General features: G+C 33.8%; 36 protein-coding genes (1 of these 36 running past the window's edge). 13 read left to right on the top strand and 23 right to left on the bottom strand.

What is annotated here, in order from left to right:
- From EHC72_RS20805 to EHC72_RS20795, 3 genes are all read right to left on the bottom strand, one after another.
- Window positions 1-404, bottom strand: the start of a protein-coding gene (locus EHC72_RS20805) for a DUF11 domain-containing protein (protein WP_131539651.1). The gene continues 1,588 nt to the left of window position 1, outside the view; the window shows 404 of its 1,992 coding nt (coding positions 1-404); the start codon lies at window positions 402-404; the stop codon falls past the left edge of the window.
- A 259-nt stretch (window positions 405-663) separates the two neighbouring features.
- Complete coding sequence (locus EHC72_RS20800; protein ID WP_131539650.1) at window positions 664-879, bottom strand: hypothetical protein; 216 nt, start codon at window positions 877-879, stop codon at window positions 664-666.
- A gap of 352 nt (window positions 880-1,231) precedes the next feature.
- Entirely contained in the window at window positions 1,232-3,574 is a 2,343-nt protein-coding gene (locus EHC72_RS20795; protein WP_131539649.1) for a DUF11 domain-containing protein, read from the bottom strand.
- Window positions 3,575-4,027: 453 nt separating this feature from the next.
- Here EHC72_RS20795 and EHC72_RS20790 point away from each other — a divergent pair, with 453 nt between their 5' ends.
- Complete coding sequence (locus EHC72_RS20790) at window positions 4,028-6,355, top strand: O-antigen ligase family protein (protein WP_131539648.1); 2,328 nt, start codon at window positions 4,028-4,030, stop codon at window positions 6,353-6,355.
- 30 nt (window positions 6,356-6,385) lie between these two features.
- On the opposite strand, the gene EHC72_RS20785 is transcribed toward EHC72_RS20790, so the two are convergent.
- Window positions 6,386-7,546, bottom strand: a complete 1,161-nt coding sequence (locus tag EHC72_RS20785; protein ID WP_165585904.1) for a helix-turn-helix transcriptional regulator — start codon at window positions 7,544-7,546, stop codon at window positions 6,386-6,388.
- Window positions 7,547-7,825: 279 nt separating this feature from the next.
- A complete protein-coding gene (locus tag EHC72_RS20780; protein WP_131539646.1) occupies window positions 7,826-9,262 on the bottom strand; it encodes a helix-turn-helix transcriptional regulator in 1,437 nt (478 codons plus the stop codon).
- A gap of 1,181 nt (window positions 9,263-10,443) precedes the next feature.
- Here EHC72_RS20780 and EHC72_RS20775 point away from each other — a divergent pair.
- From EHC72_RS20775 to EHC72_RS20740, 8 genes are all read left to right on the top strand, one after another.
- Entirely contained in the window at window positions 10,444-11,019 is a 576-nt protein-coding gene (locus EHC72_RS20775) for an RNA polymerase sigma factor (RefSeq protein ID WP_131539645.1), read from the top strand.
- Window positions 11,020-11,095: 76 nt separating this feature from the next.
- Window positions 11,096-12,178, top strand: coding sequence for a FecR family protein (locus EHC72_RS20770; protein ID WP_131539644.1), 1,083 nt, complete (start codon window positions 11,096-11,098; stop codon window positions 12,176-12,178).
- A gap of 316 nt (window positions 12,179-12,494) precedes the next feature.
- Window positions 12,495-15,911, top strand: a complete 3,417-nt coding sequence (locus tag EHC72_RS20765; RefSeq protein WP_131539643.1) for a SusC/RagA family TonB-linked outer membrane protein — start codon at window positions 12,495-12,497, stop codon at window positions 15,909-15,911.
- Between the two features lie 2 nt (window positions 15,912-15,913).
- A complete protein-coding gene (locus EHC72_RS20760; RefSeq protein WP_131539642.1) occupies window positions 15,914-17,518 on the top strand; it encodes a SusD/RagB family nutrient-binding outer membrane lipoprotein in 1,605 nt (534 codons plus the stop codon).
- A gap of 72 nt (window positions 17,519-17,590) precedes the next feature.
- Window positions 17,591-18,640, top strand: a complete 1,050-nt coding sequence (locus EHC72_RS20755) for a glycoside hydrolase family 18 protein (protein ID WP_131539641.1) — start codon at window positions 17,591-17,593, stop codon at window positions 18,638-18,640.
- Between the two features lie 16 nt (window positions 18,641-18,656).
- Entirely contained in the window at window positions 18,657-22,160 is a 3,504-nt protein-coding gene (locus tag EHC72_RS20750) for a T9SS type B sorting domain-containing protein (protein WP_131539640.1), read from the top strand.
- A 114-nt stretch (window positions 22,161-22,274) separates the two neighbouring features.
- Window positions 22,275-23,180: a PorP/SprF family type IX secretion system membrane protein gene (locus EHC72_RS20745; RefSeq protein ID WP_131539639.1), complete on the top strand. Its 906-nt coding sequence runs from the start codon at window positions 22,275-22,277 to the stop codon at window positions 23,178-23,180.
- A 217-nt stretch (window positions 23,181-23,397) separates the two neighbouring features.
- Complete coding sequence (locus EHC72_RS20740) at window positions 23,398-23,904, top strand: outer membrane beta-barrel protein (RefSeq protein ID WP_131539638.1); 507 nt, start codon at window positions 23,398-23,400, stop codon at window positions 23,902-23,904.
- Between the two features lie 111 nt (window positions 23,905-24,015).
- Here EHC72_RS20740 and EHC72_RS20735 read toward each other — a convergent pair whose 3' ends face one another.
- The 12 genes from EHC72_RS20735 to EHC72_RS20680 form a co-directional block, all read right to left on the bottom strand.
- Window positions 24,016-25,464, bottom strand: coding sequence for a RagB/SusD family nutrient uptake outer membrane protein (locus EHC72_RS20735; RefSeq protein ID WP_131539637.1), 1,449 nt, complete (start codon window positions 25,462-25,464; stop codon window positions 24,016-24,018).
- A gap of 16 nt (window positions 25,465-25,480) precedes the next feature.
- Window positions 25,481-28,528: a SusC/RagA family TonB-linked outer membrane protein gene (locus EHC72_RS20730; protein WP_131539636.1), complete on the bottom strand. Its 3,048-nt coding sequence runs from the start codon at window positions 28,526-28,528 to the stop codon at window positions 25,481-25,483.
- 539 nt (window positions 28,529-29,067) lie between these two features.
- Window positions 29,068-30,336: a DUF4302 domain-containing protein gene (locus EHC72_RS20725; RefSeq protein ID WP_131539635.1), complete on the bottom strand. Its 1,269-nt coding sequence runs from the start codon at window positions 30,334-30,336 to the stop codon at window positions 29,068-29,070.
- 70 nt (window positions 30,337-30,406) lie between these two features.
- Window positions 30,407-31,267 (bottom strand): zinc-binding metallopeptidase, encoded by an 861-nt coding sequence (locus tag EHC72_RS20720; protein ID WP_131539634.1) that lies wholly within the window; start codon window positions 31,265-31,267, stop codon window positions 30,407-30,409.
- 26 nt (window positions 31,268-31,293) lie between these two features.
- The gene (locus EHC72_RS20715; protein ID WP_131539633.1) at window positions 31,294-32,715 is read right to left on the bottom strand and encodes a RagB/SusD family nutrient uptake outer membrane protein; all 1,422 of its coding nucleotides are present in this window, start codon (window positions 32,713-32,715) and stop codon (window positions 31,294-31,296) included.
- Between the two features lie 16 nt (window positions 32,716-32,731).
- On the bottom strand, window positions 32,732-36,175 hold the full coding sequence (locus EHC72_RS20710; RefSeq protein WP_131539632.1) for a SusC/RagA family TonB-linked outer membrane protein: 3,444 nt from the start codon (window positions 36,173-36,175) through the stop codon (window positions 32,732-32,734).
- Between the two features lie 632 nt (window positions 36,176-36,807).
- Complete coding sequence (locus EHC72_RS20705) at window positions 36,808-37,656, bottom strand: hypothetical protein (RefSeq protein ID WP_131539631.1); 849 nt, start codon at window positions 37,654-37,656, stop codon at window positions 36,808-36,810.
- A 19-nt stretch (window positions 37,657-37,675) separates the two neighbouring features.
- Window positions 37,676-38,533 carry a substrate import-associated zinc metallohydrolase lipoprotein gene (locus EHC72_RS20700; protein ID WP_131539630.1) on the bottom strand — a complete coding sequence of 286 codons (858 nt, stop codon included), beginning with the start codon at window positions 38,531-38,533 and terminating at the stop codon, window positions 37,676-37,678.
- A 21-nt stretch (window positions 38,534-38,554) separates the two neighbouring features.
- Entirely contained in the window at window positions 38,555-40,012 is a 1,458-nt protein-coding gene (locus EHC72_RS20695) for a RagB/SusD family nutrient uptake outer membrane protein (RefSeq protein ID WP_131539629.1), read from the bottom strand.
- Between the two features lie 11 nt (window positions 40,013-40,023).
- The gene (locus tag EHC72_RS20690; RefSeq protein ID WP_131539628.1) at window positions 40,024-43,455 is read right to left on the bottom strand and encodes a SusC/RagA family TonB-linked outer membrane protein; all 3,432 of its coding nucleotides are present in this window, start codon (window positions 43,453-43,455) and stop codon (window positions 40,024-40,026) included.
- A 779-nt stretch (window positions 43,456-44,234) separates the two neighbouring features.
- Entirely contained in the window at window positions 44,235-45,554 is a 1,320-nt protein-coding gene (gene mdlD / locus EHC72_RS20685; RefSeq protein ID WP_131539627.1) for an NAD(P)-dependent benzaldehyde dehydrogenase MdlD, read from the bottom strand.
- A gap of 104 nt (window positions 45,555-45,658) precedes the next feature.
- Complete coding sequence (locus tag EHC72_RS20680; protein ID WP_131539626.1) at window positions 45,659-46,501, bottom strand: GNAT family N-acetyltransferase; 843 nt, start codon at window positions 46,499-46,501, stop codon at window positions 45,659-45,661.
- 364 nt (window positions 46,502-46,865) lie between these two features.
- Here EHC72_RS20680 and EHC72_RS20675 point away from each other — a divergent pair, with 364 nt between their 5' ends.
- The gene (locus EHC72_RS20675) at window positions 46,866-47,504 is read left to right on the top strand and encodes a Crp/Fnr family transcriptional regulator (protein WP_131539625.1); all 639 of its coding nucleotides are present in this window, start codon (window positions 46,866-46,868) and stop codon (window positions 47,502-47,504) included.
- 21 nt (window positions 47,505-47,525) lie between these two features.
- Here the strand turns inward: EHC72_RS20675 and EHC72_RS20670 are convergent, their stop codons facing one another.
- Window positions 47,526-47,873 carry a nuclear transport factor 2 family protein gene (locus EHC72_RS20670; protein WP_131539624.1) on the bottom strand — a complete coding sequence of 116 codons (348 nt, stop codon included), beginning with the start codon at window positions 47,871-47,873 and terminating at the stop codon, window positions 47,526-47,528.
- A gap of 282 nt (window positions 47,874-48,155) precedes the next feature.
- The gene (locus tag EHC72_RS20665; protein ID WP_131539623.1) at window positions 48,156-49,025 is read right to left on the bottom strand and encodes a phospholipase D family protein; all 870 of its coding nucleotides are present in this window, start codon (window positions 49,023-49,025) and stop codon (window positions 48,156-48,158) included.
- Between the two features lie 281 nt (window positions 49,026-49,306).
- Between EHC72_RS20665 and EHC72_RS20660 the strand changes: the two genes are divergently transcribed.
- Window positions 49,307-50,632: a paraquat-inducible protein A gene (locus EHC72_RS20660; protein ID WP_131539622.1), complete on the top strand. Its 1,326-nt coding sequence runs from the start codon at window positions 49,307-49,309 to the stop codon at window positions 50,630-50,632.
- Window positions 50,633-50,663: 31 nt separating this feature from the next.
- A complete protein-coding gene (locus EHC72_RS20655) occupies window positions 50,664-52,001 on the top strand; it encodes a paraquat-inducible protein A (RefSeq protein ID WP_131539621.1) in 1,338 nt (445 codons plus the stop codon).
- A gap of 36 nt (window positions 52,002-52,037) precedes the next feature.
- On the opposite strand, the gene EHC72_RS20650 is transcribed toward EHC72_RS20655, so the two are convergent.
- From EHC72_RS20650 to EHC72_RS20635, 4 genes are all read right to left on the bottom strand, one after another.
- Window positions 52,038-53,231, bottom strand: a complete 1,194-nt coding sequence (locus EHC72_RS20650) for a winged helix-turn-helix domain-containing protein (protein WP_131539620.1) — start codon at window positions 53,229-53,231, stop codon at window positions 52,038-52,040.
- An 8-nt stretch (window positions 53,232-53,239) separates the two neighbouring features.
- Window positions 53,240-53,527, bottom strand: a complete 288-nt coding sequence (locus tag EHC72_RS20645; protein ID WP_131539619.1) for a DUF6958 family protein — start codon at window positions 53,525-53,527, stop codon at window positions 53,240-53,242.
- Window positions 53,528-53,554: 27 nt separating this feature from the next.
- A complete protein-coding gene (locus EHC72_RS20640; RefSeq protein ID WP_131539618.1) occupies window positions 53,555-54,577 on the bottom strand; it encodes an LLM class flavin-dependent oxidoreductase in 1,023 nt (340 codons plus the stop codon).
- Between the two features lie 426 nt (window positions 54,578-55,003).
- Window positions 55,004-55,336, bottom strand: a complete 333-nt coding sequence (locus EHC72_RS20635; protein WP_131539617.1) for a hypothetical protein — start codon at window positions 55,334-55,336, stop codon at window positions 55,004-55,006.
- A 1,211-nt stretch (window positions 55,337-56,547) separates the two neighbouring features.
- Here EHC72_RS20635 and EHC72_RS20630 point away from each other — a divergent pair.
- Complete coding sequence (locus EHC72_RS20630; protein ID WP_131539616.1) at window positions 56,548-57,207, top strand: hypothetical protein; 660 nt, start codon at window positions 56,548-56,550, stop codon at window positions 57,205-57,207.
- The last annotated feature ends 464 nt before the right edge of the window (window positions 57,208-57,671 follow it).

Raw genomic sequence — 57,671 nt, 5'->3', positions numbered from 1 at the left:
TTGACTAACACATCCGCTAATTCATCAGTCCTTCCACACCAATATAAACCTGCATAAATAATTTTAGTGCAGGCCATATCAATTCCAGTAGGTAAAACAAAGTCGGCAGAAGATGAATTAACAATATTAGCAGGATCTTTTAACAATTTATTAAACTTCATATAACTGTTATTTTTCCCATCATCACTATAGGGATCAACAAAGGCGTTGGCATTGCCAATCATTGTAAAATCGCCCTTTAAATTGTAGATTTTTTTGTTTTTAAAATCTCCTTGCGCTTGGGAGGAGATTCTTTGTGTAAATTCTTTTCCTATTGATTGTGCAAATAATTTACTATTTACTTGCGTAAGATTTAACAGTACTAGCAATATTACAGATCCTTTAATGAGATAATTATTAGTCATAGAGTATACATTTAACACTATAAAATATTAAGTATTAAACATAGTTAAATGTATTTTTAATCATACTACGCACATATACCGCAATACCTAATCAACTAACTATTAACACATTAAAATTGAAATTTATCATACAAATCTAAAAATGCAGTACAAATGCGTATAATAATACAGGAGCTATCCTTATCATTATACGCATTTTACGAAAAATATTAATTAAAATCAGTATGTGTTATTTACCTAATTAGGATCCATATAAACTCTAATTACCATTTTTAAATTTACTTGGGATCATAGGATTGGTCATCATCATACAACCGCCCATTTGAGTTTGTAACTTTAAGTAGAAGCAATCAACTGCAGCGTTTGGCATAACTGCATAATACTTGATAATTTTACTGGACTGATCTACAGGAAAATCACCTGCAACAATTGTGTTTTCATAGTTGGCATCGCCGGGTTTGGCAGTATAAAACAATGTGCCAACAGGGTAATTTAAGGTGATATTGGTGCGAGGAATAGCTATTTTTTACATTGCAAAACACCACTTAAACAGACAAAACGAACTCAAAATCTGTTTTTAATACAAATTTTGAAATGTCATATTATTTTTTTTTTTAGAAATTATAGGGAATGCTTTATTATTTATATTCTCACTTAGTAGTGAACTAAAGCTAATGGCAAAACAAGCACATAAACATGAAATAGTTTAGTGATTGAGGTAGATGATTGTTAAAACTAAGGTAACTCTATACTAAAACAGACTATAAAACAACCTTAATAATTCTTTTTGAATGATTATTCAAAAAGAATTATTAAAAGATTTGTAATTAGTTCACCTTGGCAGGAATCATAGGGTTGGTCATCATCATACAGGTACCAACAGTTATAGAACCTGGTATGCTTACTGAGTCACTAACTAACAGCCCAAATGCCATTATTGGTCCAACCTTATCTGGGGTTCCGCTGATGGTTACTTGCCTTGTATCATCATCATATGCCCACGTTATTCCTGAAGGTAAGCCTGTAACATCAGTAATTGTTGTACCTGGTAAAATATCAAAAATAATTGGTTCCATAACTGAATTTACACACGTATTACGAAAACTAGAACTTGTAGCAGTAGAAATAGAACTTTGATTATTAGTGGCTGCCACATCAAGCAAGGGACCAGTTATAGTTGCCGTACTATTAGAAATTCCTAATTTCACAACTTTAGCAGTAATTGTTAAAGTTGCGCTGCCATTGCTCATCAAATCGCCGATGGTCCAAATCCCTGTTGAGGGTTCATAACTACCTACTGATGCTTCATTCGAAATAACCTCGTACCCATCTGGAAGCAAATCATTAACAACTACCCCAGTTGCATTACGACCGCCTAAGTTTCCAGCTTGAAGCGTAAATACTACGTTTCCATTTAATGCTGGATACATCTGATCAACCGTTTTAATAATAGAGAGATCAACATTACAAGGTTCAACTTTTATTGGGTTTGAAGGTGCACTCATACCACATAGCATGGTATAACTTACTGAGTAATTACCAGAAGAGGTAACTGGATATGAACTACTTATAGCACCATCAATTGGTTGTCCATCAAGATACCATTGATAAGGATCACCATTTGGTACTGATGCAAGTAGTGGAGTATTACAATCTACTGCAGATACTTCAGGCTGATCTGCCTTTTCGGAAAAATGTGAAATGAAGTTAGACATAGAAAAACCTTGTCCAGATTGCACTACCGAAACGGTAAGACTTGATGCACTTTCGAGGATAATTGTACTTGGCAAACCAATTCTATCATTTGAAAATTTAATCATATAAAGCCCAGAATTTCCTAATGGTATACGACTTCCCACATCTGGCAAAGTTTCAATGTCAAGTGTCGCATATGGAGTAAGATAGCTGTCAATAATTGTAATAAAAATTTTGTCAGTACTACTTTTTGTAAATATGTACCCAAAGTAATCTAAATCGTTTTTATTGTAATCCGTAAATTTACTAAATTCTACTCTTTTTGACCCTGAACAGATTGATATTGGAACTAGAGCAGCTATATCAACCTCACAGTTTCCAGAAGCCGTACCTGCAAAAACCTCTATATTTTTATCTCCTACAATTAATGAGGAGGAAAATTGCCCATTATTGTCCGTTGTGTTATAGTCTCCATCAATGAAACCGTGGTTAATCGTTTTAAAATCACCAGCGTTGGCTAATGTAAAGGATTCTGTAGATTGTTGTCCACCTCCTACATCGTAATTTGTAACTGTAACAACTGTATTTGGTTCTGTTGCTATAATGGTTGATTGCTCAGCAGTTAAATTGCCTTGTCCTCTTACTGCTAAATATTCTTTTTCCAATGATGATATTGGCGGTATTGGATTAAAGGTACCATCACCGCAATCTTCAGGGGTATCTGAATTTGAGCCCGTATTCATTACACATAAACCAGTTGCCTCAACTAAAGCCCCCATTTTTGCATTAAATAACCAACTCTGCCCTGCATTTAGGGTAGCTTTAACTTCACCATCAATTGTAACCACGGTGTTATCTGCAATTGCCATAATGCTGTATACTGGATAAAAAGTTCCGGTATAATCTATTGCTCCATCTCTATAATAACCTACACGAAAGTACATGCCAATTCCAGCATCGCCAAAACTATAAAGAGAGGCATTTCCTTTTATAAAATTGTTTCCACCCTCTATTTCATCAGATGCTATATTCCTTATATTTACTGAAATAGAGGATGTACCTTCTACAATTAAGCCGGCGCCATCAAGTACTGTGTTTAAAGCTAAATTTGGAAAATCAAGAGGTTTTCCAACAAATCGGTAAACAAACGGTTCACTTTGGGTACAGGTAAAACTTGTAACCACACTTCCATCACTTTTCTTTATCGTTCCGTTAATAGTTTCTGAATTTTCTGCCGTAACTACTATTTCATTAGCATCACTCCAGTATTGCCAAGGCGCAGGCGCAATATAATGTTTAGTATGCCGAGGGGGTAACAGTTTACTGGATTTAACAATTATGGAATTGGTTAAACCATAAGTTTTAGTATTTAACTTATGCTTTATTGTATTTTTCCCAAATGTCACACTGGCAAGGCAAACTAACATTAAACAAATTAGTTTACTATAAGTAGAGGTTTTCTGTAAGTTGGTCATTAAAGAAATTTCATGTTAAATGTATTTGATGTTCTACGAATTAGATAATAAATCGAAATGTATTAAACACTCATTGATTTTTAATGCCCAAAGATTACACTAATAATTAAGTTATCAGCAAAAAAAAACTACGCATTGATACTGCAAATCATATAAAATCGCTGTAAATCTACACGAATTATTTTTTCTACTTGCTTAGTGGAATTCATTAAAAAAACTTCATAACACACAGAAAATAAAATAGTTAATAAACAAAAATTTAGGGTAAATACCTAAAAAAGCACCCGATTGAATGGGTTTTATAGTTTTTTTGGCAATATATGAGGATATCGAGCTTTCCTTTTTTTAATTTATATTCGTGTTTCTATAGAAAGTCTCCGAAGAATTTAGAGAAATCCATTTAAAATTCAATCCCCTATTTTATTAAAACATCCTTTTAAATTATCCATAAATATGAAAAAAGGAGAACTCTCCGTGGCTTATTTGTCAAAAAAGAAAGATGAAAAAGCAAGCACTAAATATGATTTGATCGTAATTGGCTTTTTTGTTTGTTATTTGGTAATCGATTTTTTGCCATCTTTTGGGCGTATAGATTATATTAAACCTCAATATCTGTATCTTACAATTTTAAATATTGCGATCAGTACCTACCTTTATTTTAATCCCTCATTATACTCAAAAACAATATTTGAACCCTTTAAAGGTAGTTATGTTTTTAAGCTCTATGTAATCTTCATTTTCCTTTGTGGTTTATCAATTCTTTCGGCAAGGAACCTATCATTAAGCATTGTTGCTATGGCTCAAATAATGGTAATATTTGGCATGCTCATTAATTTAGCTATACTTTTTTATAATCGATTATACCTAATATATAAGATTGTATTTATAATTGGAATAAGTGTTTGCTTACAGGCATTGTATTCGCTCCATGGATTTTATAATCTTTTAAAAAGCGATACTTTCGCAAACGCTTTTGATTCAACCTATCTTAAAGGAAACGGTGGAAATATCAATATTTTTTCCATGTCTATTTTAATTAAAATACCAATTATAATGACTGGTATTATTCATTTTAAAGGCTGGAAAAAATGGCTTTTAAGTTTAGCACTATTGCTTGCAACCACTATTATTTTTCTGATAAACGCACGGGCTTCACTATTGGCTCTGTTTATTATTGTAGTGATATTTATAGCGTATAATCTTAAAGTTAATTCCTTCAAAAAAAACATAGCAATAAAACTTCTGTATATTATATTGCCTCTCATTTTTTCTTTAATGGTTGCAAATATAACCTTTAAAAAAGCTCAGGATAATGGCAGATTTTCGTCTACATTAAACCGTTTGGGGCAAACAAATAATAGCGATGCATCCATTAACACAAGGTTATTGCTATGGAAAAATGCTATTAAATTTGCTAAGAACCACCCTGTTTTGGGTATCGGGCTTGATAACTGGAAGGTGGAATCTATCCCATACGAAGCAATAAATGAAAATGCTCTTTCTTTACACACACATAATGATTTTTTGCAATGCTTTGCAGAAACGGGGCTTCTTAATGGGTTTGTTTATTTAGCTCTTTTCGCTTTAATTTTTATCCTGAATTTAAGTAGAATTTTAAAAGCTCAAAACCCACAGGTAAAAGTTATCGCGTTATTATCGCTCTTAATGCTTATTGTTTTAGCAACTGATTCTAGTTTTAACTTCCCGTTTTACATACCAACAATGCAATTGCAGTTTTGCCTTTTAATGGTACTTACAATAGGAAATATTGACATTAAACCCGTAATTTATAAATCAGCTGGAAAGCAAATTAAATTATTACCCATTTTTCTTATCCTAGTTTGTTCAATTCCTTTATATATTACTTACCAAAGTGATCAAACATCAAAACTTGAATACCAATTTATGGCTGATGATAATTTAGTTAAAGCTAAACAGAACACAAATTTAACCGGAGATGAAGCAGCTAGTCAAGAACCATTGTACCCTAATGTGCTTAATAGTTCTGTTCCTTTTTACGAATGTATCGGACTTTATTATTTACGTGAGAAAAAGTTTAATAAGGCAACAAAATATTTTGATATGGCATATAAAATAAATCCTTATTTGGGAAATATTTATTTCTATAAATGTATAGCATCTATAAATCAAAACAATATTGATAGTGCATACTTTTATTCTAAATTATCCATCTATACCAGACCAAACAATTCTCGTAATTATAAATTTGCGGTCGAGCTTGCCACTTTAAAGAAAGATTCGCTGGAAATACTAAAATTGTATAAAACAGTAAATTCGGTTGTTAAAAAATCAAGCGACTGGCAAAATACTGTAATCGCGTTAAATACATTAAGCTATACCGGATTGAATAGCTTAATAGACAGCGGCAAAAAAGATTTCCCTAATGATACCTCAGTAATTAATCTCAGTAATAAAATCATTGCCACTAAGTATGTTAACGAGGGCCAAAAATTACTGGCAACAAAAAAAAATGACGAAGCTTTAAAGATTTTTAATATTGGGTTAAAGCAGTTTCCTGATAATGCCGCTATACTCCAAAACATTGCATTTTACTATTATAATATCGGCAAAAGCAAAGAGGCTATCCCCTACTTTATAAAAGCATGTAACACGAATCAGCTAACTGGAGGGCAAACTGAATATTATTTAGGGGTTTCCTATTTTAAGCTGAACGACAAAGCTAATGGCTGTAAATATTTAAAGCTTGCCCAAGAAAAAAAAATTGCTGACCCCTTGGAACTATTTAACAAATGCAATTGAAATTATTATTAGAAGACTTGTAAAAGTCTCCTAAAGTATATTAATACTCCCAATAAAAAGATTTAAATCATCTTCTGGAGTTATATTTAATTTTTTCCTGATTCTATATTTTTTTGATTGAACAGATCGAACAGCGATGTGTGTGTATCTGGATATTGCTTTGGTATCAAAATTCATTCTTAAATAGGCACAAAACACAAGATCATTTTCATTAAGATCAGGAAATTTCGCAAACATATTTTCTTCATAATGAACATACTGACGTTTAAATTCGGTATAAAAGGCATTCTCGTTAGTTTTGGCGAGCTCAAAAAGAGCATCAAATACACTTATCTCTGCTGGGCTCTGGGTAACCGTTATAGACTGTAATAGTTCATCCTTTTCCTTTGCAAAAAGGCTTCTATTTTTTTTGTACTTTTTAATCCTCTGATAACTAAATATAACAAAAGCTATAAAAAGAAAACAAGCAGCAAAAATAAATACATACATTTTCCTTTTTTTTGATTTGGACCGTTCTTGATTTTCTTTAATTAAATTATCAATGACAATCGAAGTGTTTTTTCCTTCTTTAATATTGGCTGAAACAGTTCTATACAGGTTAAAATAATATGCAGATTGGCTCTTATCTCCTTTTAGCTTATATGCTTTATATAAATTATTATAAAGATCTTTAATCTCATAAAGGCTACTTGAATCTTTTATAAAGCCAAGTGCAGATTCCAAATGCATTATAGCTAAATCCACTTTTCCAATATTTAAAAAATAAACCCCTTCCGCTTCAGTTGTTATATATATAGAGTAATTGCTATTAGCTGTTCTTGCAATTTTTGAGGCCTCGCTAAGGTAATGTTCAACAGAATCATTTTGCTTTTTATTCATCAAAAAATACGCAAGCTTACAATAAGTATCTATCAACAGAGACTTTACATTATCTCCCTTTACCACTTTTGCTTGCTCAATTGCCATTTTATAATAGATAATGGTAGAATCAGGAAGCTTAAGTTCAGAAAAACACTTACCCATACTACTACACTTAGCAATATAGAGAAGTTCGGGTTTATTGGGTAGTTTTCGTAGTTTCTCTAAGGCTAAATCATAGATCTTTTTCTGCATGTACAATAAAGAAAAAGAGAAATTTAATTGATCCTGAAACTCCTTGGTTTCCTTCGCGTAACTTTCATTATCTGCCATTTGGAAATATTGAATTGCCTGTTCTGTATCGCCCGAATCTGCTAAAACCAAGGCAATTCTTAAGCTTGCACCAGCTATTCCTTTCGAGTAAGCAATTTTTTTAGAATCCGTTAGGATTTCCTTTGTTTTTTTAAGAAACACATCTGGTCCCTGTTTATTAAAAACAATATTTAATTCAGCTAACCTTTTATCAATATCTATCGGAGTAGGTAAATTAACAGCATATAAACCATAACTTATTAAAAGAAATGCGAAGAGTGGGAGGATTTTCATTAGATATTATTTAGAAATTGTTATGATAAAATCAGATAAATTTTCAGATGGTGGCACTTGAAGTTTTCTTCGAATGCGATATTTCTTCGTTTCTACAGCACGTAAACTGGTATTAGAAAGATGTGCAATTTCTTTAGTACTAAAACGCATTTTTAGGTAGGTGCAAAACTCCAAATCTGTATTGTTTAAATCTGGAAACATTTGAAGCATTCTACTTCTAAAGCCTGGATATAACTCATTAAATTTAACAAAGAACAACGCATCCTTAGTTTTCGACAGTTTTACTAACTTATCTACAACTTCATTTTCCTGTTGTTTAGTAACCTCAGAAACAGAAGAAAAAAGTTTTTCTTTTTCTATTTTACTAAGATTTCCATGAATCTGATGATGTCTAATCCTATAACAAATCCAGATAATTATACCTATAGCCAGCACAACAATAAATAAAAGCCAATACGTTAACCCAGCTTCACTTCGATTTGTAACATCCTGATTATCATCAACCATAGATTTAATAAGAATTGAAGAATTCTTTCTTTCCGCCAGGTTGTCTGATAGCGTTTGGTATAAATCCTGATAGTATGCACACTTATCTATTTCTTTATTAAGCCTGTACGATAGATAAAGATATTCATAGAGCTCACAAATATTATAAGACGCCTTTATGCTTTCATTTAACTGAAGAGAAGATTGAAAATGAACAATTGCAGAATCAATTTGCCTTTTATCTAAATAAAAAATGCCTTTACACTTTTCTGCGTTAGCTATTGAACCATTGTCTTTAGCTTGTTTTGCTACGCTTGAAGCTTCATTCAAAAAAAACGCAGCCGAATCATTCTTAAGTTTCCCTAAAAGAATTCCAATATTTCCACAGGCTACAGATAAGGCAGATTTATCAAAAACTGTCTTGGCATTTTTTAGGATTTTATAGGATCGCCTTAAATAAATGAGAGCAGAATCATTAACATTCAACTTTAAAAAACTCTCGCCAATCCCACTATATAAGGCACCCAAGCAAGAAGTATTTAATTCGCCTTTTAAAGGTAATCCCAGTTTATAATAGCTTAAGGATTCTTTATATAATCCTATACGTTTGTACCTTTCTGCTAATATTATGTTAATATGTGTTTGAAAAAGCTCGGATTCTTTAGCATAATCCTCATTTTTAGCTATTTTTAAATAGTAATCTGCCTTTTGATATTCCCCAAATAAATCAAATATCGCACAAATTTTTAAGCCAGACCAAGCTATTCCTTTTGAATAAGAAATCTGTTGCGAATCTTTAAATATTCTCTGACAAAATTTAATATATATTTCTGGATTAGTGCTAACGAATTGATTTTCCGCTTGGCTTAATCTATTATCAATATCTTGAGGCGATATCGTTTTAGCCCATATTGAGCTGGCAAATAAGGATAATAAGATTACTAATAACACCCTCATTTAGGGTATTTTATTAATAACAAATACAGGATTACAAATCCAAAATTTCATTGCAGTATTTAATGTCTATCCAAATCTAATAAGATTAAGGAATAAATCAAACAAAAATTTTACAAAAAACATTATAAAATATTCATAAAATTTATATAAACACAAGTGATGATGTTGACTTTAGAAGTGTTTTGCAGTTGATTTGGGTGCAAAAGGAAGTAATTTGTTTTATTTCTTTTTAAAAAAGACGTTAATTATTGCACCTTAAATAATCCATGTTAACTGGGCTTCTTCACATCCCAATAAAGAAGGACCCAGTTGAACATAGAATTTATAATTGTGTGTAATCAATTTCTTTTAGTAGAACGCAAACAGACATAGTTCGTTTGTGATGTATAATTAGGCTTTTTTTTAAAGAAAATGAATACGCAGATATACTGCAAACAAACAAAAGCCTGATTATCAATACATTAAGCGAAAACAATAATCATAAATGCAGTCATTTTGCGTAGTTTATTTTACGGGATAAAATTGTGATAGGCCAATATTGACTTTGAATTTTCATTAAAACAAGAGACTTGATGATCGATTTAATGGGGAAAATGAAGTTAAATTGTGAGAAGTTCAAACCAGATGTTTTTATTATTTTGAAATACTTAATTGGGATTAAATTTTTAGAAAAAAAAATTGCGGATGGCATCCACCACTACCGCAATTAACATTAAACTAACTTTATTTTAAATATTTTTGTTAAAGTGATCTCAGTTCAATCATTTCGTTTTTATTCAATACTTACTTATTATTATATATGATATGTGTTATCTATATCCTTATTATATACATAGATAGCATTATCTTAAAAGATTTTAGATACGCATATATACAGCCAAAACTCAAACAACTCATTTTAAGCTACTTAACGCAGAGCCAAAGTATGTTTTGCAGTAACATTGCGTATATAGAAAACTAACTTATCCTTCAAAATAGCCTTATTTTTAGTTTAATGTACTTCCCTATTTGGATAATATCCACTAAAAGTGCTTATGCTAATGAACAGGATATAAATAGAAATGGTTCAATATTTAAATTATTCTCTGTATCCGTCTGTAAATCGATTTATATTATTTATGTTCGCTCAGTGAATGTAAAAATATCGTTATATAATCATATTAAAGGCGTGCGTTAAAAGAATGGAGCCCGACCTATTATCTCTGCTCGCTAAGGGCAATGAAGATGCATTCCGAATTTTATATCAGCAGCATAGAAAACAAATATATAAGGTTGCATACTTATATGTTAAATCTACTTTCTTGGCGGAAGATATTGTACAAAATGTTTTCGTTAAAGTTTGGGAGCATAGAGAAAACATGACTAATATCCGCTCCTTTGAATCATGGATTTACACGTTAACTAAAAACATGATTTTAAATTATCACAAGCGAATAGTAATCAAAGAGCATGTAAATAATGCTTATCAGCTTGAAAAAAGCAAAGAAATAAATAATGACACCGATCATAAGCTTGAAAATGCTCAATATCAGAAAATCTTACAAGAGGGTTTAGAATTACTCTCACAACAGCAACAGGCAGTTTATCATCTAATTCGCAATGAAAACTTATCGTATGAAGAAACAGGAAAACGACTTGGAATTTCTCGGTTAACGGTTAAAACACATTTTTCGAGAGCATTGCAATCCTTAAGAGTTTTCTTCAAATCTTATGGAGAAATAGGATTAATAATCATTTTCACATTTTTTCGAAAATAATTTTACATTCATGTACTCCATATATCCTTCCCGCTTGTCTATTATTTAAATGACCTAATATAAAGAGCTTTGTAAAATGCTTGCTAACCAAAGAATTAAATTATTACTCAATAAATATACTGAAGGTATTTGCAGTACAGCAGAGCTGGATGAATTGGTTAGGTATGCATCTACAAATGAATACGATACTATTTTAAAAGACCATATATTAAATAATCTTCAATCTTCTGATTTACCAGGAGAAAATTTAAGTGACAATAGATCTGAAGTTATACTTCAAAAAATATTCTTAAGTATTAAGAAAAAGAAAATCACTACGCACAAATTAATATTTAATAAGTTAGCTGTTAAAATTGCAATTGCCGCTTCCTTATTTATTGCAATTTTTCTGAGCATTCGATATTTCGTTTCAGAGACTCCCAACTATTATTTAACAAACGTTAAGACACTTACTGGAAAGACTAAATATTTATCCAATAATTCTGAGCGGGCGCTTAAGCTTCATCTGGAAGATGGTAGCATAATTATACTTCAGCCCCATGCGGAGTTAACGTATCCTGAGCATTTTGCTGTAGAAAACAGAAAAGTTTACCTACATGGAGCAGCTTTTTTCGAGGTTGCTAAAAATCATAAAAGACCATTTCTTGTGTATCATGAAAACCTGATAACGAAGGTACTAGGCACTAGTTTCAATATTAGTTTTGACAAAAAAACAAACAAAACAGAAGTAAATGTACGCACAGGTAAGGTACAGGTTTATGAAAACATAAAATATAAAGCCCGTGGTACAGCGGCTAGAGGTGTTATTATTTTACCCAACCAAAGGGTTATATATATTGAAGATAAAAAATCTTTTAACAAAACGTTGGTTGAGCAACCAACGCCAATACTACAAAACACAATAGCAAAAACTAATAAAAACTTAAATTATAATTTCGAGTTCGAGTCATCCCCTCTAACCACAATCATCCCAATGTTACAAGATACTTATGGTATAAGTATCAAGCTTGAAAATGAAAACTTTAGACGTTGTCTTTTCACTGGCGATCTTTCGGATCAAAATTTATTCAGCAGACTGGATATTCTTTGTAAAGCCGTAAACGCCAGTTATGAAGTAAAAGGAACTGAAATAGTTATTAAGGGCAAAGGCTGTAGTTAATTATTGCCTTGCCAAAAATCTATTCTAACCAATAGAAATTGTGAATAATCATTTTTTGATTGATTGAAAATGTTATTGCCGTGGATGAACTTTTAACTAAAATTTAAACATTTAACTGCTCCATTTAACCAGTTAGATGTTTTGCAAAAAACACAAAGGTTTATTTCATTAATAATGGTGTTTGATATTTAATCCAATACTCACTTTGGGCTATAAGTCTTTTGGCTAAGGCAATTTAAAGTGTAAGGGGAAAGATATGGGCATTTCATAAGCAAAAACGTTTCAGTTAAAACACTGTAAATAAATGCTATAACATATGAAAAAAACCAAACCAAACTTTTATTGGTCCTCCACTCTGAGGATCTTTTTATTCCAGCTTATTATTGTTTTAGTATTTGCCCAATCTGTTTACGCAGGGAAAGCAAAAGCACAGGATTTACTGGATAGGCAGGTAAGTATAACTGCCACAAATATGGAAATAAAGCAGGTGCTGATAGAAGTGCAAAGGCAATCTAAAGTTAAATTTATGTATAGCCCTAATGCCATCTATACAGAAACAAAAATCTCTTTAAATGAGAAAAATTTAAAATTAAAGGATTTACTTGATAAAATCTTCAGCCACAAGAATATCCTTTACAAAGTAATTGATCAAAAAATACTTTTGTATGCAGCAGATAGTGTTTCTGTGGATACAAAGCCTAATGCTGCTGACAGAATAATTAAGGGAAAGGTATTAGATAAAACAGGCAGTGTTTTAGTTGGTGCATCCATTAGGGTTACCGGAAGCAAAAGCGGAACCTTTACTGATGTAAATGGTCAGTTTAGCTTAACAGTGTCTTCATCAGCAGCATCAATAGAGGTTTCTTATGTTGGTTATATTACCCAAACGGTTTCATTGTCAGATAGAGAATTAACCATTACATTATTAGAAACTGAAGGCAATAACCTGGAAGTTGTGGTTACTGCATTAGGGATTACAAAAGATGCCCGAAAAATTGGGTATGCCACAACTAAAATAGATGGTAGCCTACTAGAAAAAGCAAAAGAACCAAATATTGCGTATAGTTTACAAGGTCGTGTACCGGGTTTAAATATTAGTGGTGTAAGTGGTGGTCCAGGTTCATCCGCCCGAATTTTAATAAGGGGAATTAGCAATTTTAGTTCATCTACAGGTCCATTATTTGTTATTGATGGTGTACCGATGGATAATACCCAAAAAGGCTCGGCAGGGGTATATGGCGGACAAGATATGGGTGATGGCATTTCGAGTATCAATCCTGATGATATTGAAAATATCGTGGTTCTTAAAGGATCAACAGCTTCAGCACTATATGGAGCGAGGGCATCTAATGGTGTAATTCTAATTACCACAAAGAGTGGAAAAAACCAGCAGGGAATTGGAGTAGAATATAACGGAAATTTCAGCCTGAATAGCATGATAAATTATACAGATTATCAAAAAGCTTATGGTCATGGGATTAAAGGTGTAAAACCCAAAGAAAAGGGTGATTTAACTGCTGCTGGCTTAAATAGCTGGGGCGCAATGCTAGATGGTAGCCCTGCTCTTTCTTATGATGGCCAATATTATCCTTATAGCCCGGTAGAAAATCAACAAAGTGATTTTTATAGAATTGCTCCCGCATTTACCAATACGGTTTCAATTTTAAACGGTGGGGAAAAAGGAAATTTCAGATTCTCTCTATCTCACATGAATAACCAGTCTATTTTACCAAATAGTGGGCTTACCAGGTATACGGCCAATCTAAACATCAATCATAACATTACGCAAAAGCTAAAACTTTCTGTAATGACTAATTATATTGATGAAGTTGCTAAGCTGCGAACTAACCTTAGTGATATGAGTAGGAATGCAAATTTTACAATGGGTTTGTTGCCTATAAATATTGATCCGAATTATTTAAAACCTGGTTATGATGAGCTTGGTGGTTATGAATGGGCAATGAATGCTGATGGATATCAAGCTAATCCTTGGTTTGTAGCCAATAAACTTATTTCTAATACCTCAAGAAAACGACTTATATCATCCGTATCCTTACGATATGATGTTACAAAAGCTTTGTTTTTACAAGCACGTGGTGGCTATGATTTAATAAACGACAACGTAACGAAAATAGAACCAACGGGAATTGGTTACAAAAGAAGTGGCGGTATAGATGAGCTTTCCAAAGAACAAACACAAGAAATGAATGCCGATTTACTAGCTGGTTACACTAAAAAACTTTCAGAAAAATTTACGCTTGATGCAACTTTTGGTGGAAGTATACGAAAATATAATAGTGATTATTTAGGTAACAATGGAAGTAATTTTAAACAACCGTTTTTGTATATCCTCACCAATTTAGAAACCACAGGTTTCAACATTAAAGCTCCGAAAGCTAAACAAACAAATTCGGCATACTATACCGCCGATATTAGTTTTTTAAACTACATAACACTAAGTACAACAGGAAGGTACGATAAATTCAGTACCACAAACTCAGGAATTTTTACACCATCTGTTTCAACCAGCTTTATGTTTTCGAGACTTATAAATCTTCCACAATTAAATTTTGGCAAGCTAAGAATGTCTTATGCGCAAACCAGTGGTGAGGCTGATCCATACATGACATCAGTATATTATAATGTTCTTGGGAGCAATCAAAATTTAGGGTATGGAAAAATGAGCGATGAAGTTATCCCTGAAAATGTAAAACCTTACCGGATGAAAGAGTTTGAAATTGGAACGGAGCTAAAAGCATTGAATAACAGATTGAGTTTAGATTTTACCTATTTCTATAGAAAAACGATTGGAGAACTTATCCGGAAAAGAATTAGTCCAAGCTCCGGATACCTCGCTAGTTATCAACCTTTAGGATCTACACAAAATCAAGGTGTGGAAATGATGTTAAGCGGTACAATTATCGATAAAAAAGATTTCTCTTGGAAAGCCTCAATTAATCATACAACCGTAAACAACAAACTATTAAAAATCGATGATACAGATAATCCTGCACCTTTAAGAAAAGAGGGAGAAGGTCAGTACAGACCATCAGTGGGCCCATACAGTAATGGTGCTTATGTTGCAAGTGTACAAGGATTGCCTATGGCACAAATTATGGCGTACGACTATAAATATGATGCTAGTGGAAATATTGTTGTTGGTCCAGGTGGTATTCCAATGAGGGGCAATTTAACACCTATGGGTTCAGGTTTACCAAAGCATTATGGTGGTTTGAATAACGATTTCAACTATAAAAAATTTAATCTCTCTTTCTTAATCGATTATAAGTTTGGGGTTAAAGTACTTTCAGCAACAGATTTCTTAAGTAATTATTATGGTTTAAATAAAGAAACTCTTGTAGGGAGAGAATCTGGTATCATCGTAAAAGGTGTTAAAGAAGATGGCACACCTAATGATATCTTGGTTAGCGCAGAAGATTATTATAAAAGCTTAATGACCAATGTAGCCTCTATGTCTGTATTTGATGGCAGTTTTATCAAGTTTAGACAAATAACATTTGGCTACACTTTTACGCCTAAAACTCCTCAAAAATCTCTTTTTAGATCTATCAATGTTTCGGCGGTAACACGTAATCTGTTTACCATAATGAAGCATACCAAAAATTTCGATCCTGAAGCCTCTTTTTCTTCTTTACCGGGTAATGCAGGTTTAGAAGGCGGTGGCCTGCCGAGTACGAGAATGTATGGTCTTAACCTGAATATCAAACTATAAATATGAAAACCAAATTAACATACATATTATTTGCAGGCATTTTGACACTATGCAGCTGCATAAAAAAAGATTTAAATATAGATCCGACCAGATCTAATGAAAATAATTTTGACCCAAACTATTTGCTTACGACTGCACAGCTTGATTATGGAAACATTTCTGAAGATCAACTGTATGAATTGGCGCCAATGGTACAGGTACTTTCATCCACATTAGATTCTTACGGTGGTGGCGATAAATACAATTTATTTCTAAATTCTTCCAACAATCGTTTTTTCACTAATGGTATGCTGGCATCAGCTAAACTACTTGAAGCCGAGTTTTTAGCAGAAAAAAAAGATGCAGAATCTTATAGCAATCTAATCCAGGTTTCTCGAATTATGTGGATAATGAGTATGCAAAGGATGACAGATATTTATGGTGATATCCCCTACTCTGAAGCTGGAAGAGCCAAACTCGGTATTCAATATCCAAAATACGACAAACAGGAAGATATTTACAGAGACATGCTACCTAAACTGGAAACAGCAATTTTAGCTTTAAGTGATGATAAAAGTAAAAGAAAGGTAACTGGTGATTTATTTTATAGTGGAAACATAGTTCAATGGCGCAAATTTGGCTATTCCTTAATGCTTCGCATCGCTATGCGCTTAACAAAAGCTGCGCCTGATCTTGCACAACAATATGCAGAGAAATGTGCTGGCAAAACCTTTGATAGCAATGCAGATAATGCGTTATTGCATTTAGACGGCACAAATGATGCTACTCAAAACAGAAATTCAAATGCACTTAAAGCAAATATCGGAGATGTACGTTGGTCATCTACATTTATTGATTATTTGAAAAAAAATGATGATCCCCGCTTGTATGTATACACGGAAAAGGCTTCGGCAGGTTTAACCAATAATGAAAATATTGACGCTCCAAGCTTTGCTTATACTAAAACTATCCCAGCCCCTGGAAGCTTCGTTACAGAAATACCAATGGGAATGCCCAATGGTTATGATTTAACCGGAAACCGAGCCATTACTAAAGCTCCTGGTTATCCAGGGCCCACAGGTACAGGAGCAGATCTCGCACCATTAGGTAACTATGCCAGACCAAAAGGTGTATTCAGGTTAAATAAGTTACCAATTTTTGTAATTACTTATTCACAAACCCAATTATTGTTAGCTGAGGCAAAAGTTAGAGGTTGGAACGTTGGTGCCTCAACAGCGAAAGACAGCTATGCTAATGGCGTAACTGCAGCCATGCAGGGTTTAGAATTATTAAACGGAGAATTAACAATGGGCGCTGGAGTGCAAGCTTACATTAATACGCATCCACTAAATGAGTCATCGCCAGAAAAAGCCTTAGAAGATATTGCCTCACAGTATTGGATTGCTACACTTTTTGATTTTCCTGAAAGTTGGAGTAATTATCGTAGAACAGGCTATCCTGCATTAATTCCAGTAAACTATCCTGGTAATATTACCGGTGCAACCATCCCTCGCAGATTGACTTATCCGCTTACTGAAAATGGAGATAATACAACAAATTATCAGGAAGCCTTACAGCGTATGGGTGGAAAAGATGTTCCAACAGCAAACGTATGGTGGGGCAAGTAGATTATGTACTTGAATTTGTAAAAGCACATAAAAATTAATAAAAGCTAAAATTATAATACAAAGATATTAGTTATGAAAAAATTATTTTATTTAATCGTACTCGCACTAATTATTACTTCATGTAGAAAAGTAATTACGGAGAAACCATTTCCAGAATTAGGGCTTCAAAAACAAACCGATGCAATCTTATCCAGAAACGCATGGTTAGAGCAAATTGCTAAACAAAAGAAAGACTCTATTGATCAAGTTAATGCGCTATCAAAAATTACAGGTATTGTAGACCAAAACAGTTTACTTACCAAAAAAAATATGTTTGCTGCATGGGTAGAAGTTAATGATGCATCCTTTAAAAACGTAACCTGCTATGTTGCTCCAGATGGTACACCTTTCGTGGATTTAGCAATGATTTTTGCTCCAAATATTAATATAGATCCTGCTACAGGAAAAACACATATTACTTACAATGATAAAGTAACAGCCTTACTTAATGCTGGTTATGTAAAATACATCCACAGTAAAGGGATAAAAGTAGGCATGGATTTGTTGGGCAACCATGATGCCGCCAGCTTTACTGGATTTATGACACATGATGAAGCGACCGATTTTGCCCGTCACGTAGCTTCTGAAATGCGTAGACTAGATATGGATGCCATATCATTTGATGATGAGTACAGCGCTAATTCAAATTATAGTACAGCATCATTTGTAATGGTTGTTTCAGAAATTAAAAGACTTTTGCCTGAGAAATTAGTGATTTGTGATCTTTATGCTGGTGCTTACCAATCAACATGGAATAACCTCCTTATGGGAGATGTTGCTGATGTTGGTACACCTGCTACATATTCTAGTGTATTTCCAGATGGCACATTAAATTTTCCAGTTAACAGATTATTTTTTAGCGAAAAATGGAGTTCACAACAAAGTGAGGCAAATGTGCAATCACTTTTAGATAAGGGCTATAAAGGAATTATGAACTTTGATTTTGGTCCTGCCAGATACGCTGATTGTGAAAATTACTGCAGAAGCAGGATGAAAATACTCAAGAAAAAAGACCTGATCGTAATACCCGGTTGTGTAGATAACAGAGAACTTCAGGGAATTAATAACACACTTATCCCTTAAATTAATACAGACGGAAATGAAAATTCAAAATATTATAAAGCAATTTACTGTTGTATTCTTTTTGCTGTTAGTCGGCAATTCGGCTTTTGCTCAACTAAATATTTTTAGAGCAGGCAATGTCAAAATAAGTTGCCTTACGCCTACAGTTTATGGAAAAATTGAAGCTATAAATGATGGTAGCACCAACACAGATGTCGAATATAGAGCTTCACCATCTTCAACATTAGAATTTATTGTTGAATGTAATACGACTACCAAGTTGGTTAATTACGTTATAAATAATTATTACTCCTCGAATAACGGTATGACCATTAAACTTTCGGGTTCTCAAGATAAAGTATCCTGGGATGATATTGATACCAGATCAACAACTGAAAGAATAGTTGATGCAACAGTAGTTAACACAATTATTTACAAGTATTATAAGTTTACCTTCACAAACATTACCAATACATCATTAGATATTAGAGAACTAGAAGCTTATTCAGATGATCAGCCAATTGCTTTAGTTAATGCGAGCCCTGGCCTAACAGGAGATTTAGCTAAAATAACCTGGAATAAAATTTCGAAGAATGGAAAGTATGAAATAGAAAGATCGACAAACGGTGTAGATTTTACATTAATCAGTACAGTAACCAACTCAGATCTTTTTTACAATGATTCAAAACTTCAAGTTGGGACTGATTATTGGTATAGAATAAGAGCAGTAGTTGATGACATTAAGCGAGCGTATTCTTTACCCGTTAAAGTTACTACAGTAGATGATGTTTTAAAAGATGCTCCAAAACTATCTGTAACAGCGGGAAGTTCAAGCTTAGAAATTTTGTTAACATGGTCTGGCCTTAATATATATACTCCAGGTCAATTTTTATTGGAAAAATCTGAAGATGGAATTAATTTCACTTTACTGAAAACATTCGACAAAAATGCCATCAATTATTTGGATGCTACTTGTATCCGCAATAAAAACTATTGGTACCGGATAAAAGGTGTAAATTATAAGTCATCATCGCCATATTCAAATGTAGCTGCTATAACAGCTCCAAGCGACATTTTAGTTGCAGCCCCAACTTTAACTATAACTCAGGGTTTAACTGGAAACGTAGCAAACTTATCATGGGGTACCTTAGTGATTTACACGAAAGGTCAATTTCAAGTGGAAAGATCTGTTAACGGAATTGATTTTGTTTTAATTGGCTCGGTTGACAAAAACATTAATAATTATGCCGATGCGAGCTTAACTCAATCTACCGATTATTGGTACAGAGTAAGAGGAATAAATGAGGTTGCTCCTTCTCCTTATTCTGCAATAGTAAAAATAACTACGAAAAGCGACATACTAACACTCTTACCTACTTTAACTGCTACTACAAACACAGGAACTAATGCCACTTTAAAATGGGTTTATCCAATAAATACTCCCGGTAGTTTTGAGTTAGAAAAATCAACCAATAATATTGATTTTAAACTTGTTGGGAAATTTGACAAGTCTATATCTTCTTTTATAGAAGAATCACTCAGTCCAAATACAACCTATCAATACCGAATTAGAGGATTTAATTATACTGGTTACTCCCCATATTCTTTAATTGCCAGTGTAACTACTAACGGAATTACCGCCGCCCAAACAGATATTACTGATGATGGTGGAACACTAGCCGTTAGCGCCGATAACCCTGGTGATGAACAATCTTCAAAATTAATTGATAACGATATAGCAACGAAATGGCTGATGTTTAACAGTAATGTTGGTTTAAATTTATCAGCAACTTACCAGCCAAAAGGATCTTATGTTGTAAATGGGTATACATTAACAACTGCGAATGATAGCCCTTCCCGCGATCCACGAGATTGGACATTCTCTGGATCAAACGATGGTAATCAATGGGTTATATTAGATACCAGAACGCAAGAAGGGGGGCTCGAAAGCAGGCTAAAAAAATTCACCTATTACCTTACAAATCCTGGTACAACAGCCTATAAATTCTACAAAATCAATTTTACAAATAATAATGGACCAAGGGATGGTATACGCTATCAAATTGCTGAATGGGAAATATTAGGAATCGATGCTAACGCACCTGTACTACCTGCAAACCTTAAAGTATCTGCATCAACAGATAACAGTGTAACTTTAACTTGGAACCAGGATGTTACCAGACCAGTAGTAAGTTATGTTATACAACGATCAACAGATGGCTTGAACTATAACACACTGGAAACCTTAGCTGCAACACCATTATCATATACTGATAATAATTTAGCAGATGGTGCTAAGTATTATTATCGCATAAAAGCAATAGGTAATACGGTTACTGCGGTTACGGGCTGGTCTAATGTGGCTGAAGTTACCACTCAAACAGTAGCAAACAGACCTTTATCACCTACATTTTTAAAAATTACAAGTGCCGACGAAAAATCAGTAAATTTAACTTGGCAGGATAGAGCTACAGATGAGACCAAATATGTGTTACAAAGATCTGAAGACAATATCACCTTTTCTGATTTACTAACCCTAGATGCTAATACAAATAGTGCGACAGACAAAACGGTGTGGCCAGCAAAAAAATATTATTATAAAATTTTGGCTTATAAGGATAATATAGCCTCGTTGTTTTCTAATACGGAAGAAGTAACCACACCTGGTTTTAATAATATTCCTTTAGCTAGCGTACCTATATTAACCCGTAATATTTGTGGTGGCATAGGAGAAGAAAGTTTTGTTATTCAAGATTTATTGGGTGGGCCTGGCAATGAAAGTACACAAACATTAAAGGTAATTGAAATAACTACTGATAAACCCGACCTTTTTTCTAATCTTTCCTTTACTCCTGAGATTAAGAATGGTTATGCTTATTTTAAAGTAATACCATCAGGTTTGGCAAAAGATGGAGATATTGCAACAATTTCCTTAAAGGTACAAGATAATGGCGGAACCTACAATTACAGTATTGATGTAGCCACAATAGATGTTAAAATAGCATTTACACCTGCAACTTTAAAAATAACAGCTGATGCAGACATAACAGCAGTTCCTAAAAACAAAACGGTTATTTTAACTGGAGAAACCAATTATCCAGTTACCACCACCACCTACCTGTGGGATGATGCACCAGGAATTCTTGGTTCAAAAAACGGACTAACATTAGCTGTAAAGCCTGTTATAACAACTACCTATACACTCCACACAACAAGTACTATGGGTTGTACTGTTACAAGCAGTATAACTTTAAATCCTGCAGATTCTGACCTAATTGTATCTAATGTATTAACTCCAAATGGAGATGGTAAAAATGATACGTGGATAATTTTCGGCCTTCAAAAATACCCTGAAAATTATGTAAAGATTATGGATAGATCCGGACGTACTGTTTTCAATACAAAGAACTACCAAAATGATTGGGATGGCACTTTCCATGGATCCTTATTACCACAAGGTGGTTACTATTATATTGTTGAGCGAAACAACGGAGAAAAGGCATTCACCGGCACTCTGGTTATTGTAAACAGCAACCCATAATATGAATTGATTGCTGTTTGATCAACTAAAAGGATGATTAGACAGCAATACAATTGTATCAAACTAAAATCAAATTAAGTAGCACCTATGGCTACTACTAAAGAATAAGCATAAATGAAGAAAATATTAATAAAATTATACATAGCTGCAGTGCTTATTGGCATTTCAGTAAATGTTAAGGCTCAGATTGGTTTCTTTAAAACAAGTTTTTTTCAAAATCAATATTTAATGAACCCTGCTCAATCAGGAATAAACAGTAAGCAGTTTAACCTTAGTTTAGGTTATTTAAGGGAATCAGGATCGGTAAGCAATGGCCCAAAAACGATGTACACAACTGCTGAATACGGTTTAAATGAGCATGTAGGTTTAGGCATTAATTTAGTTAGCGATAAATTTGGTCCTTTAGCTACTACAAAGGTAATGGCCACTTATGCTTATCACTTAAAGTTGAGTAGTGAAGGACAAAAACTTAGCTTCGGTATATCTGCCGGAGGTGTACAACAAAAAATAAATGAATTTGATGTTGTTGGAGGTGATTTAAGCGATAAATCCCTTTATGATTTTAACCAAAACAAAATGCAGTTTGAAACCGATTTTGGAGTTTCTTATGCTTACAACAATTTATCGTTGCAAGCTGCCGTACCCAATATTATCTTTTCATTAAAAAATTCGAATAGTAATATTTTAAATCAAGCTACTTTTTTTGCTGCCGCAGCTTATAAATTTGAGGTAGATGAGAGCGCTTCCATTACAATAGAACCTAAGGTAGGTTACAGAAGTTATAAAGGCATAAAAAACATTGGAGATTTAGGAGCAAATATAGCATTTCTACAAAATCTAAATTTTTTCGGAATTTACCACACAAACCAAAATGTAACAGCTGGTTTGGGTTTAAAACTTCTGAATACTATCCAGTTTTCTGCTGCATACTCAACTCAAAATTCATATTTACGGCAGTCATCATCTGGAAGTAATTTCGAAGTGGGTCTTCGATTATTCCTTTCACCAAAAGGACAATAAAAGTATTCGTTTAGATGGTTAATGAATAGTTAAGCAAAGTTTTTTATTAAATAGACGTCTCAGTTTAGCAGTACAACTGGTTTGGTTTAAGTGATTTTACAGTCACTTAAACCTTTTTTTTACCATTATGAATTCCGAACCAAGTATTATCCAGCAGAATAAATTTATACGAATATAAAAACACACTACATTTTTAATCAACTAAAAAATTATCCTTATGAAAAAAATATTTCTATTTATAGCGCTAATGATGTTTATTATCTCAAATATTAATGCTCAAAAAAAATCTAAACTTGGGTTTGGTGTAGAAGCCGATTTTACCTTCGGCGGTATCAATGAAAGAGAAGGTGTTGGGTATGGAATATCTTCTGTTTATCAACACCCTTTAACGAGTAAGTTAAATTTAACTGGAAGTTTAGGTTTCAGTAGTATTAAAATTAAGCAACCAGATGATAGTAAGGCAAGTGCCGGATACGTTCCAATTAAGGTAGGTTTAAAATATTATTTCACTAAAAAGTTTTTCGGATCAGGAGAATTAGGTTCTTCATTAGCTGTTAACAAATATGGCGAAACTTGGTTTCTATATTCCCCTGGTATAGGGTTTGAATTTCCTGTATCAAATAAAAAATCAATAGAACTAGGTTTTCGTTATGAAGCTTGGTCATACAGCAAACATACAAATGGCTTTCTGGGTTTGAAATTAGCTTTCAATTTAGGATTGTAGATACCATTTAATTCTTACTTAACCAATAGAAAATGCCCCATAAAGTAAAAACTTTATGGGGCATTTTATTTATAAACAACTGATTCTCTATCTTACTAATAAAATCAGTAATTAATACCCAGGATTTTGAGAGATGTTTGGATTATTAATCATTTCAACCTGAGGAATTGGTCCTATTCGTCTAAAATCGGTGTAAGGTATAGTTAATGCACCTTTAGGGAAAACATTTGACCTAAATATATCTCTTTTCAATCTGTTTAGAGTATGTAGTCTATCCCCTTCAAATGCTAGTTCCTTCCTACGCTCAATTAATATGTCCTCCAATAATGTAGCTCCTGTAGATGCATAAACTAAAGAAGGATCTCTTTGGGCCGTTAAAGTATTTAAATAAGTTAAAGCTAAAGGTTCATTATTTGTTCCTTTGGCGGCTTCAGCTGCGATTAAATACACATCAGATACCCTGATTACCTTTTTATCATCTCTATCAGTAGCAACTGCCTTAAACTTAGTTACAATATAAGCTGGATTTTCGGCATCTTTTCTTACACCAACGTTAATTAATGATTTTCTTACATCAGTTGCCTCAAATAACTCATAAAATTGTGGTGCACATAATAAATCCCCATAACCATCTTGACTATACATATTAGCTAATTCATCAAAACCCAGATTTAATACATCGTCAGAAACAACTTCAAATAAAGTTTCATTTTTTGTAGATGTTTGAGGCGTAACTGTTGCCCAATAATTTACAACATTATTTAAAGTTAACATTGTAAAACCGCTATTTTTAATTACATCTTCAGCATAAGTTAGTGCCGTTGGATAATCACCTTTAAATAAAGCTACTTTAGCTTCCAAACCACGTGCAGCATATTTAGATAGGTAAGCACTACCTCTATAATCAGTAGCTAAAACGTATGACTTTTCTAAATCTGATAGTATTTGCGCATAAACCTCTGCAACTGTATTCCTTTTAGGTTTCAAGGTATAGTCAAATTTTAACACAATCGGTACACCATCAGCTGCTGGATTATCTGTATACGGTCTTGCAAAAAATTGAGCCAGTTCAAAATAACATAAAGCTCTTAATGCATAAGCCTCACCTTTATACTGATCCGTTATTTTACTTTGAGCTAAATTAGAGTTGATTATGTTGTTAGCCTTTAAAATTGAGGTATATAGATTTGCCCATAAATCGCGGTATTCTGTTGCTGCAACCGTCCAGGAGTAGGCTCCAAATGTTACATATCTACCTGAATTTTTGGCTGATATATACACATTATCTGCTGCCACCTCTCCTATTACAGGAATATTTCTACCGAAACTATTTGTAGTAGTGGATGCTACTGATGAGCCTCCAAAGGCAACAAGTGCTGATCTTAATGATGAATAAGTACCATTTAATGCGGCTAGCATATCTTTTTCAGTTGTAATCGCATCCGCAACATTTAAACTGGTATATGGCTTTTGGTCGAGAAAGCTTTTCTTACAGGCAACTAATGTTCCAACGGAAGCTAAAGCAACTATTACAATTGAATTTATTATATATTTTTTCATTTTCTTATTAATTAAACTAAAAACCTACGTTAACACCAAAAACTATCGTTTTAGGATTGTAAACGGTGAAATTTGTTGAGCTAGTTGCAAAAGATTCCGGATCATAAGGTAAATTTTTGTCTTTTACCCAAGTATATAAGTTTGATGCCCTTGCATAAATTTTTATGCTCGAAACTTTTAGTGTACTAAGTAAATTTTTAGGAAAATCGTACCCTAATGTAATATCTCTTAGTCTAATATAATCTCCTTTATACAAAAACCTTGTAGATGTAGAATTAGAACTATTCGCATTATTATAAACATATTTTGGAACATTCGTAACATCATCAGGATTTTGCCACCTTGCCATTTGAGATGCAACTCTATTAAATGTGGCATTAGCGCCATCTGATTGAGTGTATGCAGCCCAAGCATCTCTAATATAATTGCCATAGCTAAAGTATAGCATTACATCTAAACTAATTCCTTTATACTTAAATCCATTTGTTAAACTTCCAAAGGCTTTTGGATCGGCCTGTTTACCAGTATTTACCTGTAGTGCAGAACCATAATTCCCTGTAGTTGCTGTTTTAGTTGCATCAGTAAACCAAAGTGGATTTCCATTAGTTGGATCAACACCTGCCCATTCTCTCATAAACCAATTAGTTACGTTAGAACCAATATCTCTAACAACGAAACTAGAAATCTGTCTGGTTGATCCATTCGACAATTCTAACAGTACATTTTTATTAAATGCAATGTTAAATGCAACATCCCATTTAAAACCTCCTGCTAAAACGGGTGTTCCAGAAACACCTAATTCAATACCTCTATTTCTTAGTGAACCAACATTATTGCTAAAAGATGTAAAACCTGAGGTAAGTGATAGTGGATCATCCAGTAATAATCTTTCGGATTTTCTTGAATAATAATCTAAATTTAACGCTAATCTATTTTTAAAAAGAGCAATGTCTAAACCAACGTCGAACGGTTTATTAATTTCCCAGGTTAAATTTTGATTTCCCACCTGAAATGGTGCACTTCCACCAATCGAATTGTAATTATAGGTTGATCCGAATGAATATAATGCTCGCCAATCATAATTGCCTATGCTTGCATTACCATTTGTACCATAAGATGATCTAACTTTAAGTTGGTTTATCCAGTTGTATTGCTTAATGAAATCTTCCTGATCGATATTCCAGCTCCCACCTACAGACCAAAAATTACCGTAAGTATTATTTGTGCTAAATCTTGATGAACCGTCTCTTCTAAAACTGGCTTGTACTACATACTTATTTTTATAAGAAATATCACCTATTGCAAGTACTGAAGCAAATGTGTAATCTGAATTTTCGCCATTTGCTGTATTTAAAACAGAACCTGCTGTTGGCACTACAATACCAATGTTAGCAGGTAAGCCTCTTTTTGATACCGCAATGGTATAATTACTTGATTTCTGGGCTTCGTAACCTGCTTTAATATTGGCTACTAATGATTTATCTGTAAGCATTTCTGCAGAATAACTTAATAAATTAGTAGCTACCCAATTAAAATATCTAGTATAATATCTGGATGATTGACCTCCAAAGTTTGCTCCATCTCCAAAATCTGGATTCCAATAGGAGTCTTCTTCCATATTATTATAATCTATCCCTATTTTAGAAGTGAATTTCAAATTGTGAAGGATTTTATAGGTTAAATCTGCTCCTCCTACCCCTTTTAATGCATTATATTTGTTCTTATCAAGGTTAACAACCGTTAATGGATTAAATACACTCCCAGGAGAGAAATCTTTAGAATTGTTAATACTGCCATCGGCATTGGTTGGACTAATGTAAGGGTTTAAAAAATAGGCTGCTAAAAGTGGGTTTCTAAACGCACCCCCAGCAGATGGGCCATATTGACCAGAATTAGAAACATTTAAATTAATACCGAACGATAATTTATCATTAAACTTATGTCTAACATTTATGTTGGAGCTATAGCGATTAAATTCCGTTCCAATCACCGTACCACCTTGTTTTAAATAGCCACCTGATATAGCAAACTGAGTTTGCTCATTTCCACCACTTGCAGCTATATTATATTGCTGTTGTTTTCCTGTTTGCGAGATCACATCAATCCAATTGGTATTAATTCCTTGTCTGGCGGTTCCAACTATGGTATTATCATAATAATTGTAAGCTGCATCAAGTGTTGGAATCATAGTTGAACTAACTTTTCCTGCATTAAGTAAACCCTCTGCTGTTAATTCTCTATTTTGGCTAGCATTAAGGGGCTTATTTCTATCATTTAAAAATGCTGCTTTGCTAATACCATACTCAGCATCTACTCTGATTACAGTTTTGCCAGCCTTGCCTGTTTTTGTGGTAATTAAAATTACACCATTTGCTGCTCTTGATCCATATATAGATGATGCAGAAGCATCCTTTAAAACAACAAGGCTTTCAATATCATTAGGATTAATGCCTGCCAAGGCATTAGTAGTTGTAGCGTTAATTGACAAATCTCCCGTGTTAATGGGAATTCCATCAATCACATACAAAGGTTCGTTCTTAGCTGTAATTGAGCTTGTACCACGAATCCGAACATTTTGATTTGAGCCTGGCTGGCCATTCCCAGATACAGACATTACCCCAGCAACACGTCCTTGTAAAGCCTTATCAACAGATATTAAAGGTGTTGCCTCTAAATCTTTAGCATTTACAACGCCAACAGAACCTGTTTGAGATCTTTTTGTTTGTTCGCTTCCATAAGCGCCAGCAATTACAACCTCATTTAATGATTTAACATCACTTTCTAAGGAAACATTTATAGTGTTATCGGTAACAATCTTTTTAAAAGTAATATAGCCCAATGAAGAAAAAGTCAATTCTATTGGTACTGATTTTACCTTGATAGAAAACCTACCAAAGTTATCGGTTGAAACACCACCGGTAGCCCCCTTAATTTTTATACTTACCCCGGGCAGTGGAAGTTTGTCATCTTTGGAGATAACTACCCCTGTAATTGTTCGTTCTTGTGCGATAGCCGTACTCGAAATAAACAAGATTACAAACAAAATTTGTAAAAGTTTTTTCATGAATTTTAGGTTGTTGTTAATAAATAAATTGACTGACTAATATATGCCAATGAACAGGTAATAAGAATATTACAAAGAGAAGTAAATAAAAGATCTTAAAAAATCACTCTAAAAGTCGTGTTTAAATAATCAATAAAAACAAACAATCAAAACACTGAAAATCAATAACTTAAAATAAAAAAACTAACTATTTTTTATTACCAACTCATTTATCGCGAATAATGTACTATCTAAATTCTATTTAAATCATACAGCTAAATATGGATAAAAGTTCAATTTTTGAGCGATTTATTTCGGGCTAATGGGCTATTTATTTATTAAAATATTTAAGTTGTTGCTTACAAAAAGAAGAATTAAGGAAGCTTTCTGCGTGAACGGAAACAAAAGCAGTTTTTATTGAAGAATTATTATAAAATCATTAAATAGCATTGTATGTCATATTGTTTTTTCAGCATATTACATGGCTATTAAGAGACTACTTTTATATAAAAAAAGGGAGACCAAAAATGATCTCCCTTGAAGCAATAGTCAAAGTTTTTTTAATTAAAGCTTATCCATCTTCTGGCATCGCCAAATGAAACTAAATCATATCCATCTCCAGTTGGTATTGCATAAAAACCATTAGGATCAGTAAATGTTGTTTGTGTTTGGTCAATTGCTGCCTTTTGGGCAGCTTTATTGTTCGTGCCCTTAATAGAAATTAATTTATTAAACAATATGCCATCGGCAGATACGGTAGACTCCATCATTGATGAATAATTACTAGCATTTGTAAAGGCACCTTTCAAGCCAAATAAATCGTCTGCAACGTTGTAATGTATATAATATATTCCACTTTTTGTTAGCCCATAAGCATCAGGAATTCCATCCTCGGTAAAACCTTGCTGGATACACATCCATTGACTCAGCATAAACAACCCTTTGCCACGCCAATCATGCGGAAGCAAAAATTTAGCGGCATCAACTTTATTATATTGTAGTGGAGCTATTGCCTCTTTAATTTGAACCTCATTACCATTTACTTGGGCGCTAACAAAGCCAGAAGCGGCATTAAAATCAACTCCGATAATGCTATAAATTTTTATTTTACCAACATCCAAAGGAGTAAAAAATGATATTGTTGTTCCACTTATATAGTATTTACGACTGGTTTTTTTTAATGTTGTGCCATCCAAAAATTGTAGACTAAATATTTTTGTCTTTGGATCAATAGTAACTTCACAATCTGTCTCTCCAATTTTGACCCGCTTAAAATATGTCCTAAATCTCGTAAAATTACCTTCTAATGCTGCATATTCATCAGTCATGTTTTTCATGGTTGTGTTAGCAGTTGCCCTTACAAGTGTGAGCTTACTTTTACTAGTTAACCCAACTAAATGTATTGTATCTGCACTTGCAGACACAATACCAAACTCAAAATCAGATTTGTACCCTTGTCCAGGTTTTCCGCCAATAACAGATGGATCAGGATCAGCATAAAGATGTAATAAAGAATAACTATCAAAAATTAAAGTTGGTAGCTGAAGTGCTTTTAAACGATAAGAGCTTTCTGGAGTACCAGTCTTATAATTTGCAGACATAACAACCCTATTCATATTGTTAAAACTAAATGTAAAAAATTCTGTTTTATTTGTGTCCGCAAGCAAATATCCTTTCCAGCCAAACTGGCTTGATACGAGTTGGGTTTCGTATTGCGTCATCTTCTCATTTAAGCGTGCATCAACAGTATCAACAGGTGCATTCTCAATTTTTTTACAGCCTGATAAAATCAAAAACAGCCCTATCATATAATATATATATTTTTTCATTGGATTATCCTTTAAGGTTTATAAAGCCAATCATTACATCAGTATTGTATAACGATTGATATTTAATTATTTAATTTAAAATCGTTGTAATTCCATTCTGTACAGCTACTTGCAAAGCATCAAAATCTATCCCAAACGAGGATTGTAAGTAAGCACGTACGATAGCTTCTTTCTTTCTTATTTGAGCAACTGCATCAGCTGAATGGATATTACTAAGAGCATTTTCATATCCGCCCTTACCTAAGGTTAGCATCATGGATAACATTTCAACAAAATCCTCATCTTTACTAGCCCGGGCATAAGCTGTAATAAAGCCCATTTCTCTAGAATCATCATCACTATAATTAAACCAGGTGGCGGTATATCCAGCGGGTGTTATTCTTTCATAATCTACCGTTACTGGAATATTTTGATTTAATATATGTCCAAATTCATGATGGATAGTATGTAACATTTCATGAACAATCTGTGAATTACTTTTACTAAACTTATTAACTTCCATAATGCTTACCTTTCTGCCCCCCTCTGCTGCTCCAATAATTTTGGTTCCATTACTTAGCCATTCCCCCGTACCAAGTAATACAATTGACTTTTGGCAATATTGTTTAATAAAATTTCCACCTGCAACATTTTCGTATGGATTAATCCAACCTATTTTAGTTGCTTTTAAAACCGGAATCACTTTATCCTCATATGGAGGAACTAATATGTAACCCATATCAACTTCAGTACCATCCCATTTGTATTTAACTTCAATATTATAAGGTTTGGTTAAATTTTCATAAATCCAGGTATCATTATCAGTTTTAGCCCATTTATCGCCACCAAGGCCAGTTAAATTAACTTCCTCAATTGGTTTTTCTTTTTTACAGCCATAGAAAGTACACGTTCCTACTAATACCATAAATACTATTAAAAAATTCGTTTTCATATTTTTAATTTTATGTTCAATTAATATTATCTTGGATTTGCAGCCAAGCCGTAAGAAATAACTTCTTTAGGTAGTTGTAAAATCCTTCTGGGGTCATCAGGTCCTAAGGTTATATTTACAGTACCATCTAAGGAAACATGTTCAACAGGAATTTTAAGCCTTAAAATATCAAGCCACCTTAGTCCCTCAAATACGTATTCTTGTTTCTTATAATCCAAAATACAAGCAATAAGAGCATCTTTTAAGCTCAAATTAGCAAATGCAGGTTGCGCCTTTTCTTTTGTAAAACTATGCATTGCCAGATTGTAACCTTCGACCCTTTTTGAAAGATAAATATTCATATCTAGAGCTACCGCGTCATTATTACCTAAATTTGCATTTGCTTCTGCACGGTTAAATAATACTTCTTCAGCATTAAATAAGTTAATCATATTGTAACCTCCATGGGGTGGGTATTTTGGGATATTGTAAACAGCAGGCGTTCCTCCAAAAAGCTTATTTTGATAAACCATGCCTCCTCCCATAGGATTTTTATTTATAAAATTGAGCATTGTAGTATTAAAGCCAAAATTATAGTAAGCAAAAACATCTCCCCAATTGGTTATTGCTTCAGTTAGTAATAAATTTGAAGGCTCAGTAGAGCTATTGTATTGATTTTGAAATTCGAAGTAACCATCATTAACATAAGTTGTATTCCATGGTCTTATTTTATTAGAAATTGTTGAACCCGGAAATGCTGTATTGGCATAAACAATAACTTTAGCATAATCTTTTTTAAATAAATAAAACCTGGTTGCAAAAGCATTTGCAGCCTTAGTGTTAAAATGCCATGCATCTTTATTTCTATAGCTTTCATCTCGAAGAAGAGGCATACCTTCTAAAAGATCTTTTTCTATTTGTTGATACACAGATGCTACGGTACCTCTTTCGTATTTTCCTTCAACAATATTTTCAGCTTTGGTTACATAAGGGATTCCTGGATCAGTTGCAGCAGTTGCTGCATCGTAAGACTTAGCAAACAAGGTAACCAGCATAAAATGCGCATAAGCTCTGGCAACTAGTGCTTCTCCTTTAATGGCTGAAAATTTCTGCCCATCTCCAGCCTTCTCAATGGCTTCTAAACCGTGGTTTGCAGCAGAAATTGCTTCGTAACATTTTTGCCAGTAATAATTAGGCGTATCTTGACCTATTTTATCCTGATCTTTATATTGCCAAGGGAAGGCGTTAATTTCAACGCGGTCTAATAAACCTTTATCATAGGCATTATCAGACATGGCTTCGCAAAATGTAATATAACTACCTTTAGGGTAAGCCGTTGCTACCAATTCAGCAATTTTAACAGGATCGGAACCCAATTCTGTTCTATCATCAGGTTGATGATCCAGAAACTTTTTACAGCCACCAAATGTGAGGGTTGCAAATAATATTAACAATAAATATTTTTTCATTTGATTTCTTTTTTTTTTAAAAGCCAACTTTAAGTGATAAGGTATATTGCTTTGGTATAGGGAGCGCTACACCGCCAGAAGCAAAAAATTCAGGATCTTGCCCATTTAATTTTTTATCGGCATAGATTAAATAAAAATTATTGGCAACAACGGTAACAGAGGCTGTTTTCGCACCAATTGTGTTAATCCATTTTACTGGTAAATTATAACCTAGAGTGATTGTTTTCAATTTCAAAAAATCACCTTTTGCAACTCTTGCACTTGAATAGTTGTACGTATTGTACGGATGTTTCCCTGAAATATCGTTGGAATTATAACGATCTGGAATAGAAGGAATATTTGTTATTTCCTCATCTCCTGGAAGAGCCCATCTGCGCTTAAATTCCAAAGGTAGCGCATCTAAATCAGTATATGAATCACCGAAAATTGGTCTTAAACGGACAACATTGCCCGAAGCAAATGTAAGTAAAACACTAAAAGTAAAGCTCTTATAACGTAACTGATTAGAAAACCCTCCTGTTAATTTAGGATCAGTTGGTCCTTCATATTTCATATATTGGGTTTGTTGAGACTCAAGGTTTACTTCTCCACTCCTTACTCCCTTTTCATTAATAAATTCTGGATTACCTGTTTTGTGATTGAGGCCTTGAAAATCTACGGAATATAATCCTCTATACGGAAAGCCCACAATAGGTCCTCCATCACTGGAAGCGAGTTCAAAAATAGTTCTTTGTCCACCTAAAAGATTAGTAACCTTATTTTTATTGTATCCAAAGTTTAGGTTTGTTCTCCAGCCTAAATCTTTGGTATTTATAATGGTGCCACTCAATGTACCTTCTATACCTTTTGTTTCCATATCAGCATAGTTTACATTTTTTACATACTGCCCACCAATAGCTGTTGTACGATATGGGCTATTTAAATCAAAACCATTTCTTTTATATATATCTACAACAAGATTTAGCTTATCTCCAAAGAAACCTAAATCCAAGCCTATATTTGTTTCATATTGTTTCTCCCAGGTTAAATTATCGTTACCAAGGCTTTCAATACGGATGATGGATTCCTTATCCCTTAAGGTAGGGCGATTTGGGCTTTCGCTTCTAAAGATTGTACTTGAATTTGTTGCAGAACCTATGCTTCCTACAAGACCATACGTAGCCCTTAAAGTTGCTCTATTCAGAACTTTTTTCAATCGTTCGCCTTTCATAAAATTTTCTGCATCTATGTTCCATGCACCAGAAATGTTCCAGGTTGGTAACCAGCGTGCCGTAATAGATTTTCCTAAGCTATTTGAACCATCATAACGAACGGTACCATTAATGCTGTACTTTCCATTATAAGAATAAGCCGCTCTTGCCAGGAATGCAGCAAAACGATCGTATTTATTGCCCATCTCATAATAAGATTGATTACCCTCAACTTCTTGCTTAATAGCATTAGGATCAATAAAAGCTACACCGCCCTTATCATATTGATACCCATAACCTGTAGACGATCTATTTTGTCGATTAGAAATACGAATATCCTGCGCTACATAAAAGTTCATGATGTGAACTTCATTGACAATTTTATTAAACTCAAGGGAATTTCTAACGGTGTAGGCTTTTAGAAAATCATCAGAAGGATTATAAAAACCACCATAGGGTAAAACAGAAACTGGCTGAAGAGCTGGATTATCTGGATTTCTATATAAGAAATTATTTTTTTCCCTAATTGTCGTAGTTCCCATTGAACGATAAGCGTTGGCCATATTAGAGTTTTCTCTAACCCTTGCTTCTGAGGTCGATTTTACATATCTTAACGAGGCTAAACTTTCAAACTTCAAATCGTTTGTTATGTTGTATTTTATACCGCCTTGTAATTTAAAATCAATCACACTTAAATCAAGTGTATTATTTTCCAGTTCAGTAAGAATATTAAATGGAGTTAAGCTTCTTGTAAAAAATTCACGATTACCATTTTCATCAAAGGGTGTTAAAGTGCGGCTTGTATTTAGTGCATAACTAAAAGGATTAATATCAAAATCTCTTGAGAATTTTCCTTCAGCCGGATTACTTGCACGGGTTACGGTATTTGGGGCTTTTTGGTTTCTAATTGAACCTGTTGTAATAAAATTTACAGTCAGTTTTTTAGTTAGGTTAAAATTTGCGTTTAAATTAGTCGTATACCTTTCTACTTTATTGCCCATTGCCCAACCATTATCATTCAGATAACTTGTAGAGAAATAAATTTGTGATTTTTCAGTACCGCTAGAAATACTAACTGCATGTTCTTGCAATAAAGAATTTTTAAACAACACATCAAACCAATTTGTATTTGCTTTGGCATAACGACTTAAAAAGTTGGATCTTGCTTCTTGGGTATTTTCTAAGGCAAAGGTGCCAGTTATTGGGTCGTAAGTATCCGTTAATTGATACATTTTTGTAAAAACACCGCCATTTATTTGATTTGCAGCCTGGGCATGGTTTAACCACCCTTTACGAGCAAGCTCTGCATCTACAGACATTTGATCTGCAGAGTTCATAATATCAAACTGATTGTAATTTGGCTTTAAATAGGTGGAGAAATTGCCTGTGTAAGAAACCACTGGAGCACCAATTCTCCCTTTTTTAGTTGTGATTACAATAACACCATTCATCGCCCGTGCACCATATTGAGCAGTAGCAGATGCATCCTTTAAAATATTAAAGCTTTCAATATCGTCAGCATTTAAGCCAGCAACAGATGAACCGATCAATGTACTTGCATCACCAGAAGATAATTGCTCATTGGAAATATTTACAATATCTTCCAAAATAACTCCATCAACTACCCAAAGTGGTTTATTTTCACCAGTAATAGATGTAGCTCCACGGATACGCATTTTAGGAGCTGCACCGAAAGTTCCAGAAACGTTTTGAACTGATACACCTGCAATCCGCCCCTCGAGCATTCTGCTCACATCGGTTATTCCTTCTTGCTTAACGTCAGATCCTTTAATGGCTGTAGCAGCGCCAGTAAATAACTTCGGATTTAAGTTTTGAAAACCAGTAGAAACAACCTCTACTTGCTTTAAATTATTAACGTCCTCTTCCAAGGTGACATTAATTTTGGCATTACCACCAACAATAACTTGTTTTGTTTTGTAACCAACATAGCTAAAGACTAATGTTGCGCCCTCTGTTGTTTTAATTTGATAATTACCATTTCCATCTGTAGAAACCGCTTCCGTTTTTCCTTTTTCATGAACACTTACACCAGGCAGAGCACCACCAGTTTTGTCGGTTACACGACCAGATACTTGAATTATAGTAAAGTAATTTGAATGAGAAATAACCTTAGTATTAGGTTTATTTATTGCACTTGCTTGTAAAATGGTTAAGAACAGAATGACGAAAACCAATTTAATGGTTCGCCAAGTTTGATTGCGTTCTTGTCTTTTTTGAGACAGCAGAACGCAATGAATAATATTATTCATACTTTTGCTAGGTTGGGTTAATTGATAAACTATTCGTAAAATTTGTAAAGATCAACTCAATATTTTAGGACCTGTGATCGCCATCGCAGGTCTTTTTTATTGAATTATCTCAATTTGGTTAATCCCCTTCTTTGTAGTTTTTTTTCATGGTTTGTTTGGTTAAGTTGAACTGTTGGAAAATTAGTGTGAAGTTTTATAGTTAGATTAATTGTTGGTTTCAATTCTTTATTGAAACTATTAGTAGCCTCCAACTTTAGTGATTACATAAATAGTTTATTTTTTAACAACAATGACTACGCATATGTACTGCAAAAACATAACTAACTATATACAAACACGTTAACAAAACCTAAAAGCAAATAATGCAGTCGTTTTGCGTAGAGAAACAAAACAAAAAGTACATGATGTAATAAGAAAAAGACATACACTGTAATTATTATTTAAAATTACAAGGAAGATTAACACCAGTTTCAACTATTTTTAGATTATAAATAACTAATAATCAGTTTTATAAAAATAACGAAACAAAAAACTAAAATATCTCTTCTGCAAATATTAAAAAGCCCTGTACTTTAAGAAGTACAGGGCTGAATTAAAAAAACAAAGCAAAAAGCTTTAGAGTAATGCAGATTTTATTTTTTAGTAACCTTACCTGTCATAATTTCTTTACCATCTTTATCAATGGCAAAAACATCAAAAGATGTTTGATCTATTTTCCTAATTAAAAAACAATTTGCATTAAAATAATTACCCTCATAACATATTGAATTATAACCAATAGTTCCATCTACATAGTGATCATATCCAGTATTTATGTAGTCATAAACAAAGTCTATGTATCTCCCACTATACGAATTTAGATATATGCTTGTTGGCGGGAGCATTTTTCCATTAACGGTCAAATCAATGGTTAGATTAGTCCTTAAAAAGTCAAGGTGAGAAATTAGATCATTTCCATCTTTCGTCCAATCTTTTACCCAGGGTTGATTTGTAATCTTAATCATTTTAAGTACTGAACCACCTTCAGATTTATAAACATTTCCTTTCCTATACGACTGTATTTCAATAACCTCATCACTAACTTTCAAAACTTTGAAAAAATAATCGGTTATTGCTGTTCCACCGTCTTGATAGATATCTGAAATTACCGATTTTGTAGAGAAAGTAAGTAATGGCATTCCAGTAGAGGCTGAAATCGTAAAATACGACTCTGATTCACCTCCTAAAACGGATTTCATTGATACTTTATTTGAAAGAGTATCGAATTTCATTATAAATGGCATGGCTGTGTTTACACTTTTATCCGATGAGGTAACTAGTAAAATCCAGCCATCAGGGCTACTAAGTTTTGTTTTAAGTTCTTTTTCTAAATTATTTGATCGCTCAGTAGCCTTACTACCATCAAGCATAACTTCCTTTTTGCACGATGTTATTATAGCCGTTAAGCTTAGCAAAAAGATTATTTTATATAATATTTTCATTTTATAATAGTTTAGGTAATTAATTTAAAGGCAAGGTACTCGCTACCTGATCTAGGATATCGTGCATTTTATGAAGATCTATTCCTCTATCCAGATAAAATTTATATACCATTTTATACTTGGTTTCCAATTTTGGATTTTGCGCTACCTGAGTCAGAATATCGGCTTTAGAATAACGAATCATAGCTTCCACTGCGGTTGCAAAATCTTCTTCAGGTGCAAAACCTCCATATGCTCTAAAAAAACCATCTTTAAGGGCTTGGCTATCTGATTTCTTGTTGTAGTTTAATTGGTAGTATGTACCTTGAGATACTCTATCAAAAGCGTAGCCACGGCCATATTTATTATCCATTTGGTGTGCGTGTTCATGATACAAAATACAAATATGTTCTCTTAGTCCTTTTTTTGTAAAAGAGAGATTGTCCACTGATCCTATCCCTAAACGAAAAAATTGGCCGTTTAATCCTGCGCCTGTAGCATCAGATGGATTAAAAGAGTTAAAGTGAATACCCGAACCAATAATTAAAAACTCTACAGGTTTTTGATTTTGTATAAATGAGGGATAATTTTTCGTAGCGGGCTCCAGCCAAAGTTTCCGGATTACATACTTAGTGTAAAGCATAGCCTTATCATAAGAAGTTGGCGTATAAAAGGTACTGGGATCAATAACACGAGGATCAAATTGATAAATCGCTTTTACCCCATAGACATCCGAAATGGTATCTATTAGTTTATCCAAATCGTTTTTAACTCCTATTTTTCTGGTTAAAAAGTCTACCGGTGCTTTTTCATCCAACACATCGTTTTTCTTACATGCAGAAATAGTAATACTCATCACTATAAAGGCAGTAAAGGTTAGTTTGTATATTGTTTTCATAATAATTTAATTAATTTAAATTTATCTTGGATTTAACTGAATAAGCGGATTGGCTGCCTGCTCCTTTAATGGAATTTGTAAGGCAGTTCTTAAGTCGCCGGGCATTAAAATGGCTTCCGCTGCAACCCCTCTTCCTAAAGCATGCTCTACTTTTATCCCTAATCGTTTTACATCAAACCAACGCATTCCTTCTCCAATAAATTCTTTTCTACGCTCTAGCAAAACAGTAGCTAAAAGACCATCTGGTGTTTGAGCCGCGGCACCCAAAGCTACGTAAGGCGTGTACCTTGCTTTACGCAACACCTCCAAATCTGTTAGCGCATCAACTAACGCCCCGCCATTTTTCAATACTGCTTCTGCCCTATTAAGTAAAACTTCTTCCATTGTAAAGTATGAAATCCTAAATGTACTGTTCGGATTATTTGGTTGTGTTTGATACTTAGTAACCATTGTTTGCCTATCTATTACAGTACCCACTGGATAAAATAATCCCGCTCTTAAATCAGTGCCAGATGGAAGCAGCGGAACTAAGGCATCGGCAACGTAAAAGCCTGACAATTTAAACCCTGTTGCACCAATAAAACTTAGATTTGCTGAAGAGTAATAATTCATCAAAATACTTGGATGTATAGTTGGATCCATATATTTAACGGTAAATATTTGGACCCCATTTGCCGGAATCACTGTTAAATCTGCCGCAAGATCTCTCACAAATCTTCCTTTTTCTGCAATAACTTCATCTGCGTACTTAATAGTACCAGCCCAATCTCCTTTATAAAGTTTTACCCTACTCATAAAAGCGTTTGCAGAAGCAATTGAAAAATGATAAGGATTTTTAGGTGCAAAAGCTGCTCCTTTTTTAAGGAGTGCAATACCTTCAACAGCGTCTTTTTCTACTTGATCGTAAACTTCTTTTACTGTATTTCTTTTATAAACCTTTATATTTTCCTGGTTTACTTCTGTCACAATAGCTATACCTAAATCATTATTTGCCGTTGCAGCGTTGTAATGTTTACCAAACAGATTAACCAGCATAAAATGATTATAAGCTCTTAATAAAAGTGCCTCTCCCATTACAGCAGCCTTAAATTCATCTGAGCCGCGGCTAGATAACGGTACTCCACTTATGGCGACATTTGCTTTATATATTTTTGAATAAAAATCCTTGTATGCCATATCAGGGTTTCCATAACTATTCTCTCCATACACATCTTTATACTGGTACAATGGTAAAAAATAGCTAACAAGAGAGGCCTGTGCGTTATTTGCACTGTATTGATAGTCATCCGTCAATATATCAGTAAACATCTCTTGCCTTCCAGGGTAAGCATCAGCCAATATTTGCTGATAATGCTCTGTAAATTGGAGTTCTATTCTACCATCATATGGTTCATTTAAAAACTTTTTACAGCCAGAAAAACAAGTTCCTATTATGATTAATAATGAGGTTATAATATCTTTTTTATTTAATAATTTCATTTTATTTGAGATTAAAATTGCGCTATTAGTCGTAATGTATAACTTCTTGGATTAGGTAAACTTACACCCGTAATTAAAGTCTGGGGATCTATACCTCTTAATTTAGGGCTAGCCCAGAAATAAACATTATTAGCAGAAGCCATTATACGAGCACTTTTTATCCAAGGGATTTTGCTAAGCAGTTTATTGCCTAAGTTGTAAGATAACATCACCTCACTTAAACGAAGTACATTTGCACTTACCACCATTACATCACTTCGGTTGTAAGCGAACTCATTTTCAATAAATGCAGAAGATAAATATGCATTCTGGATATTAGATACAAGCCCGGGTATCTGGGTTGTATTCTCATCTCCCGATATGCGCCAGCGAGCATCAATATCTTTAGCAGTAGCTAAGTCATCAGGATATATTCGCTTAACCATTGGAGACCTAAACACTTTATTACCCAAACTATAAGTTAAAAACACTCTTAATTCTAATGCTTTGTACTTAAAAGTATTGGTTATTGAACCAGTTGTAGTTGGCTGGCGAGAGCCCATGTATACAATTAAAGAATCGTTTGTTGATGATCTTTGAATGTTATTAACGGTTTTTCCACTTTCTCCAACTTTAAATAGAGGTTGTCCATTTTCATCAAGTCCTCCAAATCTATAAGCATATAAACCATACAACGCGTTACCTACAGTACCATAACCAGCTGGTTGAGTTTTCTCGGTTAACAACGGAGATAATGCATTTCCTTTGGTCATTGTCGTTTTTACATATCCAAACAGAAAATTAGCATTCCAACTAAAATCTTTAGTTGCTATGATATCTTTTATGCCTAAACTAATATCTATGCCTTCATTCCTTAAAGAAGCCCAATTAATACTCTTTGTTGAAAAGCCATCTTCATAACCTACTTGACTGGATTTTATTAGGTTGTCATTATTTCTGTGGTAATATTCAGCGCTTAAAACAAGTTTGTTAAATAATCCTAAATCCAATGCAAGATTACCGATATAATCTTTTTCCCATGTTAAACTGTATAATTCGGGATCGGAAATTCTAATACCAATTTCAGAGTTTATAGCATCAGGTCTGTTTATATTAGCATAATTGGCATTGATATTGGGTGATGTTTGATAAGCATTACCTCTAAGACCATAGCTTAATCTCACTTTCATGAAATCAATTTTTTTGTCCTTATTAATACGCTCGAAAAATTTCTCTCTATCCACATTCCAAGATAAACCTACGCTATAATTTGGCAAAAACCTGGTTTGCGTTTTTTTTCCAAACATGTTATTACCATCAACCCTTCCAGCCAATTCTAAATTATATTTATCAGAAAATGTATAGCGAGTAGTAAGAAATAATGCCGTTCTGTTTTCTCTTGTAAATCCTTCTGCATAATATCGGTCATCACTCTCAATTGCTTTTTTGAAGGCTAAAATACTTGGGGAGATCAGTTTACCTCCATAATATAAATAGCCATAACCGCGTGTGAAATTAGTATTTACCTTATCAGAGCCAATTTCTGCACCACCAAAAACAGTTATAGTGTGTTTATCATTCCATTTTTGAATCCAATTTAATGTACTTCGCATATACAAAAAGTTTCCATTATTCTTTGTTGCATCCAAAATACCTCCTCGTGGAAGAATAGTTTCTGGAATAGCATTCGGATCAGAAGGATCAGTATATAAAAGTGAATTAAGTTTTCTTACTTGATCATTAGTTGCTACTCTGTAAGCTGCCGCAGCATTAGAGAATTCTGTAATAACATGGTCGTAGTTTGACGAAGTTTTTCTTGCAGAAAGTAATGTTTCAAAAGTAAGTGATGAACTTATTTTATATGTTGGATTTAAGGAAAATCTAAAATCCTGAGTTTTTAATGTATTAAAATTCTCTTTTAATTCCTCTAATATATTAAAAGGAGCATAATTTCTTTGGTAATATTGAGGCTGTCCATCACTATCATACGGCGACATTGCACGACTAGTATTTATGGCATAAGATGTTGGATTTAGCTCAAATGACCGGGTGGGTTCAAAATTAGTATTGGTAGCATTAAATGTACCTGGAGTAAGTTGATCCCGAAAAGATGCATTTCCATTAAAATCTACTGTAAGTTTAGGTGTTAAATTAAGGGTTACCCGAAAGTCAGTAGTGTATCTGTTCATATTATACCCTACCGCCTGTCCATCATCTCCAGCATAGCTTCCTGATAAATAATATGTCGATTTATCACCACCACCAGAAAAGGACAGACTATGTTCTTGCAGGAGGTTATTTCTAAAAAGTACATCAAACCAATCTGTGTTTAAATAACGTGCTCTGTTAACTGTCGCATTAAACTGGTCTTTATTTATTTGGTTTAATGTGTATTTCCTAAATGGCTCTGTAAAAGCGCCTGTAGAAGAAGGGTAGTTAAGAACAGATAAATATCCAAAATTGTACAAATCATGGGATAAGTCCATCTGCTGTTCAGAGTTCATCACGTTAAATTGACTAATATCTGGCTTTACACCGATGGTATAAGCTGTACTAAAATTAACAGAGGCTGAATTTTTTCGTCCTTTTTTTGTGGTAATGGATACAACTCCATTGGCAGCTCTTGTTCCATATAGTGCTGTTGCTGATCCATCCTTAAGAATCGAGATATCTTCAATATCTGCAGCATTAAGTCCAGCAATAGCGGACCCTAAAAGTGATGCAGGATCTCCTGAATACAACTGACTAACTGAAACATTTGCCGGCGAAGAGATTGGTATACCATTAATTACGTATAGGGGTTCTTGGTTTGCCGAGATAGAAGCACTGCCTCGTATCCTTATTTTTGGTGTTGACCCGAAAGTTCCGGATACGTTATCTACACTTACTCCCGCTGCTGATCCTTGAAGCATTCTTGAAACATCAGTATATCCAGATCGGTTAACAATTTCTTTATCAACCTGACTTACAGAACCTGTAAATGTCTTTTTATCAATTTTCTGGTAACCAGTAACCACAACTTCATCGAGCTTGTTATTGCTACTAAGTGTAATTTTCATAGAACTAGAAGCTGGTGCTTCATGGCTGTTATAACCAATGTAACTAAAAATTAAAATAGCGCCAGACTGAGAAACCTTAATATTAAAATTTCCATCGTTATCAGTTTGGACGTAATTCTTTGTTCCTTTTTCTTTTACTGTTGCTCCAGGTAATGGTTTTCCATCTTCATCAACAACTTTACCCGTTATAATAACTTGCTGAATTTCAGCTAGCAAAATTTTATGATCAAAATTATTTGAGGTAATATTTAAAGGGGAAATTGCTCTGTTTTTTAAGTTTCCTTTAGCGCTTGCCTGCACAAAGGTTAAAGAGAGAATGACTAAAACCAATTTAATGGTTCGCCAAGTTTGATTGCGTTGTTGCCTTTTTTTTTTTGGCACAACACAATGAATAATATTATTCATATTTTTTGTTTGGATTAATGTTAATTGATAAACTATTCGTACAGTTTGTAAAGACTAGCCCAACATTTTAAGTACTTACGATCGCCATCGCTTCTACTTTTATTGAACGCCTTATTTAAATTAATCCTCTTCTTTGTAGTTGTTTTGCATGTTTTGCTTGGTTAAGTTGATTAATGAGAAATAATTATTGATGCAGTTGAAGTCGATTAGTCGTTAGCTGAATCTTATCGCATTATATTTCAATTTTAACCACATAAATAGTTTTTATTTTAGAAATAAGAACTACGCACATATACTGCAAAAACACAATAATCTGTAAATCAAATAGTTAATAGTCAGTCAGAATAAATAATGCAGTCGTTTTGCGTAGGTAGTTAATTGTGGGAACACAATAAAAAAATGAATCTGCTATGGTAAAGGGAATTACGAAGATGGTTGTAATAAAAAATATGAACTGATAAATAGAAAAATCAAGTCAAAAAGTTATAACTTCTAGATAAGGCCAAGATTACCTACCGTAAGAAATTAAAAATTTGAAGAATTTAGATTCTAAATGAACCAGATATGGAAAATATTCCTTTAGAGCGTGACAGTTTTTTGATGATAAAAAGTATTCTTGCAATTTGCAATAGGTACTGTTTAAGGCAAAAATGAGATAATTAGAATAGTAATATTTCTAATTATCTCATTTATAATTAAGCAATTGAATCGTATTATAATTAACTTTTCGAGCGGTTAACAACAAGCAACTTACAATTCTTTAAAATTATATTAAGTTTTTATGACAGCTTTAAAACAGATCTCATGTGGCTAAATGTTTGATAGCTATATTGGCCGTGATATTTTCCAATTCCTGAATTACCTACACCACCAAAAGGCAGAAAATGCGTACCTACGTGAATCAGCGTGCTATTAATTTCAGCATCACCACTAGTTGTTCTTTCTAATACCTCTTGAGTAAAAGCGTTATCTTCAGAAAAAACATATAATGCCAAAGGCTTTGGTCTGGAGTTAATTTCTTCGAGTACTGTATCAATATCAGAGTAGGTTAAAAAAGGAAGAATTGGACCAAAAATTTCCTGCTGCATAATAGCATCTTCCCATGTTACATTGTCCATCAAAGTAGCCTCAAAATAACGAGATTCCACATCATGTTTTCCGCCATAAACAACTTTTTCTTTTGCAGCATCTAAATAACCAGCAAGATTTTCGACTTGTTTACCTGACACAATTTTCCCTATTTTGCCAAACGATTCGTCATTGTATGTTTTCTTTAAATGATCTATAAACTTTGTAATTAATATATTTTTAATCGATTCATGTACATAAACATAATCTGGTGCCACGCAGGTTTGTCCACAGTTCATCCATTTTCCCCTTGCAATTCTTTGCACCGTTTTATCAAGATCAGCATCGTGATGTACAATTGTAGGCGATTTACCACCCAATTCTAACGTAACTGGAATAAGTTGTTCTGCAGCTGCTTTCATTACAATTTTGCCCACATTGGCACTTCCTGTAAAAAAGATATAATCAAAACTAAAGCTTAATAAAAGCGTATTTTCTTCAATTCCACCCTGAATTACAGCTATATATTCGGAAGCAAATGCATCTTCAACAATATCCTGAATTACTTTTGCAACATTTGGAGTATTTTCTGATGGTTTTATAACCGCGGTATTTCCACCCATTATAGCCCCCAGTAAAGGACTAAATGTTAGTTGAACGGGGTAATTAAAAGGGCCAACAATATAGCTTACTCCGTATGGTTGATAGGTAACTTTACTAGTAATCTCGGCCCCTGAAGAATGTTGCTTGGGAGGTATTTGAATGGGTTTTGCCCAGTTTGCTAAGTTTGCTACACAATAATCAAGCTCATCTACAACAATTTTTATTTCTGCATATTCCGTTTCTTCCCTGCTTTTCCCTAAATCAGTAAGCATAGCAGCACAAATTGCATCTGTGTGCGCTACGAAAGATTTCTTCAGGTTATTCAATTGTTCGATTCTGAAATCAATACTTAAAGTTTTTCTTTCTGCAAAAAACCTTTTCTGGCTCTTAAATATATTTTCGATGTACTCTTTTTGTTCCTTATTCATTTAATTTATTTTTACCGTATACGCCATTTCAAAACGCTAAACGGAGGTTGAAAAACAATAAGGCAACAGTTAAGAGCGTATTTAGTTTGCTTTTAAAGTTCTATTTAAATTATTCTTTCCATTTCAAACTGAGAAACTGTAGCGCGTACTCCTAAATATTTTAAAAAGGCATCCATTTCCAAAGAACCAGCATCCACATTAAAAATAAGAACTTCTTTAGAATTTATAGCTGTTAGCATTCCGTTAACCAATTGTGAACCTATTCTCCTGCGCCGATGCTCTTCTGCGACAGCAATCTGCATAATTTTTCTTGAAGCAGGATTATAAACAATATATCCTACAAGCTCATTATTAAGATAAGCACCTAAAATACGGCAACTTTCCTTACTTTTATTTAAGGTTATAATTGAGTTTTGCCAGGTAGGTTTGATAGACCAGAAGGAAGTAAAAGTATCCCATTCAAAATCATTCATTGTTTTAATTACAGCAATATCTCCTCCTAAATCTTTTGTTATAGGTCCGCCAAAACAATTAAGAGTTCTTTGCGCCTTGTAATCAATTTTTTCATAAGCTTTAATGGCCGATGCATTAACCGTGATTACCTCAAGCACCATGTGTTTTACATTTAAAACTTTTAATTTAGGTAATAAGAAATCGTACATTTTGGCGACCAAACCTTGTCCACGATAATTTGGAATAACTCCCGTTGCAGCATTATAGGCAACTAATTTTCCATCCAAATCGTTTAAAGCATGAAGCATAAAGCCAACTAATCTGTCCGCTTCAAAAATACCGATTGATAAGTTTAACTTTATATTCTCTGTAGATATCTTAAAATTTAACTGCTCTAAATTAAGTTGTAAAGGCACTATATAGTCAGAAAATGATAGATTCAGCGTATTTACTATATCTTCAATTTCAACATTTTCTAAAGTATTAATATTCATATTTATTCTCTTTACCGATTACCTGAGATGGTTAAGCCATTTTAATTTTATCCATTAATTAATTTAATAGTAAGTTTTGAGGAACGTTGTTATTTAGCTCAAAAAAAGGTTTTTTATCCCTTCCTGCCCTTTGCGACGAATTTAGCTAATTTTCATGATTATTATTAATCTTCAGCTACTGGCTATTCGTTTATCCTTATTGGAAATAATTAGGGAAGGAAATCACATTTAGTTTTCTTAATAACTAAATCACAATACCCACATAATCAAAGCATAAGCTTTAAACAAACGCAATAAAATTACTCCTATAAGTTGTAAATCCTTGTTTGTAAAATCATTTGCTATTGATGACTTTTGCAGTAAGATGATCTTAAAGAATGAACTGGGCGATAAAAAATGGGATAACCTTGGTGGTATATCACCACTCATTTCGGTATTTAAGTTATTCCACCCTCTTAATTCCGAGATTGAGCGCATTATAAATGAGCAAACTTTCCCTGTTACCTTTGCAAAGGGCAAACATATGGCCTCCCCTCATAACCGTAATAGGTATATTTTTCTTATATTAAAGGGATCAGTTCATGGCTATATTAAAGCCGGAAATAAAAAAATTACCACCTGGATAGTTATTGAAAATGAACTTGCAGGCAGCATCCGCAACTTGTGGATTGAAGAAGCATCAGAAGAATATATTGAAAGCATAGATCCTGTATTGGCCGTTGCTATTCCGCACGAAATGTCGAGATATTTATACGAAAATTTTAACATTGCGAATTATGTGGGCAGAAAGATGACTGAAATTTATTATAAAGGAGCGTCTGAAAGGGCTTTTATTTCAAGGCTCCCAACAGCAAAGAAACGCTATGAACGTTTTTTAATTACCTACAATTACTTGCTTGACCGGGTTCCATTAAAATATATCGCATCTTTTTTAAGTATGAGATTGGAAACCTTGAGCAGAATTAGGACTGCAGAGGCGAAAAATACTGACCATAAATTATAGGGAAGTAAATTTCTGTTATTCTTATGCTTCAATTACAAAGGCCTTTAATTCATCCATTTTACCATCCTTAAATCGCCAAACATCACAATAAGCATACTCAATCTCTTTTTGATCTTTATCTCTCATCTTAATTTTACCTAATGCAGTAACAAAATCGCCATCTCCGATTAAATGCTCAACCATAAATTTTGGAGGCTCCTGATAAGCTTTTTTCATGTATTCACGTACAGCTTCTTTCCCTTTTAGGATTTCATCGCCAACAAAAACCCATTTGGTATCCTCAGTGCAATAAGAAAGAAATCCTTCATAATCCCCTTTGGTAATTGCATTATTTGCTTGCTCTAATATGTTCTTGTTATGCTCTATCATAAGAAATGTATTTTTTTTTTAAGAACAACTGAGCCTAAGTATAGTTTTATAAAGCTAAACCAAAAATACTTGGTTTATTTAAAGTCTATTATTTGTTGTTGCTGCACGAGACAACCTTAAAACAACCTTGAGTGCTACAGGTTGCTTTCTGCAGAGGCATGGGATTTAAAAGCAAAAATTTTTATATAGGATACTAAAGTTTATTAATCATAATATTAAACTGCTTATCGTATTCTTTTCTTAAGATTATGCTATTAACTATCTAATCTCTATACATGGAAACTATAAATTATGGGTTCGTTTAGCATCACGCCAATGTTTTTTCATTATAGGCGTAATATAACATGTATTACCGTTTGATAATTCTCCGGAAAAATGACAATATTTTTCTGGGTATTCTTCATTGGCCCATTTGCTCCAATTAACATATGCCTTTTCACAGTAAGGTTTTTTAATATTAAACTGAATCTCTGCTCCAGTTCTTATACAAAAACCAGTAGTTATTTTATTACGATTAATTTCTTTTTTACTATCACTCTTTTCATAGGATTTAAAATTAATAGAAGTGTCACCTTGACTATCATGATAATGATCTATAATATCTTTTTCAACAACTGATTCAATGAATTTTTGACTCAAATTAAACATGGTAGATTCATATCTAGGTACTTTTTGGTATAAGAGTTCACTATTTGAGATCACATCATTAAAGTAATTATAAGCATCTAAATCTAAGTCACCTGTACCAACAAAATTAGAAATACCTCCAATACGCCAAGCTGATGTTTCCGTTAGAATACCTGCTTCTATATTATTATTTTGAGAAAAATCATAAAGGTTCATGGATGTAATTAAACCCGACATTTCATTACCATAATATTTAGCATGTAAATTCTTTTCATATCTTATTTCGATATTTGGAAACTCTTTAAGAAATGCCAAATCTTCTTTATTAAGACGATTTCCATTCTCTGATTTTCCATATACAATTGATATTTTTAAGTCGGGAGATTTTTTTTTCAGCTTCAATTCATCTCTAATTCTGCTATGAAGTTTAATAAATGGAGAAATCAATAACAAGATACTCTGTGCTTTGTTAATAATTTTTTCGAGTGCGGCATTGAGCTCACTGCCTTTTACAAATTTAGTCATGAGTGATAATTTATTTATGCAACAATAAGTTATTTCTCCCACAGAAGAAAGTATTAAAACACTTAAAATCTATTTTTTTATAAAAAAATATTAAAAATAGAAAGTAAAAATGAGTGCTGGGGACTCCTTTCTGCATAGCAATTACATAACTATTACTTGAAAAACCGTTATATAAAACTATTTTATTTCCTTTTAAAACCTTTTGCACTTGTTTTTGGTTTTATCTGGCAATACCAAACTAATATAGTTATCAATTTGCATAACCATTTAAATTAATCGGCTTGGAAACACAAGAAAAATATATAAGGGAGCGCAAGTCTTTTCTTCCTAAATTTCTACTAATACTGGCTCTTGCCCTTTTACTAGGTACTGAGGGTTACTTTGGTTTTAGGCTACATGAGCTTTCCGACCATCAAGAACGTATTAAAGAAGATTATTCGGATGTGAATAACATTACTTATGGTTTGTTTTCTGTGCAGCAATGGAAAGATAAGGTATCTAAAATTGTACATAAACAGGTGGGCAATTTAAAAATGACCAGAAAGCAAAAAAAAGTATTGCAAACGGAGGTTGAAGAAGTACTGGTTGCACTCATTAATAAGGCCGAAGCCCTTGTAAATAAACCAAAAAAAACGCTGAGTGGTAAAATACAGAAATTTGCAATTAAAAACTTCGTAAACTCCGATAGTATTAAGGCGCAAGTACCAAACTTTGCAAAAAAAATTATTGCTGAGGTAGATAATCCAAAAAATAAAAAGCAATTAAGTAAAATGGCCATTGGCGAGTTTAATGAAATTGCTAATGAAGAAAAACAGGATAGTGCATTTGTTGCAAATGCCGCGGCAATTAAAATGATGTACAAAAAATATCAGGTAACATCTATTGATTTGCTGAACAAAAAATTAGTGGCGTCGCTTGCTGATATTCGTGTAAAAACCTATCGGTATTCTTTCATAATGTTAGGCTGCGTAGTTGTAGTGTTAGGTTTTTGGTGGGGCTTGCGTAAACGCAGGGATTTGCATGTTACCCTTTTTGTAATGTCCTTATTTTTTGCATTCATATTATTGGCTGTTGGGCTAACGGCATCGATGATAGAGGTAGATGCACGGATCCGATCGTTGGATTTTGTATTGCTTGGAGAGCATGTGATGTTTAAAGATCAGGTGTTGTTTTTTCAAAGTAAGAGCATTATGGATGTGGTTAGCGTATTGATTAGTCAACCTGGAGTAGATTCCATATTGGTGGGTGTACTCATATTAGTTTTCAGTATTCTTTTTCCTGTTGTTAAACTCAGTTCAACCGGGATTCACCTTTTGGGTAATAAACGATTGGCGGAGAATGGCATTATTAAATATTTTGCATTTCAATCTGGCAAGTGGAGCATGGCTGATGTAATTGTGATTGCTGTTTTGATGGCATATATAGGTTTAAATGGATTATTAGAAGGTCAGCTTCAGGCACTTAATATCAAAAATGACTCACTCACAATTTTAACAACCAACAATACAGCCTTGCAACCAGGTTATATTATTTTCATCAGTTTTGTGCTTTATGGGCTCATTCTATCTACAATATTGAAATTTATTACACCGCATGATGCACATTAAACCATTTCATTTAAGCTGTTGATTAATTATTATGGCAACTACAACAAATATCACCTCCAATATATCTACAAAAAAAAGTAGGCTTGCTCCTATTTTGCTTATTGCCGCGTTGAGTGTTCTTTTATTCGGCGAAGCTTATTTTGGGTACAATTTTCGTCAGCTTTCTGTTGAGCAGAAACATATTAAAGAAGATTACAGTTTATCCAACAACATTACTTTCGGTATATTCTCCGTTGATAAATGGGGCGAAAAAATATCACATGTTGTAGATCGTAGAGTAAGTGGCTTTAAATTAACGGCAAAGCAAAAAGTAGAAATGCGAAAAGAAGTTGAAAAAGAACTTCATGGTTTGGTAAATAAAGCAGTATCAGAAGTAACCAAACCTCAGAAAAGCCTCGGTGGAAAACTTAAAAAACTGGCTTTTAAAAGCTTCGTTGATATTGATGAATTACATGCACAGGTACCTTCTTTTGCAAAAACAATTGTAGCTAAAATAACGAGTCCAACCAGTTTAAACCGTTTAAAGGGCATAGCTGCAAGCAAGGTAGATGAGCTTGAAGCACAAACTTACGATAGCACCGATACCACGATTACAACAGTTGAGCAAAATATTTATCATAAATACCATGTAAAAAATGCGAAGGCTTTTGATAGTCTTGTAAATAATAGGCTGGCAGAGATTAAAAAGGCGAATCTACAGTTTGCACTTGGCATGTTGGGCTGCGTTGCTATTGCTTTAACGCTATGGCTTTTTTTAAGAAAAAAGGTGCAACTACACGTCCCTTTATTTATTATGTCGTTATTATTTGCGGCAATATTACTTACCGTAGGCGTTACATCGCCAATTATAGAAGTTGATGCCCGTATACAAACACTGGAATTTGCTTTGTTAGGTGATAAGATTGCTTTTACCAACCAAGTCCTCTTTTTTCAAAGTAAAAGTATCCTTGGCATTATAGGTACGTTGATTGAGCAGCCAAAGCCTGATGCTGTACTGGTGGGTGCATTACTGCTTGTTTTTGTAATTGTGCTTCCGCTATTGCGTATTGTAGCAAGGGGGATTCATGTATCTTGTGGTCATCTTTTTGGCAGTCAGAAAATATTGCGCTTTCTAGCTTTCGATTTGGGCAAATGGGATATGGCAGATGTTATGGTGGTTGGTATTGCAATGACTTATATCGGGCTTAATGGCATTTTAAAGAGTCAGCTTTCGGGGCTTAATATGGAAAATGATACGCTTAAAACAGTTACCGCGAATAACTCTGCATTACAACTCGGTTTTTTTGTATTTGTAACATACGTGGCTTACACCATTGTTTTATCTTATATACTTAAACGTATAGATGAACAAAATGGACCATGTGAGTAATTGAAGACTGATATATTATCAAGTTATCAGAAAAACCTATTCGAAAAAACCCTTACGGATCACATCGAGGTAATGCTCATTATTTGATTTACTGAAAACAATATTTCTGCATTGGTTAAATTCAATAAATGCTTTTAAGGAGGATATAAAATTTTCAAGCACAGCCTCTCCGATTGTAATATCTTCAAAATGTATATTATGAACAATCAGTAATTTCTTTTTACGATCTGCTTTGGCATCCATTCTTGCAATAAATGTTTCGCCAGATAATACAGGAAGAGAAAAATAACCATACAAACGTTTTTGTGCCGGCACAAAACATTCTATCTGGTAATTGAAATTAAAAAACTCACGTAAACGGTGTCTGAAAACATTTATAATATCAAACGGCGAAAGGATAAATACATCACCTGAAAGCTCAGTATTTAGGTTTTGTTCAGCGAGCATATAAAACGGACCTTTCAAATTATCCACGTTTACCAGCCTAACTTCTCCAAGCTGCAACATTTTTTCGATCTCCGTTTTAACTAAATTTCCCTTAACCCTTCTTGCCCGCCAAGCCATTTCTTTTATAGTAGAAATCCCGAGTGCTTTTAAAGTACGACGAATAATAAAACGTGCAAATTCTTCTGCCGTTGGCATTGTTAAATCAGTTTGCTGTGGCAGTAGATTTAGTGGCAAATCATAACTTTTATGAAACTTTTCATCCCGACTAATCATGAGTTTTCCCTCCAGATAAAGTCTTTCAAGCGCAACCTTAGATGGACGCCAATCCCACCAACCAGAACTTGCTTCTAATCTATCGTTATCAAAGTCTCCAACTTTTACTGCCCCATCCCGTTCCACGCGATCCATAATCTGCTTCATCAAAATTTCAACAGGCTTACTCAAAGCATTCCCCTGTGTTTTAAAAGCCTCCTTTATTGGTAACGAGAAACGGAAATCTTCAACAGGGATAAAACCCGCATCAGAACTAAAATATTCAAATATAAGTCCATCTTCTACAAGCTCGGCTAGCCAGCCCAATTCATAGTCGGGTATTCGAGCAAACATAACATGATGATGAGCACGCTCCACAACATAATTGGTATCCAGTTGCACAAAGCCCAAATGTGTTATAAGTTTATAAACAGCCTCTATCCCTAAGCCAAACTGAGCAGGCCGGGCAAGTCCGGCTGCTTCAATAATTATTTTTCTGGCTTGAGATAGAGTTATTTTTATAGGCTCCATTGCACTAATTATATCTTTGAAACTAATCTGTATTTCTGCGGCTTATCGTTAGTCCTTTCAATCAGTTTTCTTGCTTCCAAATCAAGCTTAACTACTTCTCCATACCACTGTACCCCACCAACAAAACTATCTTTAACCTTTTGGTATAGTGCTTCCATTAATTCGGTATGCGTTAATGGAAGCACGGCCAAAATCACTAATAAAGCTTCTTTAATCTGCTCATATTTTTCAATGGAAATCACCTTATTAGTTTTAGCCAAATCGGGATGAAGTGTTTGAAAGGTTGCTATTTTCAAGTATAAAAATTTAAGATAAATAAACCATTAACGCCAACCCAATGCAGGAGCTACATGTTCTAAAATAGAGGAGAGTACATGAATATTGTAATCAACGCCTAAAGTATTTGGTATAGTTAGCAGTAGTGTATCCGCTTCTTGTATAGCCTCATCTTCTGCTAATTCCTTGATAAGTTGATCGGGTTCGGCTGCATAACTTTTACCGAAAACCGCTCGTTTTTCAGGTTCAATATAGCCAAAACTATCGGATCCCTTCCCTTGCTGACCGAAGTAATATCTATCTTCATCACTTACCAATGCAAAAATAGAACGACTTACCGAAACTCTTGCTTCGCGTTGATGGCCTGCTTTTTTCCATGCTTCCTTATACAACCTAATTTGTTCTGCCTGCTGAATGTGAAAAGGTTTACCACTTTCGTCCATTTTTAATGTAGAACTTTGCAAATGCATACCATTTTCTGCTGCCCAAACTGCTGTTGTATTAGATGCAGCACCCCACCAAATGCGTTCTCTCAATCCTTCAGAAAAAGGTTCAAGCCGTAACAAACCCGGGGGATTAGGGAACATGGGATTAGGATTTGGCTGTGCAAAACCATCTCCACTTAATTTATCTAAAAATTCTAATGCTTTTTGGCGGCCCATATCTGCGTCAGTTTCTCCATTAGCAGGTTGATAGCCAAATTTGCGCCAGCCATCAATAACTTGCTCCGGCGAACCTCTACTGATACCCAATTGTAACCTGCCTTCAGAAATTAAATCGGCAGCACCAGCATCTTCAACCATGTACAAAGGGTTTTCATAACGCATATCAATAACGCCTGTTCCAATTTCTATTTTATTGGTTTTTGCACCAATTGCGGCAAGCAAAGGAAATGGTGATGCCAATTGTCGAGCAAAATGATGAACCCTGAAATAAGCACCATCTACACCTATTTCTTCTGCTGCAACAGCTAAATCGATAGATTGTAATAAGGTATCGGCTGCGGTTCGGGTTTGGTATGAGGGATGGTTAGACCAGTGCCCAAATGATAAAAATCCTATTATCTTCATTAATTCAATGATTTACTTCCAAATGTAATAATACGGTCGTTGCGTAGAGGTCACGGCTTAGTCATAACCAAACAAAGTATTAACCAAAAAAAGAAAGCGGGAAAAACCTAAGGCTCTTCCCGCTCATCTAAATTAACGCTCTCAAATATTAAACGTAATTGATTCATAATTGTTTTATTTATTTAAAATTTTACCTGTCTCTAAAGATGCTTTCATAGCTGTTTATTTATTTAAGTTTAATAATACACTTGCAATAAAAATATTCTTCAGGTAATAACCAATCTATTCAATTATGAGCAAATGATTAACCCCAGGTAGAAATTCCTGGGGTTAATTTGAAATGAAAAACAATCTTCATCAAGTATGGTTATGCGATTTAGATTATCCAAAAAGCAGCTAAAAAACACCTTTAAACTAGATTAATTGTTAAATATTTTCATGGTGAAAACATCCACCATTATCGAAATTACTTGTAAATGCATTGATTGCCGTTGCGCCCATTGAGTTGTATGAGGTACCATTAGGTGCAGAAACATAAATTATATAAGTTCCACCACAAAAATCGGTAAATGTAAAACTGCGTTGAATGCGAAAGAACTTGCTTTTCTTATTATTTTTAGTAATGTATGTGTTCACATTTGAAGTGGTTTTAACTTCAATCTTTGTTACAACAGGTAAATCTTTTTTTGGAGCACGATCAGCTGCAAAAGCGCTAAACCCAATAATTGTGCATATTAATGCGATAAATAAATGTTTCATAATTTTGTTTTTTAAAGAGTAAATAATTAAATGTTTTAGAAGTTTAGGATATCTATAGTTCATTCATTTCATGATAAAACTCGGATTAAATAATATATCACACAAAAGTGAATTGATATTTGATATCTACCAACCAATATTCGAGGCTTTCAAATCTATATTCGTAAATAGCTGATTTATTTTAATATAAGAAAGGGCATTATAAACCAAAAAGTTTGAAACATTAGGGAAACATTCTCCCGAAAACGCATGAGTTCTACTTTTCAAAAGAATAGATTAAAATTCTTGATAAAAATAAATCCCACTTAACTTTAATGGGTTAAGTGGGATTTACGTACTAAAAGCAAAAAGATTACTTACCGATACAGAAAGTAGAACTAACTGATAATCAGTATATTAAAATCAAAAAGTGTCAAACAAAAATTGGGTGATTTTCTTGTTGCCGGATTGTATAACAATGGTAAAAATTTAGTGTGATAAAACAAAATTTGAGGGATAAAATCTTGTTTTTTTTTTAAACATGATCTTATTTCTGATTTGCGGTTTTGGTTCGCATTTCATTCAGATGTCCTCTCTTTTTCTGACGCGTTTAGCCGATCTAAGAGCCAAGATGATGGAAATGGATCCAAATATTCCTAAGTCAAATTTGATTCCGGAACTTAATTGCGGATCTTAACGTAAATTTTTATAAAATCACTACCAGGGACCTTAACTGCATTAGTATCGTATTTAATCATAGACTGCCTACTAGGGTTGATCTATTAAATTTTATTGTGCTAAAAAAAGCAGAAAGTTACTACCTGGTGAAGGGTATATAACTATATGACTACTCAAACGACGTTCAATCTCTCGTATTCGAGAAAGAAGCACTTTTCTTCGGTTGATATTTTGAAATGATTACCTTGAGGTATGAAAGTCAGTAAAAGGACACCCGGTGTTTCGCCAGCATCTTTCCATAGATCCTTAAGCAGCAAAGCATGTGGGTTGCAAAGATTTGTTGAACATAAAACGAAAGTGCTTCGCCGGGATGTTTCAGATCCTCTCAGCGATACTGTACTATTGAATTTCGCATTGTCAAAACAACTGTTATAATGGAAGACTTTTTAAACATCCCGACGGATGCAGTCTGAAAAAAACTTCATCAGGCCTGTCTGGAAACCTGTGAACATCATGCCGGGGAACTGGATCTGATACACAAATGGCTGACCGACATGGAAAAATTTGAAATACTTGAACAGGATATCAAGACCGGTCAGGATTTTACTTCAGTTAAAAATCTGTACCAGCTACAGGCACTGTTCATTATTGCTTCCACGGACCTTAGCATTATTACCAGTCAGATGTATCTGTGCAAAATTAAGCTGCAGCATCTATATTTTAACCGACAGGCTAATTTAACCGTTTATGAAGCATATGAAACTTATAGTGCTCATAAGCAATTTCTGCGGTCATTGGTTTCGACCAGGTATCCTGAACTTGAGCCTATCCTGAATGAAATCAATGCAGAAGAAAAAGTATTTGTCCGCAAGTTCAAAATTAAAACCACCGTAATGGATGTTAGAAATAAGGTCGGTGGGCATATTCATAAAAATTTCAGGGAATGGTACGAAACGGTCAACACCCTAGACGGAGAGCAGGATGCCCGGATGACCATTGCATTCATAGAGTTGTTCACCGGAATATTTCGTTTAACCACCACCCTAACAAGTTTAGAACACCAGAGATTCATAGAATATGAGCAAAAGTCAAAAGCAAGCATGAAAAATTCCCTGCAGAAGATCCAGGATCTGATGGATAAGGAGAATGAAAAACTTCCATCTGGCCAGAAGTTGGATTTTGACTTGCAACAAATCAGAGATTTGTTAAAATAATTAGCATCGCTGGTTTTATCTGGTACTGGCCACAATCAAATGCGGCATCAGATAGGACGCTTATACGAAAAGCCATTTTGGTCAGCAATGCGTGGCCACTTTTCGGATAATTCCTAACTGCGGCATACCGTCCTGAATTTACTTGTCGTTTCATAAAAACCGTTTCTAATTGACGGATAAGTGTATCCTGCTCGCCTGGTTCCCTATCCTGCTATTCACTTAAATTCTCTAAAAAAAGGCCGGCATCAAGGCCGTGAACGTTTATCAACACCTTAACCATTCGCGGGCATTGCGTTCCGCAATCCTAATCGCCCTATATATCAATAGTTGGAGTTGCTACTGGAATTGCAATATAAAAGTGGAGACATTTTATGCCGCTTCTGTTTTATTTTTCAGCATTGCTCTTTCAACCTGAACTGGGGTTCTGTAATCAAGTGCCGAATGTCTTCTTTTCCTATTGTACC

The organism is Pedobacter nototheniae (assembly GCF_004335085.1).
Lineage (GTDB): Bacteria > Bacteroidota > Bacteroidia > Sphingobacteriales > Sphingobacteriaceae > Pedobacter > Pedobacter nototheniae.
Note: the sequence above shows the minus strand (reverse complement) of the source record. Positions and strands in the feature narration are given on the sequence as shown.

Coding starts and splice junctions, on each gene's coding strand:
- EHC72_RS20790 (WP_131539648.1), top strand. CDS start 4,028: ATGAAAAAAGGAGAACTCTCCGTGGCTTATTTGTCAAAAAAGAAAGAT.
- EHC72_RS20755 (WP_131539641.1), top strand. CDS start 17,591: ATGAAAAAATTATTTTATTTAATCGTACTCGCACTAATTATTACTTCA.
- EHC72_RS20770 (WP_131539644.1), top strand. CDS start 11,096: ATGCTTGCTAACCAAAGAATTAAATTATTACTCAATAAATATACTGAA.
- EHC72_RS20735 (WP_131539637.1), bottom strand. CDS start 25,464: ATGAAAAAATATATAATAAATTCAATTGTAATAGTTGCTTTAGCTTCC.
- EHC72_RS20780 (WP_131539646.1), bottom strand. CDS start 9,262: ATGAGGGTGTTATTAGTAATCTTATTATCCTTATTTGCCAGCTCAATA.
- EHC72_RS20655 (WP_131539621.1), top strand. CDS start 50,664: ATGGCAACTACAACAAATATCACCTCCAATATATCTACAAAAAAAAGT.
- mdlD (WP_131539627.1), bottom strand. CDS start 45,554: ATGAATAAGGAACAAAAAGAGTACATCGAAAATATATTTAAGAGCCAG.
- EHC72_RS20630 (WP_131539616.1), top strand. CDS start 56,548: ATGGAAAAATTTGAAATACTTGAACAGGATATCAAGACCGGTCAGGAT.
- EHC72_RS20705 (WP_131539631.1), bottom strand. CDS start 37,656: ATGAAAATATTATATAAAATAATCTTTTTGCTAAGCTTAACGGCTATA.
- EHC72_RS20785 (WP_165585904.1), bottom strand. CDS start 7,546: ATGGCAGATAATGAAAGTTACGCGAAGGAAACCAAGGAGTTTCAGGAT.
- EHC72_RS20740 (WP_131539638.1), top strand. CDS start 23,398: ATGAAAAAAATATTTCTATTTATAGCGCTAATGATGTTTATTATCTCA.
- EHC72_RS20725 (WP_131539635.1), bottom strand. CDS start 30,336: ATGAAAAAATATATATATTATATGATAGGGCTGTTTTTGATTTTATCA.
- EHC72_RS20730 (WP_131539636.1), bottom strand. CDS start 28,528: ATGAAAAAACTTTTACAAATTTTGTTTGTAATCTTGTTTATTTCGAGT.
- EHC72_RS20765 (WP_131539643.1), top strand. CDS start 12,495: ATGAAAAAAACCAAACCAAACTTTTATTGGTCCTCCACTCTGAGGATC.
- EHC72_RS20710 (WP_131539632.1), bottom strand. CDS start 36,175: ATGAATAATATTATTCATTGCGTTCTGCTGTCTCAAAAAAGACAAGAA.
- EHC72_RS20700 (WP_131539630.1), bottom strand. CDS start 38,533: ATGAAAACAATATACAAACTAACCTTTACTGCCTTTATAGTGATGAGT.
- EHC72_RS20650 (WP_131539620.1), bottom strand. CDS start 53,231: ATGGAGCCTATAAAAATAACTCTATCTCAAGCCAGAAAAATAATTATT.
- EHC72_RS20750 (WP_131539640.1), top strand. CDS start 18,657: ATGAAAATTCAAAATATTATAAAGCAATTTACTGTTGTATTCTTTTTG.
- EHC72_RS20745 (WP_131539639.1), top strand. CDS start 22,275: ATGAAGAAAATATTAATAAAATTATACATAGCTGCAGTGCTTATTGGC.
- EHC72_RS20760 (WP_131539642.1), top strand. CDS start 15,914: ATGAAAACCAAATTAACATACATATTATTTGCAGGCATTTTGACACTA.
- EHC72_RS20795 (WP_131539649.1), bottom strand. CDS start 3,574: ATGACCAACTTACAGAAAACCTCTACTTATAGTAAACTAATTTGTTTA.
- EHC72_RS20715 (WP_131539633.1), bottom strand. CDS start 32,715: ATGAAAAAATATTTATTGTTAATATTATTTGCAACCCTCACATTTGGT.
- EHC72_RS20680 (WP_131539626.1), bottom strand. CDS start 46,501: ATGAATATTAATACTTTAGAAAATGTTGAAATTGAAGATATAGTAAAT.
- EHC72_RS20695 (WP_131539629.1), bottom strand. CDS start 40,012: ATGAAATTATTAAATAAAAAAGATATTATAACCTCATTATTAATCATA.
- EHC72_RS20670 (WP_131539624.1), bottom strand. CDS start 47,873: ATGATAGAGCATAACAAGAACATATTAGAGCAAGCAAATAATGCAATT.
- EHC72_RS20690 (WP_131539628.1), bottom strand. CDS start 43,455: ATGAATAATATTATTCATTGTGTTGTGCCAAAAAAAAAAAGGCAACAA.
- EHC72_RS20640 (WP_131539618.1), bottom strand. CDS start 54,577: ATGAAGATAATAGGATTTTTATCATTTGGGCACTGGTCTAACCATCCC.
- EHC72_RS20720 (WP_131539634.1), bottom strand. CDS start 31,267: ATGAAAACGAATTTTTTAATAGTATTTATGGTATTAGTAGGAACGTGT.
- EHC72_RS20775 (WP_131539645.1), top strand. CDS start 10,444: ATGGAGCCCGACCTATTATCTCTGCTCGCTAAGGGCAATGAAGATGCA.
- EHC72_RS20665 (WP_131539623.1), bottom strand. CDS start 49,025: ATGACTAAATTTGTAAAAGGCAGTGAGCTCAATGCCGCACTCGAAAAA.
- EHC72_RS20675 (WP_131539625.1), top strand. CDS start 46,866: ATGATCTTAAAGAATGAACTGGGCGATAAAAAATGGGATAACCTTGGT.
- EHC72_RS20635 (WP_131539617.1), bottom strand. CDS start 55,336: ATGAAACATTTATTTATCGCATTAATATGCACAATTATTGGGTTTAGC.